Source organism: Anaeromyxobacter sp. SG17, assembly GCF_022690695.1.
GTDB lineage: Bacteria > Myxococcota > Myxococcia > Myxococcales > Anaeromyxobacteraceae > Anaeromyxobacter > Anaeromyxobacter soli.
The window spans coordinates 1-53,694 of the sequence record NZ_JALCYX010000010.1 but is presented as its reverse complement, the minus strand read 5'-3'; the positions used below and the strand labels follow the sequence as shown (position 1 = coordinate 53,694).

At 73.6% G+C, this 53,694-nt stretch carries 43 protein-coding genes; 20 read left to right on the top strand and 23 right to left on the bottom strand.

All coding sequences use genetic code 11. The annotated features are described in order from the left end of the window. Nucleotides 1-137: 137 nt before the first annotated feature. The 3 genes from MNY60_RS06590 to MNY60_RS06580 all read right to left on the bottom strand — a co-directional run bounded on the left by MNY60_RS06590 (nt 138) and on the right by MNY60_RS06580 (nt 1,785). Nucleotides 138-704: an outer membrane beta-barrel protein gene (locus MNY60_RS06590; RefSeq protein WP_242360236.1), complete on the bottom strand. Its 567-nt coding sequence runs from the start codon at nt 702-704 to the stop codon at nt 138-140. Between the two features lie 201 nt (nt 705-905). After that, the gene (locus MNY60_RS06585; protein WP_242353413.1) at nt 906-1,535 is read right to left on the bottom strand and encodes a hypothetical protein; all 630 of its coding nucleotides are present in this window, start codon (nt 1,533-1,535) and stop codon (nt 906-908) included. Between the two features lie 58 nt (nt 1,536-1,593). Further along, a complete protein-coding gene (locus tag MNY60_RS06580; protein WP_242353415.1) occupies nt 1,594-1,785 on the bottom strand; it encodes a hypothetical protein in 192 nt (63 codons plus the stop codon). A 336-nt stretch (nt 1,786-2,121) separates the two neighbouring features. Here MNY60_RS06580 and MNY60_RS06575 point away from each other — a divergent pair, with 336 nt between their 5' ends. The 4 genes from MNY60_RS06575 (at nt 2,122) to MNY60_RS06560 (ending at nt 5,916) form a co-directional block, all read left to right on the top strand. Then, nucleotides 2,122-3,420: a nitrogen regulation protein NR(II) gene (locus tag MNY60_RS06575; RefSeq protein WP_242337600.1), complete on the top strand. Its 1,299-nt coding sequence runs from the start codon at nt 2,122-2,124 to the stop codon at nt 3,418-3,420. Further along, the gene (locus MNY60_RS06570; protein WP_242337602.1) at nt 3,395-4,741 is read left to right on the top strand and encodes a sigma-54 dependent transcriptional regulator; all 1,347 of its coding nucleotides are present in this window, start codon (nt 3,395-3,397) and stop codon (nt 4,739-4,741) included. Before MNY60_RS06575 ends, MNY60_RS06570 begins: the two co-directional genes overlap by 26 nt. A gap of 74 nt (nt 4,742-4,815) precedes the next feature. Beyond that, entirely contained in the window at nt 4,816-5,334 is a 519-nt protein-coding gene (locus MNY60_RS06565; RefSeq protein ID WP_242337604.1) for a hypothetical protein, read from the top strand. Between the two features lie 114 nt (nt 5,335-5,448). Beyond that, nucleotides 5,449-5,916 (top strand): GNAT family N-acetyltransferase, encoded by a 468-nt coding sequence (locus tag MNY60_RS06560; protein ID WP_242337606.1) that lies wholly within the window; start codon nt 5,449-5,451, stop codon nt 5,914-5,916. Between the two features lie 45 nt (nt 5,917-5,961). Here the strand turns inward: MNY60_RS06560 and MNY60_RS06555 are convergent, their stop codons facing one another. From MNY60_RS06555 to MNY60_RS06535, 5 genes are all read right to left on the bottom strand, one after another. Then, a complete protein-coding gene (locus MNY60_RS06555; RefSeq protein ID WP_242337607.1) occupies nt 5,962-7,254 on the bottom strand; it encodes a serpin family protein in 1,293 nt (430 codons plus the stop codon). Nucleotides 7,255-7,336: 82 nt separating this feature from the next. Next, the gene (locus MNY60_RS06550) at nt 7,337-7,840 is read right to left on the bottom strand and encodes an isoprenylcysteine carboxylmethyltransferase family protein (RefSeq protein ID WP_242360235.1); all 504 of its coding nucleotides are present in this window, start codon (nt 7,838-7,840) and stop codon (nt 7,337-7,339) included. Between the two features lie 62 nt (nt 7,841-7,902). After that, nucleotides 7,903-10,812, bottom strand: coding sequence for a tetratricopeptide repeat-containing serine/threonine-protein kinase (locus MNY60_RS06545; RefSeq protein ID WP_242360234.1), 2,910 nt, complete (start codon nt 10,810-10,812; stop codon nt 7,903-7,905). 215 nt (nt 10,813-11,027) lie between these two features. Then, the gene (locus tag MNY60_RS06540; RefSeq protein ID WP_242360233.1) at nt 11,028-11,849 is read right to left on the bottom strand and encodes a ferredoxin--NADP reductase; all 822 of its coding nucleotides are present in this window, start codon (nt 11,847-11,849) and stop codon (nt 11,028-11,030) included. 117 nt (nt 11,850-11,966) lie between these two features. Next, complete coding sequence (locus tag MNY60_RS06535) at nt 11,967-12,725, bottom strand: class I SAM-dependent methyltransferase (RefSeq protein WP_242360232.1); 759 nt, start codon at nt 12,723-12,725, stop codon at nt 11,967-11,969. 264 nt (nt 12,726-12,989) lie between these two features. Here MNY60_RS06535 and MNY60_RS06530 point away from each other — a divergent pair, with 264 nt between their 5' ends. Together MNY60_RS06530 and MNY60_RS06525 are read left to right on the top strand one after the other, a co-directional pair. Beyond that, the gene (locus MNY60_RS06530; RefSeq protein ID WP_242360231.1) at nt 12,990-13,787 is read left to right on the top strand and encodes an ABC-2 family transporter protein; all 798 of its coding nucleotides are present in this window, start codon (nt 12,990-12,992) and stop codon (nt 13,785-13,787) included. 1 nt (nt 13,788) lies between these two features. Further along, nucleotides 13,789-14,577, top strand: a complete 789-nt coding sequence (locus MNY60_RS06525; RefSeq protein WP_242337619.1) for an ABC transporter permease — start codon at nt 13,789-13,791, stop codon at nt 14,575-14,577. Nucleotides 14,578-15,067: 490 nt separating this feature from the next. Here the strand turns inward: MNY60_RS06525 and MNY60_RS06520 are convergent, their stop codons facing one another. After that, entirely contained in the window at nt 15,068-15,733 is a 666-nt protein-coding gene (locus MNY60_RS06520) for a class I SAM-dependent methyltransferase (RefSeq protein WP_242337621.1), read from the bottom strand. 127 nt (nt 15,734-15,860) lie between these two features. Between MNY60_RS06520 and MNY60_RS06515 the strand changes: the two genes are divergently transcribed. Both MNY60_RS06515 and MNY60_RS06510 read left to right on the top strand, forming a co-directional pair. After that, nucleotides 15,861-16,556 (top strand): TetR/AcrR family transcriptional regulator C-terminal domain-containing protein, encoded by a 696-nt coding sequence (locus MNY60_RS06515; RefSeq protein ID WP_242337623.1) that lies wholly within the window; start codon nt 15,861-15,863, stop codon nt 16,554-16,556. Between the two features lie 184 nt (nt 16,557-16,740). Beyond that, nucleotides 16,741-17,634 carry a hypothetical protein gene (locus MNY60_RS06510; RefSeq protein ID WP_242337625.1) on the top strand — a complete coding sequence of 298 codons (894 nt, stop codon included), beginning with the start codon at nt 16,741-16,743 and terminating at the stop codon, nt 17,632-17,634. Nucleotides 17,635-17,673: 39 nt separating this feature from the next. Here the strand turns inward: MNY60_RS06510 and MNY60_RS06505 are convergent, their stop codons facing one another. Next, nucleotides 17,674-18,129, bottom strand: a complete 456-nt coding sequence (locus MNY60_RS06505; RefSeq protein ID WP_242337627.1) for a DUF3592 domain-containing protein — start codon at nt 18,127-18,129, stop codon at nt 17,674-17,676. Nucleotides 18,130-18,423: 294 nt separating this feature from the next. On the opposite strand from MNY60_RS06505, the gene rnz reads away from it, so the two are divergent. The 3 genes from rnz to MNY60_RS06490 are packed head-to-tail and all read left to right on the top strand — an operon-like array spanning nt 18,424 to nt 21,489. Continuing rightward, on the top strand, nt 18,424-19,368 hold the full coding sequence (rnz, locus tag MNY60_RS06500; RefSeq protein ID WP_242337629.1) for a ribonuclease Z: 945 nt from the start codon (nt 18,424-18,426) through the stop codon (nt 19,366-19,368). Nucleotides 19,369-19,380: 12 nt separating this feature from the next. After that, nucleotides 19,381-20,640, top strand: a complete 1,260-nt coding sequence (locus MNY60_RS06495) for a small ribosomal subunit Rsm22 family protein (RefSeq protein WP_242337631.1) — start codon at nt 19,381-19,383, stop codon at nt 20,638-20,640. Between the two features lie 57 nt (nt 20,641-20,697). After that, nucleotides 20,698-21,489, top strand: coding sequence for a DUF5714 domain-containing protein (locus MNY60_RS06490; RefSeq protein WP_242337633.1), 792 nt, complete (start codon nt 20,698-20,700; stop codon nt 21,487-21,489). Between the two features lie 311 nt (nt 21,490-21,800). On the opposite strand, the gene MNY60_RS06485 is transcribed toward MNY60_RS06490, so the two are convergent. Further along, the gene (locus MNY60_RS06485) at nt 21,801-22,796 is read right to left on the bottom strand and encodes an ATP-binding cassette domain-containing protein (RefSeq protein ID WP_242337635.1); all 996 of its coding nucleotides are present in this window, start codon (nt 22,794-22,796) and stop codon (nt 21,801-21,803) included. A 71-nt stretch (nt 22,797-22,867) separates the two neighbouring features. Between MNY60_RS06485 and MNY60_RS06480 the strand changes: the two genes are divergently transcribed. Next, nucleotides 22,868-23,842, top strand: a complete 975-nt coding sequence (locus MNY60_RS06480) for a ParB N-terminal domain-containing protein (RefSeq protein WP_242337637.1) — start codon at nt 22,868-22,870, stop codon at nt 23,840-23,842. A 4-nt stretch (nt 23,843-23,846) separates the two neighbouring features. Here MNY60_RS06480 and MNY60_RS06475 read toward each other — a convergent pair whose 3' ends face one another. After that, nucleotides 23,847-24,326, bottom strand: a complete 480-nt coding sequence (locus MNY60_RS06475; RefSeq protein WP_242337639.1) for a hemerythrin domain-containing protein — start codon at nt 24,324-24,326, stop codon at nt 23,847-23,849. 167 nt (nt 24,327-24,493) lie between these two features. On the opposite strand from MNY60_RS06475, the gene fadI reads away from it, so the two are divergent. Together fadI and fadJ are read left to right on the top strand one after the other, a co-directional pair. Further along, a complete protein-coding gene (gene fadI / locus MNY60_RS06470; RefSeq protein WP_242337642.1) occupies nt 24,494-25,801 on the top strand; it encodes an acetyl-CoA C-acyltransferase FadI in 1,308 nt (435 codons plus the stop codon). Between the two features lie 31 nt (nt 25,802-25,832). Beyond that, nucleotides 25,833-27,998 carry a fatty acid oxidation complex subunit alpha FadJ gene (fadJ, locus tag MNY60_RS06465; protein WP_242337644.1) on the top strand — a complete coding sequence of 722 codons (2,166 nt, stop codon included), beginning with the start codon at nt 25,833-25,835 and terminating at the stop codon, nt 27,996-27,998. Nucleotides 27,999-28,152: 154 nt separating this feature from the next. Here fadJ and MNY60_RS06460 read toward each other — a convergent pair whose 3' ends face one another. Then, nucleotides 28,153-30,585 (bottom strand): hypothetical protein, encoded by a 2,433-nt coding sequence (locus MNY60_RS06460; protein ID WP_242337646.1) that lies wholly within the window; start codon nt 30,583-30,585, stop codon nt 28,153-28,155. Between the two features lie 816 nt (nt 30,586-31,401). Between MNY60_RS06460 and MNY60_RS06455 the strand changes: the two genes are divergently transcribed. Both MNY60_RS06455 and MNY60_RS06450 read left to right on the top strand, forming a co-directional pair. Beyond that, the gene (locus MNY60_RS06455) at nt 31,402-32,337 is read left to right on the top strand and encodes a cell wall metabolism sensor histidine kinase WalK (protein ID WP_242337648.1); all 936 of its coding nucleotides are present in this window, start codon (nt 31,402-31,404) and stop codon (nt 32,335-32,337) included. 11 nt (nt 32,338-32,348) lie between these two features. Further along, a complete protein-coding gene (locus MNY60_RS06450) occupies nt 32,349-33,041 on the top strand; it encodes a response regulator transcription factor (RefSeq protein WP_242337650.1) in 693 nt (230 codons plus the stop codon). A gap of 15 nt (nt 33,042-33,056) precedes the next feature. Here MNY60_RS06450 and selA read toward each other — a convergent pair whose 3' ends face one another. Next, nucleotides 33,057-34,445: an L-seryl-tRNA(Sec) selenium transferase gene (gene selA / locus MNY60_RS06445; RefSeq protein ID WP_242360230.1), complete on the bottom strand. Its 1,389-nt coding sequence runs from the start codon at nt 34,443-34,445 to the stop codon at nt 33,057-33,059. Between the two features lie 128 nt (nt 34,446-34,573). Here selA and nuoL point away from each other — a divergent pair, with 128 nt between their 5' ends. The 3 genes from nuoL to MNY60_RS06430 are packed head-to-tail and all read left to right on the top strand — an operon-like array spanning nt 34,574 to nt 39,683. Then, a complete protein-coding gene (nuoL, locus tag MNY60_RS06440) occupies nt 34,574-36,604 on the top strand; it encodes an NADH-quinone oxidoreductase subunit L (RefSeq protein WP_242337654.1) in 2,031 nt (676 codons plus the stop codon). A 3-nt stretch (nt 36,605-36,607) separates the two neighbouring features. Beyond that, nucleotides 36,608-38,212: a NuoM family protein gene (locus MNY60_RS06435; protein WP_242337656.1), complete on the top strand. Its 1,605-nt coding sequence runs from the start codon at nt 36,608-36,610 to the stop codon at nt 38,210-38,212. A 1-nt stretch (nt 38,213) separates the two neighbouring features. Then, the gene (locus MNY60_RS06430; protein ID WP_242337658.1) at nt 38,214-39,683 is read left to right on the top strand and encodes an NADH-quinone oxidoreductase subunit N; all 1,470 of its coding nucleotides are present in this window, start codon (nt 38,214-38,216) and stop codon (nt 39,681-39,683) included. 78 nt (nt 39,684-39,761) lie between these two features. Here the strand turns inward: MNY60_RS06430 and MNY60_RS06425 are convergent, their stop codons facing one another. From MNY60_RS06425 to MNY60_RS06385, 9 genes are all read right to left on the bottom strand, one after another. After that, complete coding sequence (locus MNY60_RS06425) at nt 39,762-40,088, bottom strand: hypothetical protein (RefSeq protein ID WP_242337660.1); 327 nt, start codon at nt 40,086-40,088, stop codon at nt 39,762-39,764. A gap of 337 nt (nt 40,089-40,425) precedes the next feature. Beyond that, nucleotides 40,426-41,877, bottom strand: coding sequence for a sigma-54 dependent transcriptional regulator (locus MNY60_RS06420; RefSeq protein WP_242360229.1), 1,452 nt, complete (start codon nt 41,875-41,877; stop codon nt 40,426-40,428). Next, on the bottom strand, nt 41,870-46,414 hold the full coding sequence (locus MNY60_RS06415) for a GAF domain-containing protein (protein WP_242360228.1): 4,545 nt from the start codon (nt 46,412-46,414) through the stop codon (nt 41,870-41,872). The genes MNY60_RS06420 and MNY60_RS06415 overlap by 8 nt, the downstream gene beginning before the upstream one ends. After that, nucleotides 46,411-48,360, bottom strand: a complete 1,950-nt coding sequence (gene selB, locus MNY60_RS06410; RefSeq protein WP_242337666.1) for a selenocysteine-specific translation elongation factor — start codon at nt 48,358-48,360, stop codon at nt 46,411-46,413. The genes MNY60_RS06415 and selB overlap by 4 nt, the downstream gene beginning before the upstream one ends. Before the next feature lie 108 nt (nt 48,361-48,468). Further along, nucleotides 48,469-49,233, bottom strand: a complete 765-nt coding sequence (locus MNY60_RS06405; protein ID WP_242337668.1) for a phosphoribosyltransferase — start codon at nt 49,231-49,233, stop codon at nt 48,469-48,471. Then, entirely contained in the window at nt 49,230-50,114 is an 885-nt protein-coding gene (locus MNY60_RS06400) for an Hsp33 family molecular chaperone HslO (RefSeq protein ID WP_242337670.1), read from the bottom strand. Before MNY60_RS06400 ends, MNY60_RS06405 begins: the two co-directional genes overlap by 4 nt. 85 nt (nt 50,115-50,199) lie before the next feature. Next, complete coding sequence (locus MNY60_RS06395; protein ID WP_242337672.1) at nt 50,200-50,763, bottom strand: hypothetical protein; 564 nt, start codon at nt 50,761-50,763, stop codon at nt 50,200-50,202. A gap of 29 nt (nt 50,764-50,792) precedes the next feature. Continuing rightward, nucleotides 50,793-51,713 (bottom strand): SDR family oxidoreductase, encoded by a 921-nt coding sequence (locus tag MNY60_RS06390; RefSeq protein WP_242337677.1) that lies wholly within the window; start codon nt 51,711-51,713, stop codon nt 50,793-50,795. A 44-nt stretch (nt 51,714-51,757) separates the two neighbouring features. Further along, nucleotides 51,758-52,612 carry a lysophospholipid acyltransferase family protein gene (locus tag MNY60_RS06385; protein ID WP_242337673.1) on the bottom strand — a complete coding sequence of 285 codons (855 nt, stop codon included), beginning with the start codon at nt 52,610-52,612 and terminating at the stop codon, nt 51,758-51,760. 120 nt (nt 52,613-52,732) lie between these two features. Here MNY60_RS06385 and MNY60_RS06380 point away from each other — a divergent pair. Further along, a partial coding sequence (locus MNY60_RS06380; protein ID WP_242360227.1) for a zinc-ribbon domain-containing protein occupies nt 52,733-53,694 on the top strand: 962 nt, incomplete at its 3' end.

Below are 53,694 nucleotides of genomic sequence, written 5' to 3'. Positions count from 1 at the left end.
GGGTCTCCCCCCCCCCCCCGCCGGGGCGCCGCCGCGGACGCGGCGAAGCCGCTCGCGGCGGCGCACGGGACCCGGCGCGCAGGGGTGGGGCCCCGACGAGCTCCGCTCGGCGGGGCGGGGGCGCAGCCCCCGTATTTCTAGAAGCGGACGCTCACCGACCCGAACAGCCCGAGGTCGTTGCGCGCAGTCTGGTCGATGGTCGCGGAGGCGAGGCCGTCGAACGCCGTCACGTAGTCACGCGCGGTGAGCCCGAGCCCGAAGGCCCCGTGCTCGACGTTCGCGCCGGCGGAGACGTAGCCCGCGAAGTCGGTCTCGGAGTCCACGTCGAGATCGCGGAAGCTGTAGGTGCGCGCGCCGGCGCCGATCCCCACGAACGGCTTCAGCGTCCAGCCCTGCGCGAGCGCCACCGGGTACTGTCCCTGGACGCCGAGGTCGTACTGGAAGAGGTCGAGGTGCTCGCCGAGCGCCTTCACCTGCGTGGGCGACCATCCGACCGCGCCGACGATCGCGACGTAGGGATGCACCTCGTAGCTGAGGGTGAGGCCGGTGAGCACGGAGTCGTCGAGGAGATCGCGCTGGTCGCCGGTCCCGACGAACGCTCCGACGAACGGCGCGATGCTGAGCTTCCGTGAAGGATCTTCGGCGCGCGCGGAGGTCGACGCGAAGGCGATGACGGCGGCGGTGATGACGAGCAGCTTCTTCATCTTGTGTTCCTCGTGAAGTGAATTGAGACGACGCGCAGCCGGTGCTGCAAGGCCCGCGCCCGGCGCGGCGCTGCGCGCGCGGCGGCGAAACGCCGGGAGGATCGGCGCGGGCGGCCGGCGCGAGCGCGCGCCACGCGTCGGGAACGGCGACAGTCGCGAGCGAGCCGCCGTCGGAACTCCGCACACCGGCCGCGGCCGCGCTCACAGATCGAACGCGGCGGAGAGGCCGGCGAACGCGATGAGGCCCAGCGACGGGCTCGGCACGTCCACCGCGCTGCCGTCCGGACGCTCGTGTCGGGTGAACCGCGCCAGGGCGACCGCGACGACGGGGCCCAGCGTCGAGCGTGCGCCGAAGCGCCGGTCGAAGCCGAGCCGCAGCCGCAGGACCTCGTGGCCGTCGAACGACTCGGTCCCGCCTTCCCGCTCCACCCCGTGGCGGCGAAGGGCCACGCCGAGCGCGATCCACGGATCCCAGCGCTCGTCCGGCGCGACGTGGAGCTCCGCCTGCGCTCCCCCCGCGATGCTCCAGACCTTGGCGCTCGCCGGCGGCTCACCGCCGCGCGCGTACAGCCCTCCCGTGCCGAACACGCCGAGCGCAAACGCCGCCACCGGCCGCCAGGCCACGGCGAGCTCGAGCGCCGCGCCCGGCCCGCCGTAGTCGCCGAGCGACGGCAGCGCGTAGCCGATCTCGCCGAAGGCCTGCTCGTAGCCGGACGAGAGCCTGACCTCCAGGGCCGCATCCTGCGCGCGCCGTGGTCCGTCCTGCGCCCCGGCCCGGAGCGCGGACCCGGCGATGGCGGCCGCGACGAGCGCGCGGGTCGCGCCGGTCATCGACGGCCTGCTCGCGGTCGAGGGCGGCCGGCGCCGCGGCGCGGGGGTCGCCCGGCGCTCACTCCCCCGCGGACCGGGGCGAGCCGCTCGCGCGGGGGCTGGCGGGATGGACTCGCGCGGTGGTCGCGGTCACCGGGACCGCGGCCGGCGCGTCCTCCGCGGGCGTGCCCGCCGGGGCCGCCGCGCTCCGGTACTCGGCCCCGATGAGCGAAACCCCCAGCAGCGACGCCGCGAGCCCGAGCCTCTTCATGAACGCGCTCCCTTCCGTGGTCATCCAAGGGTGGCGCCGCGCGGGCGCGCCGCCGCAGGGAGCGTCCCTGGGCTCGGTCCGCCGGCGGCGCGGCACCCGCGCAGGCGCCACGCGAGCGTGCCTTTACATGCCTCGTGCCACGGCGCGAGTCGCAGGCCTGCACGGCTCGGCAGGCGCGGCGCGCAGGCGGGCTGCCGGGTTCGCGGACAGGTTCCGGCGCGAGATCGTCCGCGTTCCCGGCAGCGTGGCAACGGAGCCGGACCCACGGCATGATGGCGGCCCATGCTCGACCCCGCTCGCGGCTCAGGCCCGGATCTTGCGACTCCACGAGGAGTCATGCCGGAGCGATTGGACGCCGCGCGCTGGAGGCGCGTCATCGCCGCCAACGTCGAGTGCCGCTGGAAGCGCACGCGGTGGTTCCTGTTCGCCGGCTTCTACGCGGTCTGGCTGGCGTTCTGCGCCGCGCTCGCCGCGACCGGGTACCCCCCCTGGCGCGTCGCCGTGCTGGCAGGGATCCTCGGCGCGCTGCTCCTCTCCCACGTGGCGCGGGCGCTCAGCGAGCGCGTCGCGAACGCCTGCGAGGGCGACGAGCGCCAGCCGTTCGCGTTCATCGTCATCGCCATCGCGACGACGGGCGGGTTGCACAGCCCGGTCCTCATCGCCCTCATGGGCGCGGTGTCGCAGTTCACGATCCGGCGCGGGATCTGCCGGGCCACGCTCGCCGCGCTCACGGCGCTCGTGGTGCTCGTCGCCGCCATGTTCGCCGTCCCGCAGGCCTGGCTGGGCCCGGTCATCCCGGATCCGCTCTACAGCCTCTCCGCGCTCGGCTTCCTCCTCGTGTCGGTGGTGCTGCACACCGACTACATGTCGCTCCTCGCGCGCACCGTCGAGTCGACCTTCGGCCAGATCTTCCGCTCCCGCGAGGAGATCGCCGCGCAGGCGCTGGCGCGCGCCCGCGAGCTGGAGCTCCTGAGCTCGAAGCTCTCGCACGAGCTCAGGAACCCGCTCGGCGCGATCAAGGCGCTCGTCCAGCTCTCGGCCCGCGAGGCGAACGAGCCCGAGATCCGGGAGCGGCTCCAGGTGGTGGAGGGCGAGGTCGAGCGGATCCAGAAGATCCTCCAGGAGTACCTGTCCTTCTCGCGTCCGCTCGACACCCTGCGCCCCGAGCCCGTCGCGCTCGGCGCCGTCGCGGACGAGGCCCTGGCCGTGCTGGAGGCGCGCGCCGAGAGCGCCGGGGTGTCGCTCCGCCGGCAGGGCGACGCGGAGCTCGTGGCCGATCCGCGACGCCTGAAGGAGGCGCTCCTGAACCTCGTCGCGAACGCGATCGAGGCGACCCCGCGGAAGGGCCGCGTCGAGATCGAGATCGGAGAGCGAGACGGCCAGGTCCGCGTGGAGGTGAGCGACACGGGCCGGGGCATGCCGCCGGAGGTGCTCGACCGCGTCGGCACTCCGTTCTTCACCACGCGCGAGGAGGGGACGGGGCTCGGCGTGCTCCTCGCCCGCGGCGTGTTCGTGCAGCACGGCGGCGCGCTCGAGTACCGGAGCGTGCCGGGCCAGGGCACGGTCGCGAGCGCGTCCCTGCCGCGCGAACCCACGGTGAGGTGCGTCGATGCCCCGCTTGCTGCTCGTGGATGACGATCCGCCCGTCCTGTACGCGCTGAAGGAGCTGGTCCGCTCGCTCGGCCACGAGCCGGTGCTCGCCCGCTCCGGGAAGGAGGCGCTCGAGCGGCTCGAGGGCGTGGACGCTGTGGTCACCGACTACGCGATGCCCGAGATGGACGGGCTCGCGCTGGTCCACGCCATCCACGAGCAGGACGAGGCGCTCCCCGTCGTGCTCCTCACGGCCCAGGGCTCGGAGCGCGTGGCGGTGCGGGCCATGAAGGCCGGCGCCTACGAGTACGTCACGAAGCCCTACGACATCGAGGAGATGTCGCTCGTGATCGACCGCGCCCTCGAGGCGCGCGCGCTCCGCACCCAGAACCGGCGGCTCGCCGCGGAGAAGGCCATCGGGCGGAGCCTCGTCGCGGACACGCCGGCGATGCGCCGCCTGCTCGACGCGGTGAGCCGGCTCGCGCCCAAGGACATCACCGTGCTCGTCCGCGGCGAGACGGGCACCGGGAAGGAGCTCGTCGCCTCGCTGCTCCACGCCGAGAGCCGGCGCGCGGCCGGACCGCTCGTGCGCTTCAACTGCGCGGCGATCCCCGCCGAGCTCGCCGAGGCCGAGCTGTTCGGTCACGCGCGCGGCGCCTTCACCGGCGCGGCGCAGGCCCGGCGCGGCTTCTTCGCCCAGGCCGACGGCGGGACGCTCGTCCTCGACGAGGTGGGCGAGCTGCCGCTGCCGCTCCAGGCGAAGCTCCTGCGGGCGCTGCAGGAGGGCGAGATCCAGCCGGTGGGCGCCGGCCGGGTGGAGAAGGTGGACGTGCGCGTCGTCGCGTGCACGAACCGGGACCTCGAGTCCGAGGTCCGCGCCGGGCGCTTTCGCGAGGACCTCTTCTACCGGCTGGCCGTCGTCGAGCTCGTGGTGCCGCCGCTCCGCGACCACCGGGACGACATCCCGGCGCTCGCGGCCGAGTTCGCGCGCCGGTACGCGGAGCGGTTCGGCATGGAGGACGTGCGGCTCTCGCCCGCGCTCCTCGCCGCCCTGCGGAGCGCAGACTGGCCCGGCAACGTGCGGCAGCTCGAGAACGCCGTCGCACGCATGGTCGCGCTCGGCTCGAGCGGGGAGCTCGGTCCGGAGGCGTTCGGCCGACCGCCCGCGGCCGCTCCGGAGGAGCCCGGGGCGGAGTCGCCGCCGGAGGGCACCCTCTCGCTCCGGGAGCACCTCGACGCGGTCGAGCGCAGCCTCATCGTGAAGGCCCTCGCCGCGACCGGAGGAAACCAGTCCGAGGCCGCGCGGCGCCTCGGCCTGAGCCGCTCCGCGTTCATCGACCGGCTGAAGAAGTACGGCTTCGCCTGACGCGCCTCGCACCGCATCCCGCCCGGGACGGGCCCGCTCGCGAAGGGTCACTGGACGGTCCTCACTACGCTAGGATGAAGGTCGCCCGCGCTGCCGCGGCGCCCGAGTCGCTCATGCGCACCCCGCTCCTCGTCCTCTTCGCCCTCTTCGCTGCGGCGTGCGCCGCGGACCAGGAGCGCCGCGCCTCCGCGTCCGACGGTGCGGTCGTCCTGTGCGATCGCGCCGCCTGCGGGCCCGCCCTCGGCATGCCGAACTGGATCTGCGCCGACGGGAGCACGGGCGGGCCCACGGGCCGCTGCGTCGAGCACGCGGGCGGCCAGTGCGGCTGGGAGATCCACGAGTGCCCCTCGCAGGTGCGCTGCGGCCCCGAGAGCGGGCGCGCGTGCTCCGGGGAGTTCGTCTGCGTGGACCTGCCCGGCGACGGCTGCACCTTTCCGACCGACGCGGGCTGCGACGGCGTCTGCGTCGCGCCCGTCTTCTGCGGCGGGGTCGCCGGGCTTCCGTGCCCCGACGGCCGCGCCTGCGTCGACGATCCGCGCGACGACTGCGCGCCGCCGAGCGGCGCGGACTGCGGCGGGCTCTGCGCGCCGTAGCCGGCTTTCGCGAGGCCGGAAGCGGCCCACGATGGTTCCCGGGCGGTTCCTGCGCTCGCCTCCGGCCTTCCGCGCCGCCGCGGATCGGCCGATACTGGGCGTGCGGAGGCGCCGATGACGATCACGATCCGTCACCTCGAGCCCGGGGACTACGGCCCGATCATCCGGGTGCTGAACGACTGGTGGGGCGGAAGGCGCATGGCGGACATGCTCCCGCGGCTCTTCTTCGTCCACTTCCGGCCGACGAGCTTCGCGGCCGAGGCGGACGGGAAGCTCTGCGGCTTCCTGGCCGGCTTCCAGTCGCAGACCTCCCCCGAGCAGGCGTACATCCACTTCGTGGGCGTCGACCCTGTCTTCCGCGCCGCCGGCGTGGGCCGCACGCTCTACGAGCGGTTCTTCGAGACGGTCCGCGCGCTCGGGGTGACCGAGGTGCAGGGGGTCACCTCGCCCTTGAACGAAGGGTCGCTCGCGTTCCACGCCGCGATGGGGTTCGAGCTCCTCCGGGGCGACGGCGGGGTGGGGCACTCGCCCGACTACGACGGCCCGGGCGAGCCGCGCGTGCGGTTGCGCAAGAGAATCTGAGGGCCGCGCTGCGGGGGCGGGCGACGCGCGCCTCCCGCGGACCGCTCAGGGACGCACGACGCGTCCCATGAACACGAGCGCGCCGGTGGCGTGGTCGCGGATGGCGAACACGAAAGGTCGGTCGATCGCGACCGTTCGCGTGACCGGCGCGCTCGTCGGTCCGACGATGACCGCCGTCGCCGCGGCCGCCTCGGTGCCCGCCTCGTTCACCTTCACGAACGCCTGGTGGACGACGTCCGAGACGCGCAGGCCCACCTCGGTCGACATGCGCGAGAAGTCCGCCTGGTCGCCGAACGCGACGCCGAGCCCGAGCGCGGTGAGCGGCGGCTTCAGCTGCAGGGAGCTTCGCACCTCGAACCGCGGGAGCGTGAGCGCGAGGTGCTCGTCCCGGAGCGCGGCGAGGTACGCCTCGAGCCGCGCCGGCGTGAGCTGCTCCTCGAGCGCCGCGAGCCCGCCCGCGGGCGGGACGAGGAGCAGCATCGAGAGCTCGCCGCCGTCGTAGGGGAGCTCCACCACCTCCACGCCCGCCACCTGCGCGGCCCGGGTGGGCAGGTCGCCGCTCGCCATCGTGGGCACGAGGAGCCGCGAGCCGTCGAGGAGCGTGAACTCGCGGTCGCGGGTGAGGGCGGGGTCGAACTTCTTGGCCCAGGCCGCGTTGAAGTAGATCGCGTTCACCAGCACGGCCACGGTGTCTGTGTCGATCGTCCCGACCGGCAAGAGGTCGGGGATGCGGTCCTCGGTCTCCTCCGCCACCCACGCGTTGATCGCCTCGCGGGCGGGCTCCGGCGCGCTCCCGAAGTCGAGGAGTCGCACGTCCGCGCCGTACTCCCCGGCGAGCGTGTCGAGGAACGGTTGCTCGAAGGTGAAGCCCTTCCGCGCGAAGAGCTGGTTCACGAGCCGCAGCCGGAAGGGCTGACCGTCGGCGCCGGACGCGTTCTCGCCGCGAGAACGGAGCTGCCGGTCGAGGTCGTTCATCGCCCGGTGGTAGCGAGGCTCCGGGATCGAGACGTGGAGGGTCTGCTCGAACGCGGCGGCGGTCGCGCCGGAACCGCCCGGGTAGGTCATCGAGAGCGCGAAGGTGATGCTCTGCGGGGAGAAGAACAGGTTCTCCTGCGCCTCGGACGCGAGCACGCGGTACAGGTCGAGCGCGAGCGCTCCGTTGCTCCCCACCGCGGCGGCGAGATCGGCCGGTGGAGCGGAAGCGGTCACCCGCGCCTCGGTGGAGCCGATCCGGTCGCCGGGCGCCGAGGGCGCTGGCGTCGGGCTCGATCCGCCGCCGCAGGCGCTCGAGAGCGTGAGCGCGGTGACCGCCAGCAAGGCAGCGCGGGAGAGCGTCATGGAGGTACCTCCGCGCCGCAGCGTAGCAGCGCGGACGGGCGATTTCACGCCTTGTGCGCGGGGTGACCCCTCCGAACGGCGCTCACGCGGGCCGGCGAGGCCCCTCCTCGGAGCCGGGGCCGCGCCATGGGGACAGGCGCGGGAGCCAGCGCGGCACCGCGCGGGCGTAGACGGGCCACTCGGCGGGGAAGCTGCGCGCGAGGACCGGCTCCTCTCCGAGGACGACGCGCACGTGGAAGACGAGCGCCAGGACGAAGGCGTAGGCGAGGGTCGAGGGCGAGCCCCTCCACGCGGCGATCCCCGTCACCAGTGTGAGCACCGAGAGGTACATGGGGTTCCGCGCGAACCGGTACATCCCGACCACGACGAGCTTCGTCGGAGGCGACCATGGCGCGAGCGTGCCCTTGCCGATGGCGTAGAAGTCCCGCACGCACCAGAACAGGCCGGCGAGCCCGGCGAAGGCAAGCAGGAGGCCGGCGGAGTGATCGGAGCCGCGCGCGCCGTCCCTGTGCGCGATCCAGAGCGGGATCGCGACGCCGACCACCGCCGGCATCGCCAGGAACGCGAGCACCGCGCGCGCGAACATCGTCTCTCCCCCTCTCCGACGGAACGCCGGGAAGCCGTCCGCGCCGTCACGCGGCGACGTCCTCACCTGCGCGCGGAGCTCGCGGGGCGCGCGTCCGCTGCGAGCCGCCGCCGCAGCGCCTTCGCCTGGGCGAGCAGAGGCAGGTCGCCATCCGCGCCGTGCAGCAGCGCGAGGAGGTGATCGAGACACTCCCGCGCGCTCGTGCGCTGGCCGAGCCGGTCGAGCGCCACCGCCTCGAGGTAGAAGCTCCGCGGGTACATCCAGCTTCGCGCCGGGCCACCCGTCCGCTGTCGCAGCGCGCGCAGCTCCCCGATCGCCTCCTCGTCGTGGTGGGACTCGAGCGCGACGCTCGCCGCGATCCACGTCGCGCCGATCGCGAGGTCTCCGCCGCGACCCGGGGAGAGGAGGAGGGGGCGCAGCAGCGCCCGCGCTCGCTCCGGATCACCGCCGCGCCAGGCCGCGGCGCCCTCGTACAGCGCGCGCGACGGTCCGGGCGGCAGCGCTCGCGCCTGCGCGCGGGCCGCCTGCAGGTCGCCTGTGAGCGCGAGGACGGAGGGGAGCCCCTCCCATCGCCACCCGGAGGCGGCGAGCCGCCGGGCCTCCTCGCGCGCAGCGTCCTGGGGCTCCTCGCCGAGGAGGTGCAGCAGCCGCAGGGTCGGCTCGCTCGGGGAGGTGGCGTGGGCCGCGAACCGGTCGATCACCTCGAACGCCTCGCGCCGCCGGCCCTGGTACGCGAGGGAGCTGGCGAGCGCGGCGGCGGCCTTGGCGCGATCCGGCGAGGCCTCCGCGCGCTCGGCGACGGGGCGCACGAGCGCCTCGGACTCGCCGTGACGCTCCGAGAGATCCAGCGCCTCGGCGAGGGTGATGCGGGAGAAGATGTTGCCGTCGAGCTCGAAGGCGCGACGGGCGTCACGTTCCCCCTCCTCGAAGCGCCCGGACGACATCTCGGCGCGCGCGAGCGCGCGATACGACGCTCCCCCCGGCGCCTTCTCGACCCAGGTGCGACTGCGGGTGAGCATCTCGTCGATGCGGCCGAGCCTGGCGAGCGCATCGGTGACGTGCATGAGCGCCGGCTCCCAGATGGGATCGAGCGCGAGCGCGCGCTCGAACAGCGCCAGCGCCTGCGACGAGTCTCCGTCGTGGAAGTAGAGATCCCCGGCCAGGTAGAGGACCTCCTTGTCCTGCGGGTAGGCGGCGACGGCGCGCGCGTACAGGTCGTGGGCCTGCTCCTCGTCCCCGTCCACGTGCGCCTTCCAGGCCTCGATGAGCAGCCGCTCCTTCTCGGGGACGCGGCTCGCGCCCCGCACCGCGGCGTCGATGGCGGCGCGCCGCGCCGCCGCGTCGAGCCCGGTGAACTCGCCCAGGTACGCGATCCGGTAGGACGCCAGCGCGAAGTCCGGGTCGACGCCCAGGGCGGCCCGGTACTCCTGCAGCGCCTCCTGGTACCGCGTCGCGTCCTGCGCCTGCTCGCCGCGGAAGTAGTGCGCGTACGCCTCGAAGCTGCCGGTCGTCGCGGACGCCAGATCCACGCGCGAGGCGCTCACCTCCGCCGGGCTCTCCCGCAGCCGCTGGCGCGTCTCCTCGGAGAGCCGGTCGATCATCCCGGGGACGCTCGCCTTCCCCTGGCCCGTCTCCTGGAGCGTGAAGAGGTACTCGCTCGTGTGCGGGTCGAGCGCCTTCAGCTCGATGGCGTAGAGCGCGTCGAAGCGCCGGATGGAAGCGAGCACCAGCGCGCGGGCCCCCGCGCTGCGCGCCACCTCGCGGCCGAGCGCCTCGTCCACCCCGGTCACCTTCTCGCGCCCGAGCTGGCGCAGGATGTCGAGCATCCGGACTCGCGTCAGGACCGACAGCCGCCGCGATTGCTCGAGCGAGGTGATGAGCATCCCCGAGAGGCCCGCCAGCTCCGGCTCCCCGGTGAGGTTCTCGAAGTCTGCGACCGCGACGGTGACGCGCGCCGCGCCCTGCCCCGCGGCGGGAGGCGCCGTCGCTCCGGACCCCCGCAGGGCGACGACCCCTCCGCCCACCGCGAGCGCGAGGAGGGCGGCCGCCGCCGCGAGCCACCGTGCGCGGGCAGGGCGGCGACGGCGCGCGGGCGTGGGGGGAGCCCCGGGCGTCCGCTCGGGCTCGGTGCGGAGCGCGTCCAGCGCCGCCGCGACCTCCGCGCCGTCGCGGGGCCGGTCGACCGGGTCCTTCGCGAGCATCCGCGCCAGGAGGGCGCCGAGCGCGGGCGCGTCGGGGACGTGGAGGGCCGGCGCGGGCCTGGGGCTCGCGGTCGCGCTCCCTTCCGCGTCGTCGGGGAACGGGAGCGTCCCCGCGACCATCCGGTAGACGAGGACCCCGAGCGCGTACACGTCCGTCCGCTCGTCCTCGGGCGCCCCGCGCCACTGCTCCGGCGCCATGTACCCGGGGGTGCCGCCGCTGATCCGCCGCCGCCCGAACGCGTGCGCGAGCCCGAAGTCGAGCACCTTCACGCGCCCGTCGCCGCAGACGAAGACGTTGCCGGGGGAGAGGTCCCGGTGCACGACGCCCGCTGCGTGGGCGTGCGCGAGCGCGTGCGCGACGGCGGAGCCGATCCGCAGCGCCTCGCCGGTCGCGAGGGGCTCGCCGTTGAGGCGGTCCGCGAGCGTCTCGCCGCGGAGCAGCTCGAGCACGAGGTAGGGGCCGTGCTCGCAGCGGCCGGCGTCGAAGAGGGTGACGATGTTCGGGTGCGAGAGCCGCGCCGCGGCCTCGGCCTCGCGCAGCAGCCGGTCCTCCTGGAGCGCCGCCCGGTCTCCCGCCCGGATCGCCTTGAACGCCACCGAGCGGCCGAGCTCGCGGTCGCGAGCCTCGTACACGATCCCGAAGCCCCCGCGCCCGATCTCGCGCAGGAGCTCGAAGCGGCCCACGACGGCACCCGGCCCGAGCACGTGCTCCCAGGCGGAGCCGAGCTGCACCTCCGGCGCGCGCGCCAGCTCACCGAGCAGCGCGGACACGCCGCCCCCAGCGGCCGGCGCCACGCCGGCGGCGCCGTCACCCGCGCTCGGCTGACCTCGTTCACGCGCCACGAGAGCTCCGGACAGCAGACGTTCCTACAGTTACTCGGCGCCGCGGGCGCCGCACCGGAGTCTCTCATGGGAGGGAGCGCCCGCGCGCCCGCCCGCGCCTCGCCGTGGGCGGCGGGCCGCGGCCGGCGGATCCGCCTGCTCGGCTACCAGTACCGCTCCACGTGCACCTCTCCCGGCTGACGCGGCGCGTGCTCGCGGAAGCCCTCCCGCTCGAGGAGCAGCGTCATGTCGTCGATCATCGCCGGGTTTCCGCACAGGAAGACGTGCGTGTCGGCCGGCGTCGGCCGCGCGCCCCAGGCGCGCGCGAGGGCGCCGTCCGTCCAGAGCGCCTGCACGTAGCCCGTCGCGCCGCCCCACGGCGCCGGCTCGGCGTCCGGGCGGCTCACCGTCGGCAGGTAGGTGAAGTTCGGGCACAGCCTCGCCAGGGTGATGAGCTCGGCGGAGTAGCCGAGATCCCAGGAGTGCCGCGCGCCGGCCAGCACGGCGAAGCGCTGCGGCCCGCCGCAGGCGAGCTCGGTGCGGAGCATGCTCATGTAAGGAGCGAGCCCGGTGCCGGTCCCGACGAGCACGACGTCGCGCTCCGGCGGCACGTCTCGGAGCGTGAACATGCCCGCGGGCTTCGGGCCGAGCCATAGCCGGTCGCCGGGCGAGAGCGCGAAGAGCCGCGGCGTGAGCTCGCCCGAGCGGACGAGCGTCACGTAGAGCTCGAGCTCGCCGCGCTCGAGCGACGACGACGCGATGGAGTAGGCCCGCCGGATCATGCGGTCCGGCTCCGGCTGCTCGTCCGGAGGCTCCGGATCGGAGAGCGCGACGCGCGGGGCGCGCGCGGGCAGGCCCAGCACCGCGAACTGGCCGGGGCGGAACTCAGGGTACGTCCAGCGGTCGGGGACGACGCGCAGGATGACGAGGCCCGGAGCGACCTCGATGCGGCGGGTGAGGATGGCGTTGACCTCGAGCTTTCCCACGCGGGGACGTGTAGCCGGCCCGCCGCCGCCGTGCCTCACCCCGGAAGGCCGCCCCGCGGCGCGCCAGGCGCGTGCGCCCAGACGTCCCCGGGGGGCTCGTACCGCGCGGTCGACGCGTCAGCCCCGGGGCCGCACGCCGCGGACGAGGGCGCGGACGCAGCGCAGGGTGATACTGCCGTCGTCGCGCGGCACCGGCTCGAACCCGCGCGCGTGCCCGGCGAGGACGCGACGCCGGACCTCGTCCTTCGGTAGCGTGGGCGAGCCGCGGTCGAACCACTCGTCGAAGTCGAGCTCGAACGGCTCCTCGAGGAGGCGCAGCCCGTGGAGCCCGGCGCGCGCGAGCACGTCCACGAGCTCCCCCGCGGACAGGCTCCGGACGTGGGTCCGGTCCCGTGCGCGCTCGATCGCCTGGTGCCAGCGGGCGCGCTCCGGGTCGGGATCGGCCGTGTGATCGCAGGCGACCACGACGCCCCCCGGCGCGACGAGCGCAGCCTGCGCGCGCACGAACGCGAGGGGGTCCTCGACGTGGTGGATGACGAGGCGCGAGATCGCGGCGTCGAACGGGCCGGCGCGGAGGTCGAGCACCGAGCCTTCCTCGAAGCGCGCGCGCGCGCCGAACCGGTCGCAGCGGCGTCGCGCGCGCCGCACCATCTCCGGCGAGAGATCCACGCCATGCACGGAGCTCCCCGCGGCGAGGAACGCCTCCGCGACGAGCCCGGGCCCGCACCCCGCGTCGAGGAGCCGTGTGCCGGGCGGGAGCGCCGCGAAGGTGACGAGTTCCTGGAGCGCCGCGGGATCGCGCTGCGCGGGGGCCCGCTCGAACCGTTCGGCCTGGCCGTCGAAGGCGCGGGAGAGCTCGCGATCGTGATCGCTCACGGCGTGGATCCTACGCCGGCCGGCTCGCGCGCGCTCCCTCGGGCTCCGCGACGTGGCGGGCGCTCGGCCCGGTCCGGCCATCCCGGGACTGAAGCGGCGGTCCCGGCCGTGCCCGATCCGGGACGCGTGTTCGCTTCAGGTGCGGCTCCGGGAGGGCCGGCTGCTCGGCGCCGACGAGGCGGCCATCTGCGGGCGGCGTGGTGGCCGGGTAGGGCCGCGCCGCTCGCCCGGGCGCAGGCGGCCGATCCGCGTTACCGTACGCCCGTGAGCCGCACCCTCCGCGCCATCCCCACGCTGCTCCGCGTCGGCTTCGCCGAGTCGGTCGCTTACCGGGCCGAGATGTTCGTGTGGCTCCTCTCCACCACGATGCCGCTCGTGATGCTCGCCCTGATGAGCGCGGTCGCGCGCGAGGCGCCGATCGGGCGCTTCGGGCAGGCGGAGTTCGGCGCCTATTACCTCGCGGCCCTCGTCGTGCGGCTCAACGCCGGGGCGTGGGTCATCTGGGAGGTGAACTTCGAGATCCGCCAGGGGACGCTGGCGTTCCGGCTGCTCCGACCCATCCATCCGCTCGTCTCCTACGCCTGCTCCAACGTCGGCGCGATGCCGATCCGCCTCCTCGCCTCGCTCCCCATCATCGCGGTCGCGCTCGCGACCCTCGGCCCCGGCCGCTTCACCCACGACCCGCTGCTCCTCGCGCTCTTCCCCGTGACCGTGATCGGCGCCTGGCTCATCACGTTCCTCGCCATGGCCGTCATCGGCGCGCTCGCCTTCGCGATCGACTCGTCCTCGTCGGTGTTCGAGCTGTGGCTCGGCCTGTACGGCGTGTTCTCCGGCTACCTCATCCCGCTCGAGCTCTTCCCCCGCTGGCTGGAGGTCACCGCGAAGCTCCTGCCGTTCCGCTTCATGCTCTCCTTCCCGGTCGAGATGGTCATCGGCATGACCCCGCGGGCGACCGCGCTCCGCGAGCTCGCGGTCCAGTGGACCTACGTGGCGGTGCTCGCGCTCGCGGCGCGGGTCACCTGGCGCGCAGGGCTCCGCCGCTTCGCGGCGTTCGGAGGGTAGGGTGCGCCGCTACCTCACGCTCCTCGCGATCCAGCTCCGCGCCTCCATCGCGGTGGCGATGCAGTACCGGGTCGACTTCCTCGTCCAGGGCGGGCTCGCGCTCTTCTGGACCTCCTGGTCGCTCGTCCCGATCCTGGTCGTCTACGGACGGCGCTCCTCGATCGCGGGCTGGTCCTTCGAGGAGGCGCTCGTCGTCATCGGCTGGTTCACGGTGATGAAGGGCGTGCTCGAGGGGGCGGTGAACCCCTCGCTCGCCTCCGTCGTCGAGCACATCCGCAAGGGAACGCTCGACTTCGTGCTGCTCAAGCCCGCCGACGCGCAGTTCCTCGTCTCCACCGGAAAGTTCGCGCCGTGGCGCGCGCTCGACGTCGTGGGCGGGCTCGCCGTCTTCGCCGTGGCGTTCCACCGGATGGGCCGCTGGCCGTCGCCCGGCGCGGTCCTCGCCTCGCTCGTCCTGCTCCTCTGCGCCACGCTCATCCTCTACGCGCTGTGGATCCTGGTCGTCTCGTCGGCGTTCTTCGTGGTGAAGGTGGACAACCTCTCGTTCCTGCTCCTCTCCATCTTCGACGCGGCCCGCTGGCCCGCGGACGTCTTCCGCGGCGCCCTGCGCGTCGTCTTCACCGTCGTCATCCCGCTCGCGCTCATGACGACGTACCCGGCGCGCGCGCTCCTCGGCACACTCGCGTTCTCCCAGGGGGTGTTCGTCCTCCTCGGTGCGCTCGCGTTCTCGGCCTTCGCGAGGCTCGTCTGGCTGCGCTCGATCGGGCACTACACGTCGGCGTCGTCGTAGGCCGGCGCCGCGCCCCGTCCGGCCCCGCCCGATCACCCGGACCGAGCCGACCTTCCCGATCCGCTCCACGATTTCCGCGCCCGGCGCCCGCGCCCGACCGCGCCCGCGCCCGACCGAGAGTTCCGCTGTTCGTCCGATCCGTCCGCGATTCGTCCGCTGGACGCGCCATGGGACCGAACGTCAGTGCGGGCTCGCGTAGCGGTCCGAGCCCGGAACGTCAGTGCGGGCTCGCGTAGCGGTCCGAGCCCGCGCCCGACCGAGAGTTCCGCTGTTCGTCCGATCCGTCCGCGATTCGTCCGCTGGACGCGCCATGGGACCGAACGTCGGAGCGAGCTCGCGTAGCGGTCCGAGAGTTCCGCGGCTCGTCCAGCGCGTCCATGATTCCGCCCCGGCGCGGCGTCCGCGTGAGCCCAGCCGAGCGAGAGGCAAACGCCCGCCCGTCGAACGCGTCTCCCCCGCCCCACGCCCCACGGAGAGCTCCGGACGTACCTCACGCCGACTTCGTGAGCCGCAGCTCGAACCCGACGCCGCTTGCGGCGATCTCGCAGCCTCCGAACCGGCTCCGGGCCGACATCTGCTCGAGATCCTCACGCGAGTAGGCGCTCTTCAGCAGCATGTGTCGGAAGGTCCAGCGCGTGACGAAGGCGTCGAGGCGCGTCAGGTTCATCGCTCGCACCTCCGCATCGATGGCGTCGAGGGGCGCATCCCTCCGCAGGTCGAAGATCGACGCCCGCCCGCCCGGCCGCAGGACGCGGTGAAGCTCGTCGAGCGCGCCGACGGGGTCCGCAAAGTTCTTGAAGGCGGCCATGCACACCGCGAAGTCGAACGACGCCTCCGGGAAGGGAAGCTCGGCCGCGTTGCCGTGGCGGAACTCGATCGAGACCCCCGCCCGCGCCGCGTTCTCACCGGCGATCCGCACGAAGGACCGGCTGATGTCGAGTCCGGTGACCGCGTAGCCGCGTTTCGCGAGCTCGATTGCGAGGTACCCGGGCCCAGGGGCGACCTCCAGCACGCGCCCACCTGGCGCCACGCGGGCAGCGACCGCATTCGCGGCGGTCACGAAGCGTCTCCTGTCACGCCCCGTGTTCCGCGTGTACCAGCTCGCGATGAGCCCCTCCATCGCAACACCCTTGTACGCCTTCGCTCGTGCCGTCATGTCGCATTCTCCCTCGGGCCAACGCCCAGCTAACAACGGTCGCTACAAGCTAACGACGTTAACGTAATGCGACCAGCGTTGTCGGATCAAGGGGGTGGCGCGTAGGATCGGCGCCAGGGAGGTGAGGGTGAGCTTCGTTCCGTACCGCGACCACAGGGGCCCTCCCCGACGCAAGCCGCTCGACCGGGCGCAGGTCGTCCGGGCGGCCCTCGACCTCCTCGACGAGGTCGGGCTGGATGAGCTCACCATGCGCCGCCTGGCCGAGAAGCTCGGCGTCAAGGCCGCCTCGCTCTACCGGCACGTTCGCGACAAGGACGAGCTGCTCGTGCTCGTCGCGGACGAGATCGCGGGGGAGATCCCGGAGATTGCCCCGACGGGCTCATGGCGCGACCAGCTCACGGAGATGGCGCGGGTCAACCGCCGGGGCCTGCTCGCTCATCGGGACGCGGCCCGGGTGCTCGCGAGCACCCCGCCGATCGGGCCGCGGCGGCTTCGCCACATCGAGGCAGTGCTGCGCGTCCTGCGGTCGTCCGGCCTGTCCGACCGGGACGCCGCGCGCGCTGCCTACCATCTCAACAACTTCGTAACCGAGTTCGCGGCGGACGAGGCGCGCTACGAGGCCGCCGCGGCGGCGATGGGCGTCACACGTCGGAAGATGCTCGGCGAGGCGCGCAAGCAGTTCAGAGCGCTGCCCCGAGAGGAGTTCCCGCTCCTCGTCGCGCTGGCGGACCACCTGGCGGAGGACGACCCCGACGGCCTCTTCCAGTTCGGGCTCGAGGTCCTCGTGCGAGGCCTGGAGCGCGTCGCCCGCGGCCGCGACTGACCGCTCGTCGGCGCCCGCGCAGCGCTCCGAGCCGCACCGCGCGCGTCGCCGAGCCGCACCGCGCGAGCCCGCACCGAGAGTTCCGCGCTCCGCACCGTGGGGCCGCCGGTCGGACGGTGTCGCTTATGAAGTTCCAATGGATTTGCGCAGAGTGGCGGGCACACTCCCTGCTCACACCCGTCGCATGACCGTTCCGCGACAAGTTCTCAGAGGGACCACCTATCTCGTAACTCGACGCTGCGCGCACCGGCAGTTCCTGCTCCGGCCCTCCAAGTGTTTGAACGGCGTGTTTCTGTTTCTCCTCGCCGTCGCTGCCCGTCGGTACGGCATCGACGTCCACGCCTTCTGCGTCATGTCGAACCACTTCCATCTCGTCGTGACGGACCCTGACGCGCGCCTTCCGGCGTTTCATCAGTTCCTGGATGCCCTGGTTGCTCGCGCCGTGAACGCCTCCCTCGGGCGCTGGGAAGCCTTCTGGGATCCCAACAGCTACAGCGCCGTGAGGCTCGTCTCGCCGACTGACGTCATCGACAAGGCCGCCTACGTCCTCGCGAACCCCGTCGCCGCGCGTCTCGTCCGCTCCGGTCGGTTGTGGCCGGGGCTGTGGTCTGCTCCCGAGTTGATCGGCGGGGACGCCATCGTGGTTCAACGACCCAAGCACTTCTTCGATCCCAAGGGCGCCTTTCCCGATACTGCCGCCTTACAGCTGACCGCGCCCCCGGGCTTTGCCTCGGCCGACGATTTCAGGCGCAAGCTCGAGTCGGCACTCGCCGAGAGGGAAGAGCAGGCCGTACGAGAGGGACAGTCTCGCGGCGGCTTCCTTGGAATCGCCCGCGTCCTGGCACAGAAGCCGACAGGGCGGCCCACGTCCGGTGAGGCGCGGCGCAATCTGCGCCCGCGCGTCGCCTCACGCGACAAGTGGAAGCGCATCGAGACGCTTGGGCGGCTCGCGGAGTTCGTGCGCTCCTACCGGTCGGCATTGGCTTCGAGACGCGCAGGGGACACCGGCATCATCTTCCCATGCGGCACGTACTTGATGCGGGTAGCTCACGGCGTGCCCTGCGTCGGCTTCACTTAGCCATATCGCGGGCGAGCGCATCGGAGCCGCCCAACACCCTCATGCGCGCGAGAGCAAGAAGATGCCGATTCCCACGAGCGCCAGCCCGGCGAGGACGAGCAGGGCCACCTGCGCTCCAGGGACACCCGGTACGAGCACCGCCTGCGACGGAGCGGCCGGGTCGAACCAGACCGTGACCTCGGCGCCTTTGGGGAACCGCTCCACCCACTCGAGCGCACGCTCCTCGTCTTCGTACGCCACGCCGGCCGAGCCGATCCAGATCTGCCTCGATCCCTGCGCGCGTCCCCGAGCCTCATACGCGTAGCGAATCACGAACCCCCACCGTCTCGAGCGCTGCTCGTCAGCCTCGTTCAGGAGCTCCACTCGCGACTCGACGACGCGTCCCAGCGTGCGCGTCCAGTGGCGCGACTCCCTCCCGCGGCTTGACTGGCGGACCGCCATGGCCAGCATGAGCGCGCCGGCGCTGCAGAGGGCGAGGGCAAACCACTTCGGCATCGGCCCATCCTTCGCCGTTCGGCTGCTCGCCGCAACGACGAAGCCAACCTTCCTCTGTCGGTCCGCGCCGCGGCCGTTGTGACCGTCAGCCGGAACTCCCGGTCGGGCACGGCACGGTCGGACCCGGCATTAAACGGCCCGTTCGGTCCGTAACCAGAGCCCGCGCCGCGGACGGGAAGGCCGCCAGGCGGAACTCTCGGTCTGGGCCAACGCCGCCGCCCTCGCCACCACCCCTTCCGGCCATCCGCCGACCGGAGCCCCTCCGCGCCCCGCCTTCCGTTACATTCCCGCCCGATGCTGCGCCTCACCTTCCTCGGCACCTCGGCCGCCCAGCCGACCATCCACCGGAACCTCACCGGCCTCGCGGTGCGGCGCGACCGGGAGCTGTTCCTCGTCGACTGCGGGGAGGGGACGCAGCGGCAGATGATCCGCTTCGGCACCGGCTTCGACGTGGACGCCATCTTCTTCACGCATTTCCACGCCGACCACTACCTCGGCGCCATCGGCTTCCTGCGCACGCTCTCGATGCAGGGCCGCACGACGCCCATGGACGTGTACGGCCCGCGGCCGGCGAAGCGGCTCCTCGACGTGATGCTCTTCACGGGGACCGAGCGGCTCGCCTTCGACGTCCGCATCCACGAGGTCGCGCCGGGCACCGAGATCCGCCGCGAGGGCTGCGTCATGCGCGCGTTCGCGACGGAGCACCGGATCCCCTCGGTCGGCTGGGCGCTCGTCGAGGACGAGCGGCCGGGGCGCTTCCACCCGGAGAAGGCGGCCGCGCTCGGCGTGCCGATGGGCCCGCTCTACGGCGCGCTCCAGCGCGGCGAGGCAGTGACGCTCGCCGACGGCCGGGTCGTCCGGCCGGAGGAGGTGGTCGAGCCGCGTCGCCGGGGCCGGGCGGTGGCGGTGACCGGCGACACCCGCCCGTGCGCGGGGACCATCGCGGCGGCGCGCGGCGCGGATCTGCTCGTGCACGACTGTACCTTCGGCGCTCCGGAGCAGGCGCGCGCCGAGGAGACGATGCACTCGACCGCGCGCGAGGCGGCGCGCGTCGCGCGCGAGGCCGGCGTGCGCGAGCTCGTGCTCACGCACCTCTCCACCCGCTACGATCGCGAGTGGCAGCCGCTCGTCGACGAGGCGCGCGCGGAGTGGCAGGGGCCGCTCTCGGTCGCGAGCGACGGGATGACGATCGAGGTGCCGCTCCCGGACGATCTGGCCCGCGCGCCCGCTCCGGGTTAGAACCGCGGGCCCGTGCCGCGCACGCCCGCCGAAGATCTCGCCCGCTGGGTCCCGCACCTCGTCCGCGTGTGGCGCGAGGGCCGCGACGCGCCCTCCCGGTCCGGCGGCCCGCACGGCCAGCGCGGCCGCCACGGCGGTCACCCGCCCCGCGGCGGCCCTCCCCGTGGCGTTCGCGGCGGCTCCCCCGAGCTGCTCGCGCCGGACGAGCTGCGCGAGGTGGGCGCCGCGGTCGCCCGGCTGTCGAGGGGGCTGACCCGCGAGCGCGAGCTCGCGGGCGCGCGCTACATGGACGAGGGGCGGCTCCTCGGCGCGTACCTGCTCTTCTACTGGCCAATCTCCTACCTCCAGGCGCGCGGCATCCTCTCCGAGCTGCCGCGCCGCCCCCACACGGCGCTCGATCTCGGCAGCGGCCCCGCGCCCGTCGCCTTCGCGGCGCTCGACGCCGGCGCCGCCGAGGTGGTCGCCGCGGATCGCTCCGCGCGCGCGCTCGGCGCGGCCCGCGCGCTCGCCGCCGCGGCGGGCGAGCCGATCGCCACGCGGGAGTGGAACCCCACCCGCAACCGGCCGCTCGCGGAGCTCGCCGGCGGCCGCAGGTTCGACCTCGTCACGATGGGTCACGTCGTGAACGAGCTCTTCCCCGGGCCGGAGGCCGACGCGCGGCGGGCGGACCTCCTCGAGGAGGCGCTCGCGCTCGTCGCGGCGGGCGGCTCGCTCGTGGTCTTCGAGCCCGCGCTCCGCGACACCTCGCGCGCGCTCCTCCGCGTCCGCGACCTGCTCGTCGCGCGCGGCTACACCGTCCGCGCCCCCTGCCTCTTCCGCGGCGCGTGCCCCGCGCTGGTGCGCGAGACCGACTGGTGTCACGCCGAGCGGCCCATCGAGCCGCCGCCCATCGTCGCGCAGCTCGGCAAGGCCGCCGGCCTCCGCAAGGAGGCGGTGAAGATGAGCTACCTCGTCCTCGCGCCGAAGGGCGAGGCCTGGGCCGAGCCGCCCCCCGGGCGCGTTTTCCGCATCGTCTCCGAGCCGCTCGCCTCCAAGGGCCGCCTCCGCTACATGGGGTGCGGGCCGGAGGGGCGGGTGGGGCTCTCGCTCCAGGAGAAGCACGTCACCGACGCGAACCGCCGCTTCGGGGAGCTCCTCCGCGGCGACGTTGTCGAGATCTCCGGGGCCGAGCCGCGGGGGGACGGGCTCGCGCTCGGGGAGGCGTCGTCGGTGAAGGTCATCGCGCCGGCGGGCCGGCCCGTCCCGCCGGGCGAGCGGCCGGCGGGGGGATGATCTTGCGCCCGTCCGCGGTTCCATGCTGAGGATCCCTCAGGATCGAGGACTTCCCGCGTGTTCAAGCTGTTCAGGTCGAGCCCCCCGCCCGAGACGTCTTCCGCGGCCTGTGACGCTGGTTGCGGCGACGCCGCCTCGGCGACCTCCGACGCCGACGCTCCCTTCACCGGCTGCCTCGTCTGCGGCGAGGACCTCGTCTACCTGCCGGCGTCGGCCGAGCTCGTCTGCGTGCTGTGCGGCGCCGCCAAGGTCTCCTCGGCGCGCTGCAAGGCGGGCCACTTCGCCTGCGACGCCTGCCACTCCGCCCCGGCGATGGACGTGATCGAGAAGGTCTGCGCGTCCTCCGACGAGCGCGATCCGATGGCGCTCGCGCTCCGGATGCTCCGTCACCCCGCCGTGAAGCTGCACGGCCCGGAGCACCACTTCCTCGTGCCCGCCGTGCTCGTCGCCGCCTACTCGAACGTGAAGGGCGAGAAGCAGAAGCGCGCCGAGCGCGTCGCGGAGGCGCGCCGGCGGGTGGCGCCCGTCCTCGGCGGCTCCTGCGGCATGCTCGGCACCTGCGGCGCGGCCGTCGGGACGGGCGCGTTCGTGTCGATCGTCACCGAGGCGACGCCGCTCAAGGGCAAGGAGCGCGGGCTCGCGAACCGCATGACCGCCCGCGCGCTCACCGTCGTCGGGGCGACCGACGCGGCCCGCTGCTGCAAGCGTGACTCGATGCTGTCGATCCTCGCTGCCGTCAAGTTCGCGCGCGAGCACCTGCGCGTGGACCTCTCCGCGCGCGGGCCCGAGTGCGAGTGGCGCTCGGTGAACAAGCAGTGCGGCGGATCGGCCTGTCCTTTTCATCGTTGAGATGGGGGAACCTCGTCGGCCGCGGTCGCTGACGCGCCCGGCCTCCTCGGCTCCCCCATGCCCCCTGCTCGCTCCGGGGCAGGCTCCGCCGCCTGGGTTTTCGTGATGGGGGAACCTCGTCGGCCGGGGTCGCTGACGCGCCCGGCCTCCTCGGCTCCCCCATACCCCCTGCTCGCTCCGGGGCAGGCTCCGCCGCCTGCCCCTGCGCTCGCGACGCAACGCCCGCTTGCGACCCCCGCTTGCGACCCCCGCACACTCGCGGTCCGCGCGCCCTCGCGACCCGCCGCCGTTACGGCGGGGGCAACCTCACCTCACCCCCCCGCGGCTCGCTCGCGCGAGGTGCGGAAGAGCTCGGACATCACCTCCTCGAGCGGCGGATCCTCCACGGTGAGGTCGGCGACCGCCAGCGCGCCGAGCATCCGCGCCACCGCGCCGGAGACCTCCTCCGCCGCGACCTGGATCGTCGCCTGGCTGGGCTCGCTCGACACGACCTTGCCGAACCGGCCGAGGTCTCTCGGCGCGCCGCCGTTCGGGTCCCGGAAGCGCACCACGATGCGCTTGTCGGGGCGGACCTTGAGCGCGAGCGCGCGCAGGTCCCCGTCGTAGATGAGCCGGCCGCGGTCGATGACGATGACCCGCGGGCAGAGCTGCACGACGTCCTCCATGTAGTGGCTCGTGAGGAGCACGCTCGCGCCGAACCGCTCGTTGTAGGCGCGGACGAAGCTCCGCACGGTGGCCTGCATCGAGACGTCGAGGCCGATGGTGGGCTCGTCGAGGAAGAGCACGCGCGGCCGGTGGAGGAGCGCCGCGGCGAGCTCGCACTTCATGCGCTCGCCGAGCGAGAGCTGGCGGGTCGGCTTCTGGACGAGCTCGCCGAGCTCGAGGAGCCGCACGAGCTCCTCGAGCGTCTCGTCGAACTGCGCCCGCGGGATGTCGTAGATCGCGCGGTTCATCGCGAACGTCTCGGCCGGCGGCAGGTCCCAGAGGAGCTGCTGCTTCTGGCCCATGACGAGCGTGATCTGCTTCAGGAACGCGGGCTCGCGGCGGCGCGGCACGTGCCCCGCCACGGTCACCTCCCCCTCGGTCGGGTGGAGGAGGCCCGAGAGCATCTTGAGGGTCGTCGTCTTCCCCGCGCCGTTCGGGCCGAGGAACCCGACGCGCTCCCCTTCACCGACCGAGAAGTCGATGCCGTCCACCGCGCGCACCGTCTCGTAGCGGCGGCGGAAGACCGAGCGCAGCGCGGCGCCGAGGCCGGGCGGGCGGCGGTGGACCTGGTAGTGCTTGCGGAGGCCGCGGACGTCGATCACCCGGGGGATCTAGCGGCAGCGCCCTCGACGGGGCAAGCCCCTCGTCGCGAGCCCGCCGTTACAATGGGTTCATGGCTCAGAAGAAGCGGCCGGTGACGAAGAGCGGGCGGCCGCGCGCCCGCAAGGGGGTGAAGCTCACGCCGACCGAGCTCGCCCCGCCCCAGCTCGCCCTCGCCGAGCGTCCCCCGGAGCTCGAGGAGCTCGCCGGGGAGATCGAGCGGGACGGCGGCGCGGTGCTCGCCGCCTACCGCGAGCCGCTCGGCGGCCACGCCCTGCTGTTCGCCGCGCTGCCGGTGGACAAGGTGGAGCGCACGCCGTTCCAGCGCGACGTCTCCGACGCGCACGTGCGCAAGCTCACCGTCGCGATGGACAAGACCCGCCGCTACCTCGACCCCATCATCGTGGTGCGCGAGAAGGACGCCTGGCTCACGCCGAACGGCGGCCACCGGCTCACGGCGCTCAAGGAGCTCGGCGCGCGGAGCGTCCTCGCGCTCGTCGTGCCGGAGAAGCAGGTCGCCTACCAGATCCTCGCGCTCAACATCGAGAAGGCCCACAACCTGCGCGAGAAGGCGCTCGAGGTCGTGCGCATGTACCGCGACCTCGCGGCGTCCGTCGATCCGTCGGAGAGCGAGATGGCGCTCGAGTTCGAGGAGGCCGGCCTCGTCACGCTCGGCTTCGCCTACGAGGAGCGCCCGCGCCTCTCGGGCAGCGCCTACGCGACCATCCTCAAGAAGGTGGACGCCTTCGTGGACGAGAAGCTCTCGAAGGCCGTCCCCGAGCGCGAGCGGCGCGCGCGGGCGGTGCTGGAGCTCGACGACGCCGTCGCCGAGGCGGTGGCGCGCCTGAAGGAGCGCGGCTTCGACTCGCCCTACCTCAAGGCGTTCGTCGTGGCGCGCGTGAACCCGCTGCGGTTCATGAAGGGCGGCGCGCCGCCGTTCGACGAGCTCTTCGCGCAGATGACGAAGCGCGCCCGCGGCATGGATCCGGGCAAGGTGCGCGGGGAGGACGTGGCGCGCTCGGGCGGCGCGGCCGCGGAGGCCGAGTGACCGGTCAGCGGCGCGGGGCCCTCGCCTCGCTCCGCGCGAGGACGAGCCGCTTCTCGAGCTCGCCGCCGATCGTCGCGAGCGCCGCCTCGTCCACGTGCAGCTCCGCGTAGGGGAAGAGGTCGCGCTCCTCCCAGCGCACGTGCCGCTCGAGCAGGTCCGCGAAGGCCGAGAGCTCGGCGCGCTGCTCGCCCGGGCGGGCCCCCCGGGCCGCGTCGAGCAGCCGCTGCAGCTCGGCGTGCTCGCCGCGCAGCCGGCGCAGGTCGCCCTCGGTGAGGTGCTGGCCGATGAGCTCCTCCTCGGCGCGGCAGTGGGGCCTGAGGATCTGCTCCTCGAAGCGGCGGGCCAGGGCGACGAGGCCCGGCAGATCCTTCGGCGCGCCGGCAGACTCGGCGTGGCCGGCGAGCCCCTGCTTCAGCTGGAAGGAGATCAGGAGCGCCTGGTGGTGCTCGCTCGAGAGTGGCTTCAGGGCGCGCGACCGCTTCATGTGGGGATGGTGTCGGAGAAGCCAGGGACGCGCAAGAGAACCCTCCTCCCGCGGGCGGGCGGGCGAGCCCTGCCGGGGGGAGGCCCTCGGCGTCGTTGACGCTCCGCGCCAAGGTCCTTAAAAATCGCCGAGCAGCCGGCCGATTCCCCAGTCAACCGGAGAGATCCATGGGCATGAACGGTTCCGTTCCCCCGGGCCGCCGAGCGGCGGTCGTCGCGGGCCTCCGCACGCCGTTCGTCAAGGCGGGCACCGACTTCAAGGACCTCTCCGCCGTGGACCTCGGCGCGCTGGTCGTGAACGAGCTCGTCGCCCGCAGCGGGATCCCGCCGAAGGAGTTCGACTCGGTGGTGTTCGGCCAGGTGATCCCGTCTCCCACGGTGACGCTCATCGGCCGCGAGATGGTCCTGCGCACCCAGCTGCCGCGGAGCGTGGAGGCGCACACCGTCGCCCGCGCGTGCGCCACCTCGATCCAGACCACCACCGACGCGGCCGACCAGATCCAGCTCGGCCACTCCGACTGCGCCATCTCGGGCGGCGCGGAGTCCCTCTCGGACGCGCCGATCTTCGCGACTCGCGCGCTCGCCCAGGGGCTCGTGGAGCTCTCGCGCGCGAAGACCCTCGCCGATCGCCTCCGGATCCTCTCGACCCTGCGCCCGAAGGACTTCGCCCCGCAGCCGCCCGCGCTGAAGGAGCCCACCACGGGGCTCACCATGGGGGAGAGCGCCGAGCTCATGGCGCAGAAGAACGGGATCTCGCGCGAGGCGCAGGACCGCGTCGCGTTCGAGAGCCACCGCCGGGCCGCCGCCGCCTGGGAGAGCGGCAAGTTCGACGGCGAGGTCATGCACGTGCCGGTGCCGCCGCGCTTCGAGCGGGTCTCGGCGAAGGACAACGTGGTCCGCAAGGAGACCACGCTCGAGGCGCTCGCGGCGCTCCGCCCGGTGTTCGACCGCAGGTACGGCACCATCACCGCCGGCAACGCCTCGCCGCTCACCGACGGCGCCGCCGCCCTCGTGCTCATGAGCGAGGAGAAGGCCCGCGCGCTCGGCATGAGGCCCCTCGGCTTCGTCCGCTCCTACGCCTACGCGGCCCTCGACCCGCGTGACCAGCTCCTGCAGGGGCCGGCCTACGCCGCGCCGGTCGCGCTCGACCGCGCCGGGCTGCGGCTCGCCGACATGGACCTCGTGGACATGCACGAGGCGTTCGCGGTGCAGGTGCTCTCGAACCTGCAGGCCTTCGCCTCGAAGGACTTCGCCGAGAAGGCGCTCGGGCGCCCCGAGCCGCTCGGCGAGATCGACCCCGCGAAGCTCAACGTGAACGGCGGCTCGATCGCGCTCGGCCACCCGTTCGCCGCCACGGGCGCGCGGATGATCCTGCAGACGCTGCGGGAGCTGGAGCGCCGCAAGGGCCAGCACGCGCTGATCACGGTGTGCGCGGCGGGCGCCCTCGGGGCGGCGCTCGTCCTCGAGCGCGAGTGACCACCGGCCCGGACGTCGCGGAGGGACGCACATGATGACGGCACAGGCGGCAGAGCGGCAGGGCCGGAGCTTCCGGGTGGACCTCGCGGACGGGGTCGCGACCCTGCTCCTCGACGAGCCGGGCGAGAGCGTGAACGTCCTCGAGCCGGGGGCGATGGAGGAGTTCTTCCGCCTGCTCGACGGCTTCGCGGTGGACGACACGGTGAAGGCGATCGTGCTCGCGAGCGGCAAGAAGGACGGCTTCGTCGCCGGCGCCAAGATCGACCTCATCCAGGCGATCACCGAGGCGGGCGAGGCGGAGAAGCTCGCGCGCGACATGCAGGCCGGCTTCGACCGGCTCGAGCGCTACCGCAAGCCGGTGGTGGCGGCGATCCACGGCGCGGCGCTCGGCGGCGGCCTCGAGTGGGCGCTCGCCTGCCACTACCGGATCGCCACGAGCGACCCGAAGACGCAGCTCGGCCTCCCGGAGGTCCAGCTCGGCCTCATCCCCGGCGGCGGGGGCACGCAGCGGCTCCCGCGGCTCGTGGGCATCCAGACCGCGCTCGACCTCATCCTCGCCGGCAAGACGGTGAAGCCGCGGAAGGCCCTGAACATCGGGCTCGTGGACGAGGTGGTCCCTCCCGAGCTGCTCCTCGCGGTCGCCCGGCAGCGCGCCCTCGCGCTCGCGACGGGCAAGCTCCGCCGCGAGCCGCGGCGGAAGGCGAGCCCGGTCGCGCGGGCGACGCGCGTCGCCCTGGAGGAGAACTTCGTCGGGCGCGAGCTGCTCTTCCGCCAGGCCCGCAAGGCGGTGCTCGCGAAGACGAAGGGCATGTACCCCGCGCCGGTCCGCGCGCTCGAGGCCGTCGAGTACGGCTACCAGAAGGGCTTCGCGCGCGGGCTCGAGAAGGAGGCGCAGCTCTTCGGCCAGCTCGCCGTCTCCGAGGTGGCGCGACGGCTCATGGAGATCTTCTTCGCCACCACCGCGCTCAAGAAGGACACGGGCGTCGACGATCCGTCGGTGAAGGCGCGGGCGGTGCGGAGGGTGGGCGTGCTCGGCGGCGGGCTCATGGGCAGCGGCATCACCTTCGTGACCGCGAACGCCGGGATCCCGGTGCGCGTCCGGGAGCGCGACGACGGCGCCGCGGCGAAGGCGCTCGCGAGCGTGAAGGGGCTCCTCGACGAGCGCGTGAAGCGCCGCTCCATCGACCGGCTCGAGCGCGACGAGAAGCTGCGCCTCGTCACCGCCACCACCGACTGGTCGGGCTTCGGCTCGGTGGACGTGCTCGTCGAGGCCGTCTTCGAGGACCTCGCCTTGAAGCAGGACATGCTCCGCGCGTTCGAGGCGGTGAACCCCACCGGCATCTTCGCCTCGAACACCTCGTCCATCCCGATCACCCGGATCGCCGAGGCCTCGGCGCACCCCCAGACCGTGCTCGGCATGCACTACTTCTCGCCGGTGCAGAAGATGCCGCTCCTCGAGATCATCGTGACCGAGAAGACCTCGCCCGAGGCCACGGCGACCGCGGTGGCGCTCGGCAAGCGGCAGGGCAAGACGGTCATCGTGGTCGGCGACGGACCGGGGTTCTACACGAGCCGCATCCTCGCCCCGTACATGAACGAGGCGGCGGAGCTCCTCGTGGAGGGCGCGGCGATCGAGGACCTCGACCGGGCGCTCGTGCAGTTCGGCTTCCCGGTGGGTCCCATCACGCTCCTCGACGAGGTCGGCATCGACGTGGGCGAGAAGGTCGGCAAGATCCTGCACGGCGCGTTCGGCGCGCGCATGGCCCCGCCGGCCGCGCTGCACGACGTGGTCGCCGCGGGGCGGCTCGGCCGGAAGAACAGGAAGGGCTTCTACACGTACGGCGACAAGAAGGAGAAGCGCGTCGACGTCACCGTCTACGACCTCCTCCCCGGCGGGCGCCGGCGCAAGATCTTCCCGCAGGACGAGATCCGCGAGCGCGTCGTCCTGCAGATGGTGAACGAGGCCATCCGCTGCCTGGGCGAGGGCATCCTCCGCAGCGCCCGCGACGGCGACGTCGGCGCGGTGTTCGGGCTCGGCTTCCCGCCGTTCCGCGGCGGTCCCTTCCGCTACGCCGACAAGCTCGGCGCGAAGGAGCTGCTCGGGCGGCTGGAGGCGCTGCGCGGGCGGCACGGCGAGCGGTTCGAGCCGGCGCCGCTCCTCGTGGAGCACGCCGCCTCCGGCAAGCCCTTCCACTAGGAGCGGGCCCGATGGCGCACCGGGCCACCCGGCACGCCCGCCGCGCATCCTCCAAAATGAGTGAGGCGAGCACCTTCGTGCTCGCCTCACCCGTCTTCAACGCTGCTGCGTGATCAGGGAGCGAGGTGGGGCGGACCCCACCTCGCCGGTTCGACTAGAGGCCGTCCGCCCAGCGGTCGAACGCCGCCTGGTGGTCCGTACCCGCGTTCGGGTGGCACACCACGCAGCTCTCGACCTGCGCGCCAGCGACCGCCGTACCGGTGAACGCCGGGCCGACGCCGATCTGGGACATGATGTCCTGGGTGACCGCGTCGAGGTTGGCGGACGTACCGGCCACGAGCGTGCCGAACATGGCCGTGTGCTGGTTGAACGCGGCGAGCGTGCCCGCGTCGTCCTCGTTGATGAGCTTCGCGCGGTGGCAGGAGCCGCAGGCGCGCGACGCCGGACCCACGACGTAGCTCGGGACGTTCTGGATGTTGCGGTTCGCGACGGGGTCGGAGCCCGAGAGGAGGCTCGGCAGCGACCGCGTCTGGTCAGGCACCTCGTACGTCCCGCTGCTGTGGCACGAGTTGCAGTTCAGGGTCCCGGCGAAGTTCGGGTAGTTACCCTCGACGTGCAGCTCGTGGCGGAGCACCGCGATCGGATCGGCGTAGTTGATGTCGCCCGGATCGAACGCCTGCATCGAGTGGATCGCGTGGATGTAGGAGTCGATCGACCGCGACTGCATCTCGAGGTGCGACCCGCCGCTCTGGACGGTGTGGCAGGTGCGGCAGGCGACGACGCCCGCGCTCCCGTAGTTCGGGCCGTGGAACGTCGTGCCGAGCGCGTCGTGGCAGGCGTTGCACTTCGCCGGGTCGACGATGTTCTTGCCGTACGCGCTCGCGTCCGCGACGAGCGTCGTGCTGCCGACGAGGTCGAGCGTGGCGGTCTTGCCGGTGACGGCGATCGCCGGGTTCGTGGCGCTGACGAGGGCCGTCTGGTCACGACCGACCGACGGGAGGAACGCGATCTCGACGCGCTGGACCTGCTTGTCCGCGCCGATCTTGGCGGCCCACAGCGAGAGGTCCGCGACCGCCGTCCACGAGGTGGTGCCGGCCGTCGGAGCGTCCGGGCTGAGCGTCAGGCGCGCGCTGTTCGAGGACAGCGTCGGGTTCGCGCGCTGCATCGCGCCGTAGGTGTACTCGAGGTTGGTCGTGCCGTCCGCCTGCGTGCTGTGGCCGCTGACGACGAAGTCCTTCGTGCCGTAGCCGTAGAGGCTGACCACGAGCGTCGGCTTCACCAGCGCGTTCGCCGCGAGACCGGTCATCTTGATGTCGACCGTGAGCTTGTACGTCGCGGGATCGTACGAGGCCGCGTCGATCGTCGTCTTGACCGCATCGGCGAACCGCGCGCCGCTGTCGTCGTAGATCGCCGCGGTGCGGCCGCTGTGGATCTGCTTGAACGTCCGGGCGCCGCCGGCCTTGTGGCACGTGAGGCAGTCCGTGGTGGCCAGGTTCATGCTGCCGTGGATGGCCGCCGGCATGATGCCCGGGTTCGTCGTCGTCCCGTCGCCGAGGAGGGCGGGCGCGCGCTTCGAGTCGGTGCCGCCCTTGCCGTTCACGGGGTGGCAGCTCTTGCAGGTGGAGATCTTGAAGTTGGCGTCGGCGAGGATGACGTCGAGCTTGCCGTCGTGGCAGGTGACGCAGTTCGCCATCGACTGCGGGAAGTTGAACTCCATCGCGTGCGACATGTGCGTGTCGTTCATGACGTTCGCCGTGTAGGCGTACGTGGTCTTCATCGCGTCCGTGAGGATCGGCGCGCCCTTGGCGTCCTTCGGGAGGGCGGCGTACGCGGCGGGATCGTCGACGATGACCTGCCAGTTCATGTCCGACCCCACGCGCTGGCCGGTGTGGCAGGCCTTGCAGGAGGCGAAGACCGGCAGGCCGACGACGGTCGCCTGGCGGTAGCCGTGCTTCGAGTACGGCTTGCCATGGCACTTCTCGCAGCCGGTGACGTTGGCCGAGGACTCGTAGTCGATCGTGCCGTAGACCTTGCCCGCGCTCGCCACGTTGTCCGGGAAGGCGTAGTGGCCCGTCGCCGGCGCCGCGAGGACGTTCGCGTCCGCGATGTACCCGTAGATCATCGCGCTCTGCGAGGTCTCCGGGACGAAGTTCGGGTTCACGCCCGCCTTCGTGACGGCCGTGAACTGAGCTCCCTTGCCGCCGTCCACGATGGCCTTGAACTTGAATCCGCCGTTGAACTGGAAGGTGTGCGCGGTGGTGAAGGTCTTCGTCGCCGCGTCGTACTCCGAGGCGTAGAAGACCTTCTGCGTCATCATGCCGAGCGCGTCGTCACAGGTCCCGCCCGGGCAGGCCGCGGCCGCCGGGTAGATCGTGAAGGTGAGCGTCGACGCGGTCGCGGTGGTCTGGACGCCGTCGATCACGAGCTTGAGCTTGCCCGTGACCGCGCTCATGCCGTCCTGGCCGTTCGTGCCGTCGGTGCCGTCGGTGCCGTTGACACCGTTCGCGCCCTTCTCGCCCTGGCAGCCCGTCACCGCGAGAACGCCGGCGAAGAGCAGCGCGCCATACTTGTTCATCCATCTCTGCATGTGGTGAAACCCTCCAAGTGGCTCGCGCGAGCGCGCAGCCTTTCCAGCGGCGCCACCGACCTCGGAGCGCCGCACGTCCCCAGCGGACGGTTGATCTCGAGCAATTGGTGGTTCAAGCAATTGCTAACTGCCTGACATCGCGAATGAACGACGAGCATCCCCCTGCGTCAACATTCCGACCCCCGAATGCGTGCCGCGAGCCAAAATGAGCGGATTGGTTTCGGCGCAAATTATTCGAAGCGCAATGCCCGTCGCACGGAGCCGGGATCTCGCGGATAAGGCTCCGGCGAGACGGGAGGTTTGCGCGCGGACGCGCGAAGCAGGACCTCCCGTGTGACGCTCGGGAAACGTGAAGCGCGCAAATTGCGCGCCGCGCGTTCGGATCGGTGCGGTGGCGACGTTCACCGGCAGAAGCGTAGTGACTGCGCTCCGTTGAGCTTCACCCTTGCTAATCGTTAACGCGGCCGGGTGAGGCGACACCCCGGGTCGAGAGCGTGCCCCTGCGACAGCGAGTCCTCGCCACGTAGCGCGCACGAAACGTGAAGGCTGGCTCGCCGCGTTCCAGGGTCGAGGACGATCCTGGCGTCTTCACGACACGGCGTCCCGTCGTCGTGAGGCGCTCGATGAGCCCCGCCGGCACGCCGTCGGCTGCGCGAGCACGCCGGCGCGCGTCCGCCGTTCCCGCTCGGGAGGGCGCGAGCGCTCCCGAGGCCCCGCAGGCCCGCGCACGCGGGCCGCGGCCGTACCCGGAAGCACCCGCGGCGCGCCGGGCGCGCCTGGGCTATAGATGAGATCCGACCCCCCGCGAGGCGCCCCGTGAAGCTCCGCCGCGTCCTGCCGCTCGTCATCGGCTTCGTCTTCGTCCCCGCGGCGCTGATGCTGACGGTGGGCATCCTCATCCTGGTCTACGGCACCCTGCCGCGGGACTACGTCTTCGGCTGGCTCATCGTCGCGCTCGTGGCGACCACCATCTTCGGGTCGGCCGCCACGCTCGCGGTGATCTTCCGCGAGGCCCGGCTCGCGAAGCTCCAGACGGACTTCGTGAACAAGGTCTCCCACGATCTCCGGACGCCGCTCACCTCCATCCGGATGTTCGTCGAGACGCTCCAGCTCGGCCGCATCCCCGACGAGGCGCGCCAGCGCGAGGCGCTCGAGATCATCTCCGACGAGACCGCCCGCCTGTCCGGGCTCATCAACCGGCTCCTCGACTGGGCGCGCATGGAGTCCGGCCGCCGCACCTACCAGCTCTCCCGCGAGCCGGTGGGGCCCATCGTGGACTCGGCGCTCCAGGCGTTCGAGGCCATGCTCCTGCAGCACCCCGCCGAGGTGGAGCGCGACGTCGCGCCGAACCTGCCGCCGGTCATGGCCGACCGGAAGGCGCTCTCGGAGGCGATCCTCGACCTCTTGCAGAACGCCCACAAGTACACCGGCCCCGAGAAGCGCATCACGGTGCGCGCCGTGGCGAGCGGCCCGACCGTGCAGATCAGCGTCACCGACAACGGCCCCGGCATCCCCGAGCGCGAGCACAAGCGCATCTTCAAGAAGTTCTACCGGGCGCGCGATCCGCTCTCGCGCACGATCGAGGGGACCGGGCTCGGGCTCGCGATGGTGAAGCACATCGCGGTGGGCCACGGCGGGAAGGTGTCGGTGTCGAGCCAGGTGGGCCACGGGGCGACGTTCACGATCTCGCTGCCCGCCCTCGGCGCGGTCGCCGAGGCGCCGCAAGGCGCGCGCGCGGCGCGGCCGGCGTAGGGAGGGAAGACGTGGGCGAGAAGATCGTGGTCATCGAGGACGATCCCTCCATCCTCCGCGGGCTCCAGCTGAACCTCGGGATGGAGGGCTACACCGTGCGCTCGGCGAGCGACGGCGAGACGGGGCTCCGGCTCGCCAAGACCGAGAAGCCCGACCTCGTCCTCGTCGACGTGATGCTGCCGCGGCTCGGCGGGCTCGAGGTGGTGCGCGAGATCCGCAAGGACGACCCCGAGCTGCCCGTCCTCATCCTCTCCGCGAAGGGGCAGGAGGGCGACAAGGTCGCCGGCCTCCAGCTCGGCGCGGACGACTACCTGGTGAAGCCGTTCGGGCTGAAGGAGCTGCTCGCGCGGATCGACGCGCTCCTGCGCCGGCGGCGCGCGCGCGGCGAGACCGGCCCGAACCGCGCCGTGCGGAAGGTGGGCCAGATCGAGCTCGACCTCGACGCGCGCCGCGCGACGGTGGCCGGGAACGCGCTCGAGCTCACGAGCCGCGAGTACGACCTCCTCGCCTTCTTCGTCCTGCACCCCGACCGCGTGTTCAGCCGTGAGCAGCTCATGGAGGCGGTGTGGGGCTCGCGCTACTTCGGCACGGCACGGACGGTGGACAACTTCATCGCCCGGCTGCGCGCCCACATCGGCGACGACGCCGAGCACCCCCGGCATCTCGAGACGGTGCGCGGGGTCGGTTACAGATTCAACCCGTGACGCGGCGACCGGCGCTCAGCGGCTCCCGCCTGCGAGCGCCTCCTTCACGCAGCGCACGAGCGGCTCGTCCTCGCCGGGCAGGACCGTGCGCGGATCGAGCACCACCCGATCCTCCTCGATCCGTGCGACGACGGGGGGATCCCGGCGGCGGAGCCGCGCGAGCAGCGCATGGGGATCGCCGGCGGGGAGGGCGAGCACGAAGGTCGGCAGGGTGACCTCGGGCAGGGAGCCGCCGCCCACCGCCGAGCGGCTGGGCACCACCGAGGCCCCCCCGCCCGCCGCGCCGAGCGCCGCGCGCCACCGCTCCGCACGCTCCCGGAGCGCCTCGGGCGCCGCCGCGATTGCGCGCCAGACGGGGACCTTCTCGCGCGCCTCGCCGCGCTCGTAGTGGGCGAGCGTCGCGCCGAGGCCTGCCAGGGTGACCTTGTCGACGCGCAGCGCGCGCATGAGCGGGTGGCGCTTCACGCGCCGGATCGCCTCCCGGCGGCCCACGAGGACGCCCGCCTGCGGGCCGCCGAGCAGCTTGTCGCCGGAGAAGCAGACGAGGTCGGCGCCGGCGCGCACGCGCTCCTGCACCGTCGGCTCGAGCCCGAGGCCGTGCGGCGCGGTCTCGAGGAGGGTGCCCGAGCCGAGATCGTCCACCACCCACAGGTCGCGCTCGCGCCCGAGCGAGACGAGCTCCTCGAGCGACGCGTCGTGCACGAACCCCTGCACGCGGAAGTTGGAGCGGTGCACCGACATGAGGATGCGCGTGCGCGGCCCGATCGCGTCCTCGTAGTCGCGCCGGTAGGTACGGTTCGTCGTGCCCACCTCGGCGAGCGTCGCGCCCGAGCGGCGCAGCACGTCGGGGATGCGGAACCCGCCGCCGATCTCCACGAGCTGGCCGCGCGAGACCACCACCTCGGGCGCCCCGTCCAATGGCGCGTCGCCCGACGGCCGGGCCGGCATGAGCGCGGCGAGCGCGAGCATCACCGCCGACGCGTTGTTGTTCACCACCACCGCCGCCTCGGCGCCGGTGAGCCGGCAGAGCGGCGCCTCGGCGTGCCCGTAGCGATCGCCGCGCTCGCCCGCCTCGAGGTCGTACTCGAGGTTCGTGTAGCCTGCGGCGGCACGACGCATCGCGTCGATGGTGTCCTCGGACAGCGGCGCGCGGCCGAGGTTCGTGTGGATCACCACGCCGGTGGCGTTGATCACCGGCCGCAGGGAACCCTTCGACGCCGCCTCGAGCCGATCGAGGAGGTCGCGCTCGATCGCCGCGGGCGGGGGGCAGGGGGCGCCGCCCAGGATCTCGCGCCGGATCCGCTCCAGCTCCGCCCGCACCGCCTCCATCACCACCCCGTGCCCGAGCCGCCGCACCAGCCCCGCCTTCTCGGCCGCTTCGAGCAGCCGGTCGGCACGCGGCAAGTTTCGAGCCTCGGAAGGGGGGGCCGTGGGCGAATTTGGAGCTTTCATGTCCGCATGCTAGCGGAGGTTTTCCGCTGACAAGAGCCTTGTCTAACCACGCGTGAGCGGGTAATCCTTCGCGCACTCCTATGCCCCCTATCGTAGCGTCTCCCACGGCGGCAGAGTCCTATCTCTGGGCGATCATCCTGTTTCCGCTCGCGGGCGCGATCGTGAACGGGCTCATCGGGCGGCGGATCGGGAAGGGGAACGTCACCCTCATCGCCCTCGGCGCGATGGTGGGTGCGCTCGTCGTCTCGACGATCGCCTTCACCTGGGCGCTGCAGGGCACCGTCCTGCACTTCCGCGGCGATCCGTGGATCCGCGTGGCCGGCCCGGACGGGCGGGCGCTCATCTCGATCGGGTGGGGCCTGCTCGTCGATCGCCTGTCCGGGACGATGATCATGGTCGTCACGGGCGTCGGGACGCTCATCCACATCTACTCCGCGTCGTACATGTCCCATGAGGACGACACGGGGTACGCCCGGTTCTTCACGTACCTGAACCTCTTCGTCGCGGCGATGCTCACGCTCGTCCTCGGCGACACGCTCGTGCTGACGTTCGTGGGCTGGGAGGGCGTCGGCCTCTGCAGCTACCTCCTCATCGGGTTCTGGTACACGGACCCGGCGAAGGCGTTCGCCGGCCGCAAGGCGTTCGTCACGAACCGCATCGGCGACTTCGGCTTCCTCGTCGGCCTGTTCGCGCTCATCTCGATCTTCGGGACGGCGAGCTACGGCGACCTGCAGGCCATCGCGCGCTCGCTCGACCCGGCGGCGGCGATCCAGGTCGGCACCTTCGCCGGCCGCACCTACCAGTGGGCCATCACCTTCGCGCTGCTCGGCCTTTTCGTGGGCGCGTGCGGCAAGAGCGCCCAGCTCCCGCTCTACGTCTGGCTGCCGGACGCGATGGCCGGCCCGACGCCGGTCTCGGCCCTCATCCACGCCGCGACGATGGTCACCGCCGGCGTGTACCTCGTCGCGCGCAACGCCTTCCTGTTCTCGCTCGCGCCGGCCGCGATGGCGACCGTCACGATCGTCGGCGCGCTCACCGCGCTGTTCGCGGCGCTCATCGCCTTCGTCCAGACCGACATCAAGAAGGTCCTCGCCTACTCGACCGTGAGCCAGCTCGGCTTCATGTTCATCGGCGTGGGCGTCGGCGCCTGGTGGGCGGGCGTGCTGCACCTCGTCACGCACGCGTTCTTCAAGGCCTGCCTGTTCCTCGGCGCCGGCTCGGTGATGCACGGCATGGGCGACGAGACCGACATCCGCAAGATGGGCGGGCTCCTCAAGAAGATGCCGCACACGGCCGCGACCTTCGGGATCGCGACGCTCGCCATCACCGGCTTCGTGCCGCTCTCGGGCTTCTGGTCGAAGGACGCCATCCTCGGCAACGCGCTCTTCAGCCACAACCCGGCGTGGCACCAGGTCGGCGAGATAGCCTACGTGCTCGGCACGCTCGCGGCGCTCGGCACCGCCTTCTACATGTCGCGCGTGTTCTTCCTCACCTTCGTGGGCAAGCCGCGCACGCACGCCGCCGAGCACGCGCACGAGTCCTCGCCGGTGATGACGCTCCCGCTCTGGATCCTCGCGATCCTGTCGATCGTCGCCACCGTGCTGGCCCTGCCGGTGCACGGTCAGCTCGGGCACCTGTTCGAGCGGTTCGTGGAGCCGGTGTTCGCGGCGGGGACCGCGCGGCTCCTCGCGGTCGAGCACCTGCACGCCGGCGAGCACCCCGCGTGGCCGTACTTCGCGGCCTGGGGCGTCGCCGCGCTCGGCACCCTCGTCGCCTGGACGATGTACGCCGGCCCGGCGCTCGAGGCGCCCCGCAAGCTCGCCCTCGCGTTCCCGCGCCTGTACCGCTTCGCGTACGACAAGTTCCGCGTCGACGAGCTGTACGAGTTCCTCGTCATCGAGCCGCTGCGCTACCTCGCGTACATCCTGTGGCGCATCGTGGACGTCTTCGCGATCGACGGCCTCTTCGTGAACGGCGTCGCGCGCGCGGTCGGGGCCGCCGGCTCGATGTTCCGGGTCGCGCAGAACGGCGACCTGCAGCGATACGCGGCGGTGATGGCAGTCGCCGCGGCGGTGATCCTCTGGACCGTGCTCGGCGCGGGAGGGCGCTAGACCGTGAACCTCCTCACCCTCGTCACCTTCCTCCCGCTCGCCGGCGCGCTCGCGCTCGTGCTCGTCCCGCGCGACGAGCCCGGGCAGCACCGCGCGCTCACGCTCGGCTTCTCGCTCCTCACCTTCGTGCTGTCGCTCGGGCTCTGGTTCGGCTTCGACGCCTCCGCGAGCGCGCCCGAGTTCCAGTTCGAGCAGCGCCTGCCGTGGATCCAGTCGCTCGGCATCGGCTACCACGTCGGCCTCGACGGCGTCGCGCTCCTGCTCGTGATGCTCACGACGGCGCTCACGCCCATCGTGATCCTGTCCGCGTGGCGGGCGGTCGAGGAGCGCGTGAAGGAGTTCATGATCGCGCTGCTCGTGCTCGAGACGGCGATGATCGGGACCTTCGCCGCGCTCGACCTCGTGCTCTTCTACGTGTTCTGGGAGCTCATCCTCGTGCCGATGTACCTGCTCATCGGCATCTGGGGCTCGCAGAACCGCCTGTACGCGACGGTGAAGTTCTTCATCTACACGTTCACGGCGAGCGTCCTCATGCTGCTCGCCATCATCTACATCTACTTCCACGACGGCGGGACCTTCGACTACGTCCAGGCGCGGCAGGCGCTGCAGGTGACGCCCGACCACGCCCGCTGGCTCTTCCTCGCGTTCGCCGTCGCGTTCGCGGTGAAGGTGCCGATGTTCCCGCTCCACACCTGGCTGCCCGACGCGCACACCGAGGCCCCGACCGCCGGCTCAGTCATCCTCGCCGGCGTGCTCCTCAAGATGGGCACCTTCGGCTTCTTCCGGTACGCGCTGCCGCTCTTCCCGGAGGCGGCGCTGCAGTACCGGAACGTCATCGCCGTGCTCGCGGTGATCGGCATCCTCTACGGCGCGCTCATGTCGCTCGTGCAGACCGACATGAAGCGGCTCGTCGCCTACTCCTCGGTCTCGCACCTCGGCTTCGTGATGCTCGGCCTCGTGGCGCTCTCGGCCGAGGGGCTCACCGGCTCCGTCTACCAGATGCTGAACCACGGCGTGTCGACGGGCGCGCTGTTCCTCCTCGTCGGCATGCTCTACGAGCGGCGCCACACGCGGCTCATCGCGGAGTACGGCGGGATCGCGAAGCAGGTCCCCTGGATCGCGACGGCGTTCGTCATCGTGATGCTGTCGTCGGTCGGGCTGCCGGGCACGAACGGCTTCGTCGGCGAGTTCCTCATCCTCTCCGGCACCTGGCTCTCGCGGCTCGGCTCGGCGCCGGTGTTCGCGACCCTCGGCGCGCTCGGCGTCATCCTCGGCGCGGTCTACATGCTCATCCTGGTCGAGCGGGTGTTCTTCGGGGCCATGCGGAACCCGGCGAACCGCGCCCTCCCCGATCTCAGCGTCCGCGAGGGCTTCGTCCTCGTCCCGATGCTCGTGCTCATCGTGGTGATGGGGATCCTCCCCGGCCCGTTCCTCGCGCCGGCGAAGCCGGCCGTCGACCGGCTCATCGGGCGGTTCCAGCAGGCGGAGGCGCGGCTCGGCATCGGCCCGCAGGTCGGCACGGTCACGCCGTCCGTGGCGGTCCGCGCGGGCGCCCAGCTTCCCGCCCCGACGCTCCCCATCGTCCTCCCCACCGGCGGGGCTCACTGACATGAACGGCTTCCCGACGAACGACTTCGTGGCGCTCCTCCCGATCGCGATCCTCACGGTCGGGGCGCTCGCGGTGCTCCTCAGCGAGGTGTTCCTCGTCTCGGGGCGGCGCGGGTACCAGGCCGCCATCACGGTCGTGTTCGCCGTCGCCGCGGGGGCCGCGGCGATCGCCCGGCCCTACTCCGGCTACGTGTTCAACCGCCAGGCGGTGGTCGACGACTTCTCGGCCTTCGTGACGGTGGTCGTGTGCGCCGGGCTCGCGCTCTCCGCGCTCGTCGGCGCGGGCTGGCTGCGCGCCCGGAACGCGGAGCGCGGGGAGTTCTACGGGCTCGCGCTGTTCGGCACGGCCGGCATGGCCCTGCTCGGCATGGCGACCGACCTCCTCGTCGCGTTCATCGCCATCGAGGTGATGAGCCTCGCGACGTACTCGCTCGCCGCCTACCTCCGCCGCGGCAAGCGCCCCTCCGAGGCGGCGTTCAAGTACCTCGTGCTCGGGGCCATCTCCTCGGCGCTCTTCCTCTACGGCTCGGCGCTGCTCTACGGCGCGTCCGGCTCCACCCTGTTCGGCGAGCTCGCGAAGGGCCGCGGCTCGCCGCTCTCCCTCGCCGGGCTGAGCCTCGTCGCGGCCGGCATCGCCTTCAAGATCGCGGCGGTGCCGTTCCACGCCTGGACGCCCGACGTCTACGAGGGCGCCCCCACGCCGGTGACCGCGTTCATGGCGGCCGGGGTGAAGGCCGCCGCGTTCGCGCTCCTCGCCCGCATCTTCCTCTCCGCGGAGGCGGGGACCGCCGCGCAGGCGACGGCGTTCTCGGGCGTCATCAGCGGCCTCGCCGTGCTGACGATGATCTTCGGGAACCTGCTCGCGGTGCCCCAGCGCTCCGTGAAGCGGATGCTCGCGTACTCCTCCGTGGCGCACGCCGGGTACCTCCTCGTCGGCGTGCTGTCCGCCTCGGTCGCGGGCGTGCGCGAGAAGGCGCTCGCGGGGCTGCTCTTCTACCTCGCCGTGTACGCGGCGACGGCGATCGGCGCCTTCACCGTGGTGGGCGCGCTCGAGCGGCGCTCCCGCCTCGACGACGAGCCCGCCGACGCGTGGGACCTCGAGCGCTTCGCGGGGCTGGCGCGGCGCCGCCCGGGGCTCGCGTTCGCGATGGCCGTGTTCCTGCTGTCGCTCGCGGGGATCCCGCCCACCGCGGGCTTCATCGGGAAGCTCTACATCTTCCAGGCGGCCATCGGCGCGCAGCTCTACGGCCTCGCCATCCTCGGCGTGCTGACGAGCGCGATGGGCATCTACTACTACCTCCGCGTCGTGGTCTACATGTACATGCGGCCCGCGGCCGGCGAGGCGGAGCCGCTCTCGTCCGCCGCGACCTCGGTCGCCCTGGCCGCGGCGGTCGCGGTGGTGGTGGTGCTCGGGCTCGTCGCCGACCCGGTGATCCGCCTCGCCCAGGCCGCCGGCGCCATCCTGCTCTAGGCTCTCCGGCCGTTCCTCACGCGCCCGCCGCGCCGCGATCAACGCGGTGCCGGCGGGCGCGCAGCCTCGTCAGAACCTTCAGGCGGGCCGCGCGAGCGCGTCGGCGGCGAACGGCTTCGGGAGCGGCTGCGCGCGCGGGTGACGGCGCACGACGTGGGCGAGGAGATCCTCGTGGGGGCCCGTCACGACCGTGCGCACGCCGGCCGCGGCCGCGGCCTCGAGCACGGTGTCCGAGCCGACGAGGTGCGCGTCCACCACGCAGCAGTCGGGTCGCCGCGTCGCGATTCGCGCCAGGGCGTCGTCCGCGGTGTCCGCGGCGACGGCCGCGTGGCCGTCCAACCTGAGCGCGATCGCGAGTGCCTCGCGGAAGTTTCGGTCACCGTCGACGATGAGGAACGAGGCCATGCGGGCGGCGATCCGCGGAGAAAAAAGAAAAGAAGTGCAAAGCGCAGCTGAAGTGGCGGGGGGGGACCTCCTTCAACAGGCTGCTTTGCACTTCTCTTGGTTCGCTAAGAGCAACATCGGTGCCATCCGGGGCCTTGCGCGTCCTTCTTGCCGGACAACCGAGGAAATCCAGGAGGATGGCGGTCGAACGTTCCACCGGCGAGGGGACCCCCGCAGTGACCCAGCGGGCCTCCGCGTTGCACACGTGAAAGGCGGCCGTTTCAGAGCTGAAAAACGCGTGTCCCGCACTCGCTCGGCGGCGCCTGGCCGCGCGTCGACGGCTCGCCGTCGCCGCGGGCTAGGCCGGGGGAACGGCGCCGCGGGCATCGATGGCGAGCCGCTTCATCCTCCGCCACAGCGTCGTCGGCGAGACCCCGAGCTCGCGCGCCACGCGGCCGAGATCGCCCTCGCAGCGCGCGAGCGCCGCCTCGATGGTGCGCCGCTCCGCGTCCTCCACCGCCTCGGCGAGCGTGCGGCGGTCCTCGTCGCGCCCCGGACCGACGTCGCGCACGGCCTCGATGTGTACGTCGCCCGCGCGGATCTCCCGGCTGGGAGAGAGCGCCGCGGCCTGCTCGATCGCGTTCTCGAGCTCTCGCACGTTGCCGGGCCACTCGTGCTCGACGAGCCGGGCGAGCGCTTCGGGGGTGAGGATCTTCCCCTCGGCGGTGCGGCGGTTGTAGCGCTGCACGAAGTGGGCGGCGAGGAGGGGGATGTCCTCGCGCCGCTCCCGCAGCGGGGGGATCCGGACCGGCACCACCGCCAGCCGGTAGTAGAGGTCCTCGCGGAACCGGCGCTCGGAGATGGCGCGGCGCAGATCCTGGTTCGTCGCCGCGATGATGCGCACGTCGACCTGGACCGGCGCGGACTCGCCCACCCGGCGGATCTCGCCCTCCTGCAGGGCGCGCAGGAGCTTCGCCTGGAAGCCCGGCGCGGTCTCCCCCACCTCGTCGATGAAGAGCGTCCCGCCGTTCGCCTCCTCGAACAGGCCGCGCCGGGCGCGGATCGCCCCGGTGAAGGCGCCCTTCGCGTGGCCGAAGAGCTCCGACTCGAGGAGCGTCTCGGTGATGGCGGCGCAGTTCACCGGCACGAACGGCTTGTCGCCGCGGCGGCTCGCGACGTGGATCGCGCGGGCGACGAGCTCCTTGCCGGTGCCCGACTCGCCGGTGACGAGGACCGTGGCGTCGGTGGGCGCCACGCGCACCACGCGGTCGAGCACCTCGCGCATGGCGGCGGAGCGGCCGATGACGTGCTCGAGGCCGTAGCGCTTGCGGAACTCCCCCGCGAAGAGGCTCACCTCCCCGAGCAGGCGGCGCTTCTCGAGCGCCTTCGAGACGCGCAGGAGGAGCTCGTCCTCCTTGAACGGCTTCGCGAGGAAGTCGTAGGCCCCCTCCCGGATCGCGTCGACCGCCGACTCGATCGTGCCGTAGGCGGTCATCACGATGACCTGGGTCTCGGGCGCGAGCCGCTGCGCCGCGCGCAGGACCTCCATCCCGTCGACGCTCGGCATCCGCAGGTCGGTGAGGACGACGTCGAAGGTCTCCTGCTGGAGGCGCTGCACCGCCGCCGCGCCGTCCTCCGCCTCCTCCACCACGTGTCCGGCCTGGCGCAGCACGATGGCGGTCGTGGCGCGCATGTTCTTCTGGTCGTCGACGACGAGGACCTTGCCCGTGGGGGGAACGCTCGCGGCCGCGCGGCGCGCGAGATCCCCGCCGTCCTGGGAGCCGGCGACGCCGGGGGGGAGCTCAACCATGGGCGGCTTCCTTCTCGGTGGGGGACGGGCGCAGCGGCAGCCGGAGGCGGAACGCCGTGCCGGTGCCGCCCGGGCGGCTCTGCACGGCGAGCTCGCCGCCGTGGCCGTCGACGATCCGCTTCACCACCGCGAGCCCGAGCCCGGTCCCGCTCGCCTTGGTCGTGAAGAAGGGCTCGAAGATCCGGTGCCGGACCTCCTCGGGGATGCCGGGACCGGTGTCCTCGAGGTCGAGGGCGGCGGCGCCGTCCTCGCGCCGCAGCCGGACGGTGAGCCGGCCACCGCGGGGCATCGCCTGGAGCGCGTTCACGGCGATGTTGATGACCGCCTGGCGCACGAGGCGCGCGTCCATCGGGACGGCCGGCAGGTCGGGATCCACCTCCCGGTGGACCTCCACGCCCTGCGGGTTCTGGGCGAGCGCGGTCTGGATCGCCTCGTCGACGACGCGCTCGAGCCGCTCGGGGCGGAGCTGCGGCTCGGAGGGGCGCGCGAAGTCGAGCAGGTCGCCGACGATCCGGTTCAGGCGGTCCGCCTCCTCGCCCACGATGTCGAGGAGCAGCTTCGCGTCGCCGGCGGGGCGGATGAGCCGGCGCAGCGAGCCGAGCGAGTTGAAGATCACGCCGAGGGGGTTGCGCACCTCGTGGGCGACGACCGCGGAGAGCTCGCCGAGCGCGGCGAGCCGCTCCTGCTGGATGAGCTGCCGCTGCGCCCGGGCGAGCTCCGCGTAGCTCTTGCGGAGGTCCTCGTAGAGGCGGGCGTTCTCCGCGGCGACGGCGAGCTGGTTCGAGATGGCGGCGGCGCGCTGGATCTCCGCGGACGTGAAGCGGCGCGGCGCGCGGGTCTCGATGATGACGGCCGCGCCGATGGTGCGCTCGCGGACGAGGAGCGGGAGCACGAGCAGGGCGCGGGCCCCGGTCAGCGCCCGGGCCTCGGGGGAGACGCGAGGATCCTGCTCCACGTCCTCGATCGCGACGGCCTCGCCCCGCTCGAGGACGGGGCTCTCGATGGGCGTCGAGCCCGGCGGGAGCCGGCGCCCGAGCAGGCCCCGCAGCGGCCCCGCCACGGCCCGGATCTCGGGGCTGCCCCCGTCGCCGGGCCCGAGCGCGAGGAACGCGGCGGTGCAGTCGACGATGCGCGCGAGGTTCTTCACGCCCTCGCCGAGCACCTGCTCGATGTCGAGGGTGGCGAGGGAGCGGCCGACGTCGTGGAGCAGCGCGAGCTCCTCGGCGCGGCGGCGGGTCTCGGAGTAGAGCCGCGCGTTGTCCACGGCGACGGCGAGCTGGCTCGCGATGGCCATGGCGCGGGAGAGCTCGCCGGGGGTGAAGGTGCGCTCCGCGTCCGCGCCCTCGACGAGCGCGACGCCGACCGGCTGGTCGCGGACGTGCAGCGGGACGGCGAGCACCGCCGCGCCCGTGTCGGCGCGCCCGGCGAGCGGCGCGTGCGCCTCGAGGGCGGCCCGCGCCATGGAGGGCTCCTCGAGCGAGAGGCGGTCCGCGCCGACCGGCGCGCCCCGGAACGCCGCGCGTCGCAGCGCCTGCCCGCGCACGTCGCCGAGGAGGATCGTGCACGCCGGGACCTCGAGGGTGCGCATGAGCTGCTCCGCGCCGGCGCCGAGCACCTCCTCGAGCTCGAGCGAGGACGAGACCACCCGGGCGACGTCGATGACCGCGGAGAGCTCGGCGAGGCGGTCGCGCGCGGCCTGGTACAGGCGGGCGTTCTCGATCGCCACCGCGAGCTGGTTCGCCACCGCGGTGACCCGCTGGACGTCCGCCTCCGTGAAGCGCCGGGGGCGGCGGGACTCCTCGATGACGAGCACGCCGAGCGGCTCGCCGCGCAGGAGCAGCGGCGCGAAGAGCATGGCGCGCGGCGAGAGCCGGTCCCGGAGCTCGGCGTTCACCTCGAGGTGGTTTCGGGCGTCGTCCACCACGATGGCCCGCCGCTCGCGGATCACGCGGAAGGAGACGCCCCCGTCGCGCAGCGCCTGGGGCAAGAGGGCGGGATCCTCCTCCTCGAGCCCCGTCCCCGCCGCGAGGTGCAGCTCGCTCGCGACCGGATCGTAGAGCACCACCGCACCGCGGCTCGCGTCGAGCAGGCGGCGGCCCGCCTCCACGCCGTCCCGCAGCACCTGGTCGAGATCGAGCGAGGCCGCCACGGTCCTGCCCATCTCGTTGAGGAGCGAGAGCTCCTCGACGCGCGCGCGCGCCTCGGCGTAGAGCTCGGCGTTCTCGAGCCCGACGGCGAGCTCGCCGGCGAGCGCGTTCGCGAGCGCGAGCTCCGGATCGCCGAAGCTGCGGCCGGCGTCGTCGGCGATGAAGAGCACCCCGCGGGTCGCTTCACGGGAGGTCAGCGGGACGGCGAGCATCGCGAGGGACGGCATGCCGGGCGCGGCGTGGATGCTCGTGCGCGGATCGCCCTTCACGTCGGCGCTCCACGCCGGCGCGCGGCGCCGGAACGCCTCCGCGGCGATCCCGTCCTCCTCGAGCGAGATCCGCATCTTCGCCGGATCCAGCGGCGCCCCGAACGCGGCCACGCCCCGCAGGGCGCGCCCTCCGTCGTCCACGAGCAGCACCGCCGCGCCGCGGGCGGAGAGGGCGCGGGCGACCTCGCGGCAGCCGTCCTCGAGCAGCGCCCGCACGTCCCCCGGCGCGTTCCCGAAGATCCGCAGCGCGAGCGCGTGGACGGCCTCGAGGTCGGAGAGGCGGCGCCGCACGTCCGCGAAGAGGCGCGCGTTCTCGACGGCGACGCCCAGCTGCACGCCGATGGCGGAGAGGAGGCCGACGTCGCCCGGCTCGAGCTCGCGCCCGTTGACGGGTCGGGTCACGAGGAGCGCCCCGAGCGCGTGGGCCTTCGCGAGCAGCGGCACGGCCACGAGCGGCCCGTCGCCGCGCGCGGCGCGGAACGCCTCCCAGGCGTCGCCGCCGCTGGCCGGGTCGCGCCCGTCCACGGGGCCGAGGCGCGCCACCGCGAGGCCGGGGGCGCCCTCGCCGACCTGGAGCTGGGCGACCGCGCGCGCCGCCTCGGGCGCGAGGCCCACGCCGGAGACGAGCAGGAGCCGGTCGCCGTCGCGCAGGAACGCGGCCCCGCCCGCGTCGAGCGTGCCGCACACGCGGCGGAGCGCGGCGTCGAGCAGCAGCACCGGGTCGAGCTGCGCCGAGGCGAGCGCGAGGTCGTTGAGGAGGGTGAGCTCGCCGACGCGCCGGCGCAGGTCACCGAGCAGGCCGTGGGACTCGATCGCGCCGGCGAAGTGGGCGGCCGCCGCGGCGAGCACGTCGAGCCGCGAGTGCGCCCGCTCCGGGCCGGAGCGGTACCCGGCGGTCATGACGCCGACCACGCGCGAGCGCGCCACGAGCGGAACCCAGGCGCTGGCCGCGAAGCCGAGGCGCGCCACCAGCGCGCCGCCCGGATCGTCGGCGCGGGCCTCCACCACCCGCGCGGTGCGGTCGCGCACGACGTCCCCGAGCGGCGAGGTGAGCGGGAGGCGGGCGGTGTCCGCCGGCGCGTTCTCGACCCCGTCGTGGAAGCGGCAGGCGAGCTCGCCCTCGCGGTCCTCGAGCACGTAGACGCCGAGCGCGTCGCAGCCCGTGGCGGCCCGCACCAGCTCGGCGGAGCGCGCGAAGAAGCTCGGCAGATCCGCCGCGTCGCCGGCGATGGCGCCCAGCCGGTTCAGCGCCGCGAGCTCGGCGTTGCGGCGCGAGAGGTCGGCGATGATGCGCGCCGCGTCGAGCGCGGCGGCCACCTGCGCCCCGAAGAGCCGCACCGCCGCGACGTCGCCGCGGTCGAGCCAGTCGCCGACGATGACGAGGTAGTTCCGGATGGCGGTCCGCTCGTCGAGGCGGACCGCGATGGCGCGGGTGAGGCGGAGCGCGACCGCGCTCGCGTGGGCGACCTCGGCCCGCGGGTCACCCACGAACGCCGCGACCTCCGACCCCCAGTCGTCGGAGAACGCCACCCCGTCCGCCCACACGGCGCGGGAGAACGATCCCCACGCGCCAACGCGGCCGACGAGGGGCCCCGCCTTCTCCACGAACTCGGCCTCGATCGCGGGCGCCGGCGCGGCCCACTCCAGGCGGACGCCGTCCGACTCGGGGCGCATGAGGAGCGAGGTGAGCCCGATGGCGCGCAGCCCGTCGCGGACGCGCTCGAACACCCCCGCCTCGTTCCGCTCGCGCTGGATGGCCGCGCCGAGCGCCGCGAGCGCCTCGAGGCGGGGGCGGCGGTCGGCGCGCGCGGAGACGTCCCGGACGCGCACCAGCACGTCCCGGCCGTCGACGTCCATCCTGAGCTCCACCGCCCGGCGCCCGCCGCCGGGCAGCGCGAGGGCGACCTCGTACTCGGCCGGCGTCGGCTCGCCGCGGAGCAGCCGCGCGTACCGGTCCGCCGTGCGCGACCGGTCCTCCGGGGCGAGGAGCTCGAACGCCTTCGCGCCGACGAGCGCGGCGCTCGTGCTCTCCACGAGCGCCGCCACGAGCGGGCTCGCGTACAGGATCCGCCCCCCGCGGATGACGACCGTGCCGACGGCCTCGAGCGGCGCCTCGCTCATGCGCGCCCCTCCCCGCGCAGCACGCGCTTCTCGCCGACGCGCAGGGTGACCTTCTCGCGATCGAAGTACTCGGCGAGCGGGATGACGTGCTTGCGGGTGGCGCCGACGAGGTCCTTGAACTCCTGGGTCGAGATCTCGCGCCGCTCGCGCAGGAAGGCGACGAGCCGCTCCCGGAGCGCCCCGACCGCGCCCGCGTCGAACCAGAGCTCCGCGCTCGCGCGGACGACGCGCCCCTCGGCGAGGAGGAGCTTCAGCACCGCCTGCACGTCGGCCGGCGCGCCTCCCACGAGCAGCGGCAGCTCCGCGAGCCAGGCCGGCGTGAGCCCACCCTGGGCGAGCGCCTGCGCGACCTTCTCCTTCAGCGCCCCCGCGTCGGCGCCGGAGGCGGCGGCGTGGCCCTTCCGGCGCACCTGGTCGCCCTGGACGACGAGCTCGCCCCTCTCCGCGAGCTGGGCGAGGAGCCGCTGGAACAGGCGGGGATCGGTGATGGGGGGCAGGCTCCCCCGCAGCTCCTCGCGGCCGATGCCCGCCGCGAGCGGGTGCGCGGCGTGGAACGCGTCGACCGCGGCGAGGAGGCGCCGCGCGAGCTCCTGGGCGACCGGGCCCCCCACGTAGGCGCGGCGCTCGCGATCGAACAGCACGGCGCCGCCCTTCGCGCCGAGGCGGTCGAGCGCGCCCTGCGCCGCCCTGGGCGCGAGCGCGGTCCGCCCCACGAGGCCGGGCAGGTCGAGCCCCGCCGGCCCGGCCAGCTCGAGCACGGCCGCGACGCGCGCGTCGGGGTCGCCGCGGGCGAGCACCTCGAGCTGCCGCGTCGCCTCGGGACGCCCGCGGCGGCGCCGCGGGGCGGCCACGGCGAGGACGCGCCCGCCGCCGACGGTCTTGCCGCGCCCCTCGAGCACCGCGAAGCCGCGCAGGATGAAGCGCTGGCCCGGGAGCGCCGCGACCGGCGCCCCGAGGCGGAGCTGCGCGAAGGCGGTCTCGCCGGGGCGGAGCTCGGCGCGATCGAGGAGCGCGACGGCGGCCGGCACCTGCGCGGTGCCCACGTGGAGGAGGAGCTTCGCGCGGTGCTTGAGCGGGCGCGGCGCGGCGGCGAGGAGCGTCACCTCGGCGTCGAGGATCGAGGACGGCGGCACGACGCCGGCGTGCACGAGCGCCTGGCCCCGCGCGACCGCGGTGGGCTCGATGCCGGGGAGGTTCACCGCCGTGCGCTGGCCGGCGAGCGCGCGCGGGGCGGCCTTGCCGTGCACCTGCACGCTCCGGACGCGGAGGGGCGGCGCCCCCGGCGGCGACGGCAGGAGCGCCGCCTCGTCACCCTCGGCGATCTGCCCCGAGAGCAGCGTCCCGGTGACCACCGTCCCGAACCCCTTCATGGAGAAGGCGCGGTCGATGGGCAGGAACACCGGCCCGTCCGCCGGCCGCTCCGTCACCTCGCCCGCGAGCCGGGCGATCTCGGCGCGGAGCTCGTCCAGCCCCTCGCCCGTGGCGGAGGACACCGGCAGCACCGCGGCGCCCTCCAGGAACGTCCCCTTCGTCGCCTCGCGGATGTCCTGCTCGAGGAGCGGCAACCAGTCGGCGCCCAGCCCGGGCAGGAGATCCGACTTCGTCACCGCCACGAGCCCGCGCGGCACGCCCAGGAGGCGGCAGATGTCGAGGTGCTCGCGGGTCTGGGGCATGACGCCCTCGTCCGCGGCGACGACCAGCACGACGAGGTCGATCCCGCCCGCGCCGGCCGCCATCGCCCGGACGAACCGCTCGTGGCCGGGGACGTCGACGACGCCGGCCACGGTGCCGTCGGGCAGCGCGAGGTGCGCGAACCCGAGCTCGATGGTGATGCCGCGCCGCTTCTCCTCGCGCAGCCGGTCCGGATCGATCCCGGTGAGTGCGCGCACGAGCGAGCTCTTGCCGTGATCGATGTGTCCGGCGGTGCCGACGACGACGCGCTTCATGTGCTCCCCCGGGACGGCCCGCAGGCCCCCCCGAACCTCCGCCTCATGGCGCCCGGCGCAGGCAGGCAGCGTGCGTCGCGGCAGGCTCCGTGCGCGCGGGGGGCGCCGTCAAACCCCGACCTCGCCCGGATCGACGCCGCCCGCCTCGCCGCCGTCGAGCTGGTAGTCCCAGCCGAACAGGACGAGCTCGTCCGTCTCGAGGAAGGAGAAGTCGGGCCGCGCCCCGTCGGGCCGGACGACGAGCACGGCGGTGCGCACCTCGCGCGCGCCCGCCTTGCGGGTCACCGCGCGCGCCTTCGCGAGCGTGGCGCCGCTCGCCGCGACGTCGTCCACGACGAGGACCTTCTTGCGCGAGAGATCGGGCAGCTCGACCACGGGCTCCGGCAGCGGCGCGGCGTCGCGCCGGCGCTTCTCGATGCGCACCGGGTAGAAGTCCACGCCCAGCGCGGCGGCGAGCGCTCCGCCCACGAACACGCCGCCCTTGGCGACGCCGACGACCACGTCCGGCTCGTACCGCGCGGCGATCCGCTGCGCGAGGCTCCGCGCGACCTCGCCGAAGGCGGCCCAGCCGATCTCGCGCACCGCCTTCTTGGGCGCGCGCTTCATGCGCGCCGGCGCGGCGAGGCGGTCCATGGCGAAGCCGTCGGCGACCCCCATGCCGAGCGGGTGGTCGACGATCGGGGCGCTGCGCTTCGCCTTGCGCGCCACCGCGCCGCGGCGGGGCTTTCCGGCGGCGCGGGCGGGCTTCGCGGAGCGGCGCTTCGCGGGGGCGGCGGTCTTCCTCTTCTTCGAGGTCGGGATGGCGGTCCTCCGGGAGAGGGGGCCGTTCGTCCGGCCCGGCAGGGGAGCAGAATCTACCACAGCCGTGCTCACCCGCTCGCCTCGCGCTCCCCCAGCCGGCGCGCGATGTCACGGAGCGCCGCCTCGTCCACGACGTACCGCGAGCGGCAGAACTCGCAGGTGATCACGGCCTGCTTCTCGGTGGCGAGCACCTCGAGGACGCCCTCGCGACCGAGCGCGGAGACCGCCGAGCGCGCCCGGGCGTCGCTGCAGCCGCACCGGTACGCCACCTCGCCGTCGGCGAGCAGCTCGAAACCCTGGCCGCCCACCTCCCTGAGGATGTCCTGGGCTGGGGCGCCGCGGGAGAGGGCCGCCGGGAGCGCGCCTCCGAGGAGTCGGGCGCGCGCCGCCTCGATCGCCGCGTCGTCGCCGTCCGGCAGGCGCTGCAGGAGCACCCCGGCGACCTCGCCGAGCGGCTCGCCCTCGCGCGGTACGACGGCGACGTCGAGGGCGGTCTCAACCTGCTCGCTCGCCGCGAACCAGCGGCGCAGGTCCTCCGGCAGGTCGAAGGTGACCAGCTCGACGGCGCTGCGGTAGTGCTGGCCGTCGCCGAGCTGCCGCAGGACCGAGAGGAAGCCCGAGCCCCCGAGCGCCGCGCGCGCGCCGCGCGCCGGATCGCCCGGGAAGTTCACGGCGGGTCGCCGGACGTAGCCGCGCACGTTCCCGTCGTGATCGGCGTCCACGAACAGGCCCGAGAGCGGACCGTCGCACTCGAGCTGCAGGTTCACGCGCCCCTTCTCCTTCTGCAGCGCGCCGAGCAGGGCCCCGCCGGTGAGCGCCTGCGCGAACAGGTGGGCGCTCGTCGGGTAGAGGCCGTGGAGCATGCGGGCCATCCGGGCGGTGTCGCCCACGCGGACGAACACCGCGCGTAGGCCGTGCTCGGGGAAGAGGCCGCGGCAGAGACGATCGGACATCCGGGTCATTCTGTCCGGATGCGTGGCGCGGCGCCACCCGCGCGCACCGCGAGGAAGCCCGCCGGCGCGCGCCCGTCGCGGCCCGTCAGCGCGGCAGGGTCGCGACGAGCGCGAGGCCGAGCTGGACGGCAGGCGGCTTCTCGCCCGCCGCCTCGCCGATGAGCTCGACGCCCGCCTTTCCGGCGGAGGGCAGCCGCTGGCCCTCGTGCAGGCAGCCCACGTCGCCGCGGTAGACCGGCGGTCCGCGCCCGCGCGAGAGATCGAACGAGCAGCTCCCGTACCGTCCCTTGAGCTTCTTCGGGTCGATGGAGATCCGCACGCGCTGCCCGTAGAACAGCCCCTCGACGTCCGTCTTGCCGCTCTTCTGCTTGAAGGTGAGGTTCACCTGGGGACCGGAGAGCCGCGACTCGCCGCCCACGAGGTTCACGTCCTGTCCGGCGATGTCGCCCGCCCAGCTGCCGTCCTCCCGGCGCGTCAGGTTCACGTCCGGTCCGACGATGCGGGTGTCGTCGAACGAGGCCCCGCTGCCCATGCCGCCGGTCGAGTAGAAGCGGACCTCGCCCTGGGGCTGGAAGGCGGGCTCCTGCGCGAGGGCACGCGACGCGAAGAGCGCGCCGGCGAGCAGCAGGGTCGACGAGAGGGTGCGCATGCCGTGACCCATAGCAGAGCGCGATCCGCCTACGCCACGACGCTGCGGATGGTATCCCTGAGGGACGCCGAGGGGCTCCAGCCGGCCTCCCGCACGAAGCGGGAGCCGTCCACGACGCAGAGGTACTGGATGTGATCCACCTCCTCCGGCGGGAAGCTCGTGAGCCGCGCCTCGAACGCGCGCCGGAGCAGCGACCGGACCACGAGGTGCGGCACCGGGATGGGGTGACGGCCGAGCTGGTGCAGGATCGCGGAGAGCGGGAGCTGTCCGGGCCCGGTCACGTTGAAGACGCCGCGCAGGCCGGGCCGGAGCGCGAGCGCGAGCGCGCGGCACACGTCCTGCTCGTGGATGATCTGCACCATCGGATCGAAGCCGAGGACCGTGACGGGCCGCGCGAGGCGGAGGTAGTTCGACGGCGCGTTGCGCACCGTCGGCCCGACGATGTTCACCGGGCGCAGGAGGACGGTCTCGAGCTCGGGGTGCTTCCACATGAACGACTGCGCGTACATGTCGAGCTCGACGAGATCGCGCATCTCGCTGAAGCGCTCCCCCGCCATGAGCGGCGTCTCCTCGGGGAGGAAGTTCGAGTTGTCGGGGCGCGGCCCGTAGACGTTCGCCGAGGAGAGCACCACGGCCTTCTTCACGCCGTGGCGGGCGCAAAGATCCAGGATCTTGTGCGTGCCGAGGACGTTGAACGAGTGGGTCTCGCTCCGCAGCTCGCGGGGGTCGTGCATGATCCCGAGGTGGATGAGCGCCTCGGGCCGGTGGCGCCGGAACACCTCCTCGACCCGCGCCTTGCGGATGTCGAGCTGGTGGTGGGCGAGGTCCTTGGGCTTCCCCGCGAACGGGCGCCGGTCGAGGCCCACGACGCGCGTCTCGGTGTGCAGGAGCTTCGCCAGCGCGCGGCCGAGGTTTCCGGAGATCCCGGTCACGAGGACCGTGCGCGGCATGCCGGGGAAGGTGATGGGCTCGGTGCGGGGCGCCACGGGGGCTCCTACCAGAACACGTGCTTGCGCTCGGCGAGGCCGCGCTCGAGCAGCGCGGCCACCGCCGCCTGCACCTCCGCCACCTTGCGCTCGAGCTCGGCGTCGTCCTCGTCCGGCGAGCCCGTGAAGCGGAGCGGCTCGCCGAAGTGGAGGTGGTAGCGCGCGGGGAGGGGGAAGGGGAGGAGGGTGGGGGTGATGGGAAAGGCGGGGAAGGAGAGGAGGCGCGCGAGCGGCTTCAGGTCGAGCAGCGCCGGCGCCTGCTCCTCCGCGCCGACCACGCCGACCGGCACGATGGGGGCGCCCGACTCGAGCGCGAGCCGCATGAACCCCGGGCCGAAGCGGCGGAGCTGGTAGCGCTCCCTGAACGGCTTGTTGAGGCCGCGCACCCCCTCGGGGAAGACGAGGATCGCCTCGTCCGCGGCGAGGAGCCTCCGGCAGTTCTCGGGCGTGCCGACGATCTGCCCGCAGCGCGCCATGAAGGTCGAGACGAACGGGAGGGTCGGCACCCACCGCTCGACGAGCGCGCGCACGACGCGCGGCGGGTCCTTCTCGACGAGGAGCGCGACCTCGATCATCGCCGCGTCGAACGGGAGCTGGCCCGAGTGGTTCGACACGAGGAGGACGCGCCCCTCCGCCGGGACGTTGTCGACGCCGTGGAGCTCCACCCGGAAGTACTTGCGGTAGAGCCAGGTGAGCGGGGCGACCGCTGCGACGGCGAAGTCGAGGTCGAAGCCGTAGGGATCGACCCCGAACTCGTTGGCGGGCGCGGTGATCTTGTCGAGCCGGGCGCGGGTGCCGGGGCCGCCGAGCTCGTACGTCCACGCCTTGAGCCGCGCGCGCACGGCGTCCGACAGCTCCGACATTCCCTCCGTTTATCACGGGCCTGCTTCCTTGAAGGGGCCGCGGACCGGGTGCTACCTTCCGTGACCCCGAGGGCTCTCTCGCCTGCCCGCCGGAGACGTCCTGCACCGGAGGAACGCGACATGAGGGTCGGCTGCCCCCACTGCCACGCCGCCTACAACATCGACGACCGGCGTATCCCCGCGTCCGGCCTGAACGTCCGGTGCCCGAAGTGCCGCGAGACGTTCCCGGTCCGCCCCGCCGACGCGGACGGCGCGGGCCGGCGGGCGGGGGACGAGCCGGTGCCGCTCCCCGGGAAGACCGAGGGCGCCGTCCCGCTCGCGCCGCCCGCCTCCGCGGGCGTCCCGCTCCCGCCCCCCCCGAGCGCCGGGGTCCCGCTCCCGGCACCGCGCTCCGTGGCGGCAGGGGTGCCGCTCCCGCCCCCGGCGCTGCCTGCACCGGACAGCGTCCCGCTCCCGCCGCCGATCCCCGCCGCGCCGCGGCAAAACGATCCACTCGCGCCGCCTTCGACGCCCGGCGCCGATCCGTTCGGAGCCGACGTCCCCGACGCCACCGCGGACGCGGTGGAGGCGACGCCCGACGGCGGCGCGCTCGGGTTCGGCGAGGTCGAGCTCGGCGCCGGGCGGCCCGCCGCCCCGCCGCCTCCCTCGCTCGACGACACCGATCCGTTCGCCCCCGCGCCGGGGGCCTCGCCCTTCGGCGCGGCCTCGCCCGCCGCGGCCGATCCGTTCGGCGCGCCGGCGCCTGCCGCGCCGGAGGCGCCCCCGGCCCATCCGCCCGCCGCGGGCGGCGAGAACCTCGAGATGCTCTTCGGGGAGGGCGCCGCCGCGCCGGCTCCGGGCGGCGCCCGCTACCGCGTGCGCATCCGCTCCGGCAAGGTCGTGGGCCCGTTCGACGAGCGGCGCGTCCTCGAGCTCCTCTCGCGCGGCGATCTCACCGGCAAGGAGGAGGCATGCAAGGACGGAGAGGACGCGTGGGCTCCGCTCGGCGACGTGGAGGCGTTCTCGAAGGCGGTCGCCGGGGGCGCGCGGCGCCGCGGGTCGCCGAGGCTCGGGCGCGGCGCCGGCCGGCCGCGCGCGGCCGG

What these genes read in the sequence shown, in the direction of transcription:
- MNY60_RS06590 (WP_242360236.1), bottom strand. Translation starts at nt 704, where the DNA reads ATGAAGAAGCTGCTCGTCATCACCGCCGCCGTCATCGCCTTCGCGTCG.
- MNY60_RS06585 (WP_242353413.1), bottom strand. Translation starts at nt 1,535, where the DNA reads ATGACCGGCGCGACCCGCGCGCTCGTCGCGGCCGCCATCGCCGGGTCC.
- MNY60_RS06580 (WP_242353415.1), bottom strand. Translation starts at nt 1,785, where the DNA reads ATGAAGAGGCTCGGGCTCGCGGCGTCGCTGCTGGGGGTTTCGCTCATC.
- MNY60_RS06575 (WP_242337600.1), top strand. Translation starts at nt 2,122, where the DNA reads ATGCCGGAGCGATTGGACGCCGCGCGCTGGAGGCGCGTCATCGCCGCC.
- MNY60_RS06570 (WP_242337602.1), top strand. Translation starts at nt 3,395, where the DNA reads ATGCCCCGCTTGCTGCTCGTGGATGACGATCCGCCCGTCCTGTACGCG.
- MNY60_RS06565 (WP_242337604.1), top strand. Translation starts at nt 4,816, where the DNA reads ATGAAGGTCGCCCGCGCTGCCGCGGCGCCCGAGTCGCTCATGCGCACC.
- MNY60_RS06560 (WP_242337606.1), top strand. Translation starts at nt 5,449, where the DNA reads ATGACGATCACGATCCGTCACCTCGAGCCCGGGGACTACGGCCCGATC.
- MNY60_RS06555 (WP_242337607.1), bottom strand. Translation starts at nt 7,254, where the DNA reads ATGACGCTCTCCCGCGCTGCCTTGCTGGCGGTCACCGCGCTCACGCTC.
- MNY60_RS06550 (WP_242360235.1), bottom strand. Translation starts at nt 7,840, where the DNA reads ATGTTCGCGCGCGCGGTGCTCGCGTTCCTGGCGATGCCGGCGGTGGTC.
- MNY60_RS06520 (WP_242337621.1), bottom strand. Translation starts at nt 15,733, where the DNA reads ATGACGGCACGAGCGAAGGCGTACAAGGGTGTTGCGATGGAGGGGCTC.
- MNY60_RS06510 (WP_242337625.1), top strand. Translation starts at nt 16,741, where the DNA reads ATGACCGTTCCGCGACAAGTTCTCAGAGGGACCACCTATCTCGTAACT.
- MNY60_RS06505 (WP_242337627.1), bottom strand. Translation starts at nt 18,129, where the DNA reads ATGCCGAAGTGGTTTGCCCTCGCCCTCTGCAGCGCCGGCGCGCTCATG.
- rnz (WP_242337629.1), top strand. Translation starts at nt 18,424, where the DNA reads ATGCTGCGCCTCACCTTCCTCGGCACCTCGGCCGCCCAGCCGACCATC.
- MNY60_RS06480 (WP_242337637.1), top strand. Translation starts at nt 22,868, where the DNA reads ATGGCTCAGAAGAAGCGGCCGGTGACGAAGAGCGGGCGGCCGCGCGCC.
- MNY60_RS06475 (WP_242337639.1), bottom strand. Translation starts at nt 24,326, where the DNA reads ATGAAGCGGTCGCGCGCCCTGAAGCCACTCTCGAGCGAGCACCACCAG.
- fadI (WP_242337642.1), top strand. Translation starts at nt 24,494, where the DNA reads ATGGGCATGAACGGTTCCGTTCCCCCGGGCCGCCGAGCGGCGGTCGTC.
- fadJ (WP_242337644.1), top strand. Translation starts at nt 25,833, where the DNA reads ATGATGACGGCACAGGCGGCAGAGCGGCAGGGCCGGAGCTTCCGGGTG.
- MNY60_RS06460 (WP_242337646.1), bottom strand. Translation starts at nt 30,585, where the DNA reads ATGCAGAGATGGATGAACAAGTATGGCGCGCTGCTCTTCGCCGGCGTT.
- nuoL (WP_242337654.1), top strand. Translation starts at nt 34,574, where the DNA reads ATGCCCCCTATCGTAGCGTCTCCCACGGCGGCAGAGTCCTATCTCTGG.
- MNY60_RS06430 (WP_242337658.1), top strand. Translation starts at nt 38,214, where the DNA reads ATGAACGGCTTCCCGACGAACGACTTCGTGGCGCTCCTCCCGATCGCG.
- MNY60_RS06425 (WP_242337660.1), bottom strand. Translation starts at nt 40,088, where the DNA reads ATGGCCTCGTTCCTCATCGTCGACGGTGACCGAAACTTCCGCGAGGCA.
- MNY60_RS06420 (WP_242360229.1), bottom strand. Translation starts at nt 41,877, where the DNA reads ATGGTTGAGCTCCCCCCCGGCGTCGCCGGCTCCCAGGACGGCGGGGAT.
- MNY60_RS06415 (WP_242360228.1), bottom strand. Translation starts at nt 46,414, where the DNA reads ATGAGCGAGGCGCCGCTCGAGGCCGTCGGCACGGTCGTCATCCGCGGG.
- selB (WP_242337666.1), bottom strand. Translation starts at nt 48,360, where the DNA reads ATGAAGCGCGTCGTCGTCGGCACCGCCGGACACATCGATCACGGCAAG.
- MNY60_RS06400 (WP_242337670.1), bottom strand. Translation starts at nt 50,114, where the DNA reads ATGTCCGATCGTCTCTGCCGCGGCCTCTTCCCCGAGCACGGCCTACGC.
- MNY60_RS06395 (WP_242337672.1), bottom strand. Translation starts at nt 50,763, where the DNA reads ATGCGCACCCTCTCGTCGACCCTGCTGCTCGCCGGCGCGCTCTTCGCG.
- MNY60_RS06390 (WP_242337677.1), bottom strand. Translation starts at nt 51,713, where the DNA reads ATGCCGCGCACGGTCCTCGTGACCGGGATCTCCGGAAACCTCGGCCGC.
- MNY60_RS06385 (WP_242337673.1), bottom strand. Translation starts at nt 52,612, where the DNA reads ATGTCGGAGCTGTCGGACGCCGTGCGCGCGCGGCTCAAGGCGTGGACG.